Below are 57,671 nucleotides of genomic sequence, written 5' to 3'. Positions count from 1 at the left end.
CGTGCCGATTTTCCACAGCGGAGTAAAAATTCCTGTATTTGACGATACCAGTGGAATTATCCAATTGCATTATCCATCGATTCAAGTCGACGCCGACTGGCGAACCGACATCACAAGTATAGAAGAGGCTTTACCAGGACAAATCATCCGAATATTTGGAAACAAAAAATTGCAAACGGCCAAGAAAGTCAAGAAAAATACGTCGCTCTTACTAACCTCCGACTATCCGCTAAACACCGATGGGGTATTGACTTTGTTGGTAACTGATGAAGGTAAATTAAAAGAAGTGTCGAGAACCACAACAGCCAAGCTTCTGGTAACCGATGTTCCGTTTGAAGATGATGTCATTGACGTTACTTCCGGAAACAAATTTGTATATCAAGGCGAAGTATCCACAACTATTAAATCGATTATAGGAGGGGTGGAAGGCAAAACCATCAAGGTGTTTGGAAATGACAAAGTGGATGTTGTGGTAACTATTAAAAATACGGACAGCATCAAAATAAGCGAAGCGGTTGAACTAAAAACGAGCCAACACTATATCGAGCTCGTCTTTATAGAAAATGTGTGGATTGAGCTAAAACGTGCCATTTAAAATTAAGAGTTATGTATATCAAAACATCAGTAAAGAAACCCACTGGCGCATCGCCAGGGGCTTCTGCTCCAAAAGAACCCAACGTGACTATCATCGATATCGACGACGTACTGAGTTTTCCCCAACGCGACTTCAACGGCGTAAAAATGGAGGGAAATTTTGTGCTAAAAGCAGACAGTTCGATGATTCAGGTTTATATGACACCGTCTAAATCCAAAGCCTCCTACGAATCGGAAGGCGAAGAAGATAGTGTGCAATTTAAACAAAAGTTTGAAGGCGAACACCCGGGAAACGATTTGGCTATTAACGAATTTATTCAGAATTGGACCGGGAGAAATGTGATCATTATCTACGGATCCTGCACTGATAAATTCCGCAAAGTATTGGGAAGTAAATGCGCCCCTTTACAACTAAAACCGTCCATGCAAGACGACAACGATGCGCGCAAGCAAATGTTGGTTTTTGAACAGCACGCTGCCACGGGGTTTGTACCGGGGCATTATCTCGGAGACTTGGTTTTGCAAGAAGCACAACTAACCGGTTCCAAAATAACGGCTACTTTGGAAAGGGGAACCCAATACCGACTCACGCCGTTAAACACCACCGAGAACATTGAGTTCAATCAAGTTGATCATGCCGATGGAACCATCATCACCTTAATAGGCAATGGCGACGAAGATCCTCCAGTACTAAAAAGCGGGCCGGGTACCAACGCAAATATCGTAGTACTGCTTAAAAACGGCGCCGATTGGACGGGTTTTCGCGATGCTGCAATCAACTTACAAGTGTTTGACGGAGGTAGTAAAAATTACATTTTGGAAGTTTCTAGGAGTTGAATTTTTGTGGTTAACTGTTAAAGGTGTTTTTTTGAAATACCTTTAACAGTTTTGTTTTAAAAAACGCAGTATATTTATCCTATACAATACATTTGATTATAAGTACATTACTGCTTAAATACTACTGATTATGAGTGTGACCTTGCAAAATATTGAAGAAACGATTCGCATAACTGAAACTAAAATACAGTTACACTTTGTTGTTATCGAAGGTCGAGAGGAAGCATTTTTTTGTATAATTGCGCCAACTCTGATGATTAGCGGATATGGAAATACTCAAAAAGAAGCAACCGAATCGTTTCAACATAATGTAGATGTTTTTATCGATGATATCGCTACGTTTACCGACCAAGAACGTGAAGCATTCTTTACGAATTTAGGATTTAAAAAAGATACTTTGCTCAATTTCTCCAAGGCGTATAGAGACGAAACCAAGGTTTTACAGGGTTTTACCAGCACCACAGTCAAAACGGCCGAAGTTGAAATTATCAGCTAAGCGATTATGGGGAATAACAGGCCAGTAAAAACCAAAGATTGGATTGCCTTTCTCAAATCAAAAGGATGTATTTACCTGCGTACAACAGCTTCACACGACCATTACAAATGCCCAAACTGCCTACGTACCATTACCCACCGCGAAAAAGACAAAGAAATTCCCGCCCTACATTGCCGAACGAATCTACACACTTTAGGATTAACCTTAAAGGATTTATACGATTGGATAGAAAAAAATAGATAATAAGCACCGAAAGGGTGTTTTTTTGGTTTTTAAAGGCTAGATTTGGCAAATTTTAAATATGAATTTCTCGTCAAAATATATAAGAACTGCTGTTTATAGTGCAATATTTCTTTTTACCTACTGGCTGTTCTATACTCCCATTAATGACTTTATCGATACTTGGTTTGTAAAAAACACTTGGGGACAATTGAAATTTGATTCGTGGCTAACTAAGATATTTCCGTTGGTTATAACTGCTTTAATTGCCTATGCAATGGATTTAGATTTTCTCAAAAAAGTAAAATACATACTTTTATTGTTACTAGTCAATATAATCATTATTGTTTTAGCGGATTTATTTCTGTTCCATTTTTGGAATCATTTAAGTATTGGAATAGTACCTGTAATCTTTTTAGTATTAATGCTCTTTGACTTTGTAATTGCTTGTAAGTGCCATACATTTCTAGTTAGAAAAGCTACAAGTAGTGATATAGCTAAGATATTGAAAGAAAATTTACATGGGCCTATTTGGAATAAAGAACAAGATACGTTAGATTTTGGATACCAAGTAGATCGTATGTTTCAGTATATACAAGGGATTAAAAATTCACAGTCGTTTGTAATTGGAATTAATGCAAGTTGGGGAAAAGGGAAATCTTCTTTTATCAATCTTTTAAAAGAACGGATCACATGTGAAGAAAGAGATAAACATGTAGTAATCGAATTTAACCCGTGGAAATCTAATAGCGCGAATGATGTAATTAGTGACTTTTTTGATGAATTTCAGAGAATATTAGAGAAGAATGGCTTGCAAATAGGCTCGAAGTTGGATTATTATAAAAAGTTGTTATTGGGATACGAAGGAGCGGGTGTAGCAAAAAGTATTGTAGGTTTTTTTCAGATGTTTTTTTTAAAAGAAAAATCTACTTTAAAATCTCTATATGATAGTATCAATTTAGCAATGGAAGAAGCGGGAATACGTTTTTTAATAATTGTTGACGATATTGATCGTTTGAATAACGAAGAGGTTTTTGAAGTATTAAAATTAGTGCGCAATAGTGCTATGTTTCAAAATGTAATTTTCCTTTTAGCCTACGACAAACAGTATGTGATTGATTCTTTGAAAAGTTTAAAAATTCCGAAGCCTGAAAATTATTTAGAAAAAATCATCCAAAAAGAAGTAGGGTTAATATATTCGGATGAGTTAGATACATTTCAATTGTGTATAGACTATTTAGATAAATATTTTAAAGGTAATTATGACGATAGACTCAAGAAGACATTCCGTGAAATAAAAACAGATATTATATTATTCCCTGAGAACGGAGAATCTTCTTTTCCTGAGCAGTATTCCGTTGCTAAAATGTTGCGTTTTAATAACCTAAGGGAAATTAAAATGTTTGTTCACAATTTAATGTATCATTATTTAAACTTAAAAGAGGAGCTTAATTTTGAAGAGTTTTTTATTTTAAATTACATCGAATTTAGGCTTCCCGAATTTTATAAGGATTTTACTGCGTTAGTTTTGCAAGAATTAGATTTGAATTCATTTAGTTCATTAACCGAGTTCAGGTTGCCAGTTATTGTGGATTTAACCGTTAAACATAAATTAGATATTGCTACAGATGTTAATTTAAAGTTATTTCATTATCTAGATCAAATTGACCCTAGTTTTAACTCATTTAGAAATCCACATAAAACTTATCTGTACTTTATATTACAAGAGAAAACAGATGATATTACGCAGAAACAAATAAACGAGCTTTTGGTTAAAGAAGACCTAATGATTGATTCATATATTAATACATCTAAGCAGATAAATAATTTATTATATTTTATAAAATGGGGTCTTTCAAATTCAGACGAAAAACATAAAGTTGTAGAGATTTTTAGACAATTGCTAAATAAAAATTTAAACTGTGACTTGCTTTTACCGAGTCTCTATAGTGAATATAATCTTTTAATCGAAAAAGTAATTGAAATTATAGAAGAGCAAAATAGTGCACTCGATCTACATATTAATAATTTAAATATCGAAATTAAAGCTTTTTTTGTGACGGATAAACCTTGTATTTTTAGGAATAATTTTATAGGAAATCATCTTAGAAGAGGAGTTAATTTTAAGAAAGTAAGCAATGAATATTTATACAAAATTCAGCAATGCTATTTGACACAAGCTTTAGAGAAAAAAATATCTTTAGAGAAAATCACTACATTTTATAGGCCATCAATTATTATTGAAAACAATCAACCTATGTACAAAAGCTTATTAGGTCTTGTAGCAGAAAGTAGAACAGGATTTTGGAAGTATTTAGAATCACATTTAGAAGAATTGTTTTACAAATTAGCTAGTCCTCAAGATAATATAGGCAAACTATTTACGTTGAGTGAAGATAATATGAGATATTTCTTTAAAGATAAAACACAGTTTGATGAATTCTTAGGAACATGTGTTATTAATAATAAAGCTCTTAATGATCTTTTAAAATTAAGTGAGCCAGGAGTACATTCATTTGAAAACATAAATGGTGAAAAAATAGATAAGTCATTTAGAGTGAATGCCGCTTGGTAATTTTTTTAACACCCCAACCCAACTACCATTAACTTGATTTTTATATATTTATCTCGGATAAGGTAAAAGCAAGTATCATTTAATTAGAAATATCTTGATGAAACATTGTATTATCATGTGTTTTATGGCCACTTTGTTTTCATTTTCGAGTTATGCGCAGGAAGTTATTTATGCCATAACCACCACTGGAGATCGAGTAGTTTTAAAACCCGACCAAACCTGGTATTACGCCGATAAGGGCGAGAAAAAAACAGAAGAGTCGAAGCCCCTCCCTTCGACAACCCCTTCAACCACGAGGAGCAATTTCACTTCTACATCCTCGAAGACGACGCCTACTGCTAAAAAACGCAGCAGTAGCTCCCGTTCCTATACCCGCGGACCGCGAGGCGGCTGTTATTACATCAGTGCCAGTGGTAAAAAGGTATATGTCGATCGAAGTTTATGTAATTAAAAAGTAGAAATATGAAAAAATATTATTCAATTTTGATAGTAGTTTTTCTTTTTATGTCGTGTACTCTTAAGTCCGAAATAGAGTCTTTAAACGATAAAATTAAAAATTTAGAAACGGAGTTGGACAACTGTTTACATGGAGCAGATAAGCTGTATGCAAAATTGATAGAAGCCAACGAAATGAAAAAGTATGGGCATGTCCAAGACCTATACAACGAGCTAAAAACGAGACATCCCGAGTTTAACAAATTAAAGGAAACTACGGAGATTTATGAGAAAGCTTTTTTAGCTGAAGAAGAGGATTTAAGAAAAATTGCTTTTGAGAAGGAAAAGGTAGAAGCAGAAAAGAAGATAGCGTTGGATAAGTTAAAGAAAAACTACGATGATGTGTCGGGTTGGACTTGGTATGAAACGCCATATTTGATTCATTATAACAACAGACATTTGACATCGCTTTATTTAGGGCAAAAAGAAAATACTATATTGTTGCGTTTAAAAATGTCTTATAACGGTATTGGTTGGATATTTTTTGAAGATGCGTATTTGTCCTACGATGGAAATACCCAATATATTTATTTTGATAAATATCAAAATAAAAAGTCAGAAATCGGTAGCGATGGAACAGTACATGAGTGGATTGATGTTAAAGTTTCAGACTTGACTGTAGATTTTTTGGAAAATCTTGTAAAAAGTAAAACTCCAAAAATGAGGCTATCTGGGAAATACACAAAAACACGAACACTATCTAAGAAAGAAATCGATGGCATCGATTTAGTACTAAAAGCATACGCCTATTTGAAAGAAAATAATTAGTGTACAACCTTAAAACACCTAGTTATGGAAGAATTCCAAAAACCTTATGAAGAACTAGAAGGAAACGAGAAAATAGTTCGCAAGTTAGAACATATCGAATCAGATATTATACGCATTAGAAACAATGTTGTTTTCTTTTTTACAATCACAGTTATAGCTTTATCTATTGGCCTTATAGTGCTTGTTGGAATTATACTGAACTCGATATAGATTCTTGAAATTTTAGAAAAAAAGGATATACATTTGTATGTCCTTTTTTTGTGGAATAAAAATATTTTTGTAGGTTTATGTTGCAAAACAATACTAGGAGAAATCCTTTTTAAAATTATTTCGTATCATAAGCGAGCCCTTACAATGGTGAAGGAACGGGAAACCGTCCTAACTCAATCCTAGATTGTTTTGCACACCTAAAGTAAGGGCTTCGTCTATTTAATATTTTCTAGTATGCAAAAAGAAAATGTAAATGCGACTTCATCGCAGGCTGTGATGAGTGCTGCGGTGCGGTATCTACAAGATACCGCACGATTGTCCAACTTTCGAACATTAGACCATGATGTTCATGAACTCATAGAAGTTCTCCTGATGACAGATTTTGTCGAGGAAAAAGAACTGCGTAATAAAGTAGTATTACTGTTGCGCCATGCCAAATACTTTACACAGGCATTCGAACCCTTTTCCGATCAAGAAATTAAAAATTCTTTTGCCGATTACCTCCAAGTAGAATAGGTTTTTTATTCGGAATACTTTTAACCCTCATAGTTGTATTGGTTTACAGTTGTGGGGGTTTTCTTATGGTTTAGCTGTATTTATAGTACATAAATTGCACCCAAGCTTTGATGTCGTGAGGGTAAGCTAATAATGCATCATCTTTTTTTACAAGGGTTTTTCCGTAGAAGTATATTTGAAAGTCTTGTATAAAAACCGCCGGTATTGTATCCACATTAACCAAGTTTTTCGTTGTGGATAATACATTAAGGGCGAAGATGTCTTGTTTAGTAACGAACATTGTATAAATGTATAAAATGTTGCTAAGAATTGGTTGTTATTCATGTTAATTTATATGAACGAATTTTGATTATTTCTAAAGTATTAAACTCTATAAGATTAAAAAGAACTCCTGATAATCCTAGGAATACTCTATAATCATCCGACCGAGGAGTTTCAGTTTGCGTTTTTAATAATTCTATTGTTTTCGATTCTATAATTGTTTCTTTGCTTTCAATAAAAGTATCGATGACTCTTCCGTTATTTTCGTTATATAAATATAATTCAAATAGAATATCGTATAATTCTTTATGACGACTAAAATCAATTAAAATTATGATTTGGTTTAATCTTTGTTGAAAAACTTTAAATTGTAAATTGTAATTCTGTATTTTAGAATTTAATAGACCATAACCCACTATCATTGAGGGGTTATACATAAATTGTAGATTGCTGTATTCAAGATCGATACTGTTTTCTGTGAAATCTGTAAGATTTTCACTCATTAAATCTTTTAACGAAATCAATAGATTATTGGATGCAACATTTAGTGTTTTAATGGCGTTAGAGACTTGTATTTCATTTCGTTTTCTCGCAATATTGATTTCAGCTTTCTCTCGAATTTTCTTTAAATAAATTTCAACAATAAATAATGTAATTAATAACGTCATATTACCACAGGCGATACTTCTGCAGTAGGAGCTTAGAGTCTCGGTTTCAGCTGTAATATCTATAGCTATACATAAAACAGTAAATAATATAAGGATTACTATTATAAGAGTAAAGTATTTCATAAGGTTGTAATTTGGTAGGCAAATGTATTTTAATTTTCCATGTCACAATCAGATTTTCTAACAATAAGCAACTTTACCTAATAAAGTTCTTGAGTTATGAAAGATATAGTAATACAGTTTTTAAAAGCGTTACCCAAAAAGCGCGAAGATCAGTTTAATGAAGCTTTTGTGTTGCTCCGAAAATCAGCAGGAATCAATTCCAATTTATTAAGGAATTACAACCTCATCGGAGCAACAGAAAGCAATGTTGCCAACCTGCTATACGATTTAAAAAAAATCTATGGAATCAGTGAGGCATCCTTGTTAGCTACGCCTAAACTAAAAGAAGATTCCAAGGAACCTGTAAAGGAACCCGTCAATACCGTGGATGAAGAAACGGTTATTAAAACCGATTTACATACTTTATTTCCTTTTCTCACCGATAAAGATTGCCCCGCAGAAATGCATATTGTTACCGGTAAATTGGTCGCATCATGGAAAAGGTACAACGCCTTACATGCCAAACTGGAGCAAATCAGAAATGGAGCGTTAGAAGTCGCACCGGAGGAAGATTTGGCTATAACCGCCCAGGCTTCGGAGGAGTTTAACAACAATAAAAAGTTATATTACGAACTGGAGCATTACCGCGATCATAAAAAGATATCGGCACAACACCAAGTGCTCAAGGAGTATCGAATCCAAAAAGAGGTGGAGCAAATGAGTCAAGCTGCTATGATTAAGTTTAAAAGCGGTACAGCTTCTTATCTGTCTAAAAATAAAAAGCAGTTGGAAGAAACCGCTGACGAGTCTAAAAAAGTGCAGATTCAACAGCGTATAGACGAAAGGGAATTACGCCAGAAATTGATTGATCTGCATTTGGGATTAAAAGCTTGAGGTTATGGGAAGTTTGGCAAACAATACAGCAGTGAAAAACAACATTTCCGAAGAGCAATTGGTGATGATTGAACACTTGGCGGGTTGTAATTATTCGCCAAAACAAATTGCAACCTTTCTTAAAATTCCCGAAAGAGATTTTTTAAGCTTGTGGCGCGTGTTGCAGTCGTCGGTCCGATTGGCTTATGAAAGGGGGAAATTGATATCCCAGTACGAAATCGCAAAAACCCAACAACAAAGTGCCATAGCGGGAAATATTACTGCAGCACAGGTTTTTCTAAAAGAAAGCAAGGAACTGGAAAACAAAAACATTTTAAACCAAATTCTCTTTGACGATGACTATTGAAGATATCGAATTGTCGGATGTTTACGAGTTTATGGAGCGGGGCAAACTCAGTCAGGCTCCGGAATACATAGTGGTGTATTTGGAATTGTTGGATAAGATTCGAGGAATGCACTTGCGTATCGATCAATTTGGATCAAAGGATGCTATCGTTAAACATTTAATCCTGGTCGATAAGTTGTCGCGTTACCACGCCTCCAAAGTATATGATGAAGCCATGGAATATTTTTATTGCGACAACCGAATTTCCAAACAGGCCTGGCGCAATATTTATGCCGATAAAATGGACAAGATGATTCACTTTGCTATGCAGGTAGTCAAAGATGCTACAGATGCGCAAAAAGTAGTCAGAATGCAAAAGGATGCTGCAGAACTTCGTGGAGTCAACGAACCGGATAAAGATACGTTGCCCGATGAATTGTTTAGAGCGCCCTTCGTGGTTTATGCTGCAGATGCGGAATTTTTAGGTCTCCCGAAAGTAGATCGAAACAAACTCGGAGCGATGATCGATCTCTTGCCGGAACTGTCTGAAAAGGAAAAAATACAAATCAAACGCGAAGCCCAGGTGCTTCCCTTAAAACTCTTTCCAGATGAGCAGGAGGACCCACGTAAGTCTTGACGATAGGGATGTAGAAGGTCGTTTTGCTTCCTGGCTTAAAATGACGATTGATTTAATCGCTCCTAAGGATTTGTATTTAATTGCGGGTAGAGCAACCGCGAAAACAACGGATATCATTGCAGAGCGCTCCCAAATGATTATACGAGACATGCCTCGCAGTATGCAGGTATTGGTTTCCGATACGTATATGAATGCCATGCGCAATATTGTTCCTTCACTCCTGGAGGGATGGGAACGTAAAGGTTGGAAACGTGGAATCCATTATGTAACCGATCAAAAACCACCACCTTATTTTAAATTGCCATTTAAGCCGGTAGAAACATACAAGCACACCATTTCCATTTACAACGGTGTCCTTTTTAATTTGGGCTCGCTTGATCAACCCACGGGTTTGGCGGGTGGTTCGTATCAGCATATATACGGGGATGAAGCTCGGGTATTAAAATTTGATAAACTCAAGAAACTCACGCCGGCTATTCGCGGAGAATATGTGCATTTTGGACATTCGGTGTTTTATCGCGGTCGTACGTTTACTACAGATATGCCCAACATACTGGAGGGAGACGACGATTGGATTTTACAGCAAGAGAAAAATTTCAATGTTGAACAAGTAAAATTAGCGTTGCAAGTCGCGTTGGTGCTGAACGAAATCAAAAAGGAGGTTCTAGCGGCCAAGCAAATCAAGGATTACCACAAAATTGGAAATCTCAAAAAGAATTTGGTTCGATGGACGGAACGTTGGGTTCGGGTTCGTAAGAATCTGACTTTTTTTTATATCGCTTCATCCTTTGTCAATGCGGATATATTGACAGAGGGCTACTTTCAAGATTCTTTAAAAGCTCTGGGAATTGAGGAGTTTAAATCGGCAATCTTGTCGCTGCGTATCAACCTTAAAAAAGGAGAAAAGTTTTACAGTCACCTCGGAGAACACCATTATTTTGACGACGGAATACGAACGGGGTTCTATGATCACATTAAACTAACGGAAGCAAACGAAATCGAAGAAACTTCACTGGCTTTAAAATACCTCGATTGCGAACAAAAGCTCGAGTGCGGTGTTGATTTTGGCGATATGACTAGTATGGTTATCGGCCAACCTCGAGGCAATTACTACTATTTATTAAAGGAATTTTACACGCTGCCACCAGAGAGTTCAAAGGAACTCGCCGATAAGTTTCGTTCGTTTTTTAAACACCAAAAAGTAAAAATACTCGATATGTACTACGACCGATCGGGCAATCAATACCAACAAATAAACCGAGATTGGGCGGCGGAAATTGCGGGTTTTATCGAATTTGAAAACGGTATTGCAACGGGTTGGAAAGTCAATTTGATGAACCGCAATCAGGCTACAATTTTGCAGAGTGAAGAATATAAGTTGGTCAACAATATTTTAGGAGAGCAATTTCCGGAATTGCCCAAATTAAAGATTGATCAGTTTCAATGTAAATGTTTAAAGTCGTCTTTAGAGCTCACCAAAATTATTGTAAAAACCGATCGTAAAAATTCCAAAACCATCCACAAAGACAAGAGGTCCGAAAAACTCCCTATGCTGTTACGGCCTATGTTTTCAACCAATTTTTCGGATGCGTTTAAATACCTGGTATGTAGAGCGGCCTATATGAAAATTACGAAAGCGATAACCCCATTTGATACAATGGAACCGAGTACGCATTAAATGTGTATATTACTGAAAATTTAAATGATGAAAATGGAAGAAAAAAAGTATTACTTAGATTTGTTAAACGAAACATTCTTGTGTAGCAATATAAGAAGACAAGAAATTTATAAACTATTATCCGGAACTGGGTCAACTTTTTATTCAAGATATGATGTTTTAATTGGATTTCTTGAGCAGAAGGAATTTAGTAGGGATGGGGTTCTAGCTAAAAAACTGTTTTCTCAAATGAATTATTGTTTTACAAATGGTTTATCATGCAAATTAGATTTAAATTATTCAATGAATGAGAGTAGAGTTATTGTTTCAATTGTAGAAGTTTTACAAAATTTAAAAATATGTACATTAGGTAGTGATGGAATTTTAAATATACATTCTATCAATTTTATAGATGCGATATATAAATATTATTCGAATGATGAACAGAATTAAAAACTATTTTACATTTTCATTTTTACAAAAGCCTTTTTTTAGCTTGTGTAGGAAACGTCTCATAAATGTTAAATTTTAGTGTAGTTTTGCCGAAACTAACATTTTTATGAAAGAAGCTTTTGATTCCGTTTTCGATTCCGTTAAAACTAGATTTACCAATCCGTTTTTAGCGACATTTCTTGGCGTTTGGATTATTAGAAACTGGTATCTCGTTTATGCGTTTTTTATCTTCGATGCAGAATGTACAATGGATGATAAGATTAATTATTTTAAAACTTACTTTAAGAATTATGATATACTAAAGGAGTTTTTGATAAATTCAAAATGGACTTTTATAATTTTACTAGTAACATTTTCTCTATTACTAATTTCCCATATATTGCAGAATTGTTATAGTTTCTTAATAAGAAAATCTAGTGAAATACAAGATAGAATTCCTGTTAGTACAAATGATTATCATAAGAAATTAATTCTTAATTTTAAAATTCTAACTAAACAGATTAAGGAAATTAATGCTAGTAATGAAAATCTTTTGGTTAATGAACAAACACAAATTGTAAAAATCGGAGAACTTGAGAATGAAGTTTTAGGTAAAGTAAATGAATCAACTTTATTATCTAATGACATTGATAAATTGAAAGATATTATATTAAATCTAGAAAATAAAAGCGAAGAACTGAATAAGCAAAAGGAGAGTGTATTAGATAGAAGAAAACGGGATTTGTCGTTTATTCTACGACTGGAAAATCTTGAAAATCTCTATAATGACAAGAATAGTAGACATTATGTCTCGTATAGTATTCAAATTTACAAAAAAGAGGTAGATGACTATGTTTATGAGAGATTTATTTATAAAAGTATTATGAATTTGCCAAAATCTGATTACTTCGAGAAGTTTTTTAATGAAAGTTTTTCTCAGATACGTGAAGAAAACACGATATCTTTAGCAGATGTTTTAAATATTTTGAATAATAAGATAAGAACTTTGGATTTACCCGAAGATGAGAAAGAAGAGATAAAAAATCATATAGTAAAATTAGAATACATAGGATTGTTTACAGGTCTTTTTAAAGATATAAATTATGACAAAAAACCAGTATTAACAGACGAAGGAAAGGAAATCCTAAGAAGATTTAGTAGTTATCGTTAATACTTTTAAAAATCACTTTAAAAGGGAATATTTAGTGCAAATTAATATATAAAATAAGATGTGTTACGTTATTTGGAAATTATTAATAAGTGTTTTGTAAAATTTTTAAATATAAAGTATGGATAGTCAAGTGAGAGGTAGTGAAGGTGAAGAATTCGTAAATGAACTCGCGTTCAAGTCGTTTTTTAAATACTGGTGTTATCCTAGTCCAAAATACGAAAATGGAAATAAAAAAGAAATTTGTGATTTACTAATTATATTTGATGAAATAGTTATAATATTCTCTGTTAAGAATTATGTTTTTAAAGGCAATCACTTTAGGTATTTTAACAATACAATAGATAAAGCATCTAAGCAAATAAAAGGGGCACACAGAACGTTGTTTAGTGAAAAAGAAATTATAATTAAACATCCAGACAGAGATAAAGAGCTTTTTCAGAGAGAAAGAATTAAGAAAGTTTTTCGTGTGATTGTCAATCTCGGTGAAAATCTCAAGTTTTATCCATTTAATACCGCAACAAATAATGATGATTTTATTACGTTATTTGATCGGGATACATTTGAGACAATATTATCGGAGTTAGATACTATTCCTGATTTCATAGATTACCTAGAGAAAAGGGAAAAAATATTTAAAAACAAGCGTACTTTTTTATTACCTTCTGACGAAGATGATTTTCCAATTGAGGCACAGGAAGAGTTTTTTCAGTTATCAGCTAATATAGCCAATTTTGACTTTACAACTGTTTTTATTTCTGGTAAAGAAAAAGATTTGTTGGCTCATTTTATTGAAAATAAGAGAGTATTTCCAGATATTTTAAATAATAGTAAAACAGATCATTTTTATCTAATAGTAGATGGGAAGTGGGAGACTTTTATAGAGAATAAAAGTTTTAAGCAAAAAAAAGAAGCTGACGAAATTAGTTATTTCGTTGATAGATTAGTAGAGAATGAATTTTTAGTTAATGTTACTCCTTCACGAGAAATAATAGCAAAACATTTGCTCTCATTTGATAGATTAACAAGACGTTCTTTCGCTAAAAGTTATTGTGATTTTTATGAAAAATACGGATGTCTTAAAGGCCTTTATTTTGGAAGAAGATTATTAAAATTTAACAATATAGGTGTAATTTTTACAAGCTATACAGATGAAATGACGGAAGAAATGTTTCAAAGGTTAAATGCATTAACTGTAGAATCATTTAATTTATATATAAAGTATAAGTATAAGACAATGATTCTTATTTCAACAAATAAAGATCATTGTTTTAAATTTAGTTTAATTGATAATATTACGCCTTATTCTAAAGAAGAGGAAGATTTAATTATAGAAGATGTTAAAACTTTAGGGTGGTTTACAGAATTGACTGAAGGTAAATTAACGGAAAGGGAATTTCCAATTTAAGTAAGTAATCCCTCATCAACAAAACTAAAATAATCATCTTGAGTTAATATCAAATGATCGAGAAGCGGGATATCCAAAAAGATACCCGCTTCTTTTATTTTCTGAGTTAGCGTAATATCTGCTTCACTTGGAATTAGTGACCCACTGGGGTGGTTGTGTGCAATAATTATAGAAGTTGCTAAACTCTGCAGTGCTACGGTAAACAGTATTCGTAAATCCACTACAGTACCGGTCATTCCACCGACACTCAATCGGTAGAAACCAATAACACAATCTTCGTTGTTGATACACAAAACCAAAAATTCTTCACGCAATAAAAAAGTTTCGGAATCAAAACATTGGAGAAAAACTTTGTAAGCATCACGGCTAGAAGTTACTTTTTTTAAATGCTCAGAATTCCCTTCCAATCGCACTGTAATTTTAATTTCAGGTATTTCCAGCATAAATAATTAGAATAAAATCCTTGATTATCCTGTTTCTAAATAGGATGAATGAATAATAAATATAGGTGTTTTCTGTGTTTTTATAAAATAACAGAAATTTATTTGTCTTGTTTATACGAACTAAATCCCTTTTTTATAAAAATTAATGTTTTTAATGAGTTTTTAGACCCCGCCCCGCTAAGTTTTAAAATGGCAGTTGCCAATCGATGCTTTTTTTTAGAGATATGAGTCGGGGTGGGAGTCGCGCGCTTCTGGTTTAATGTCACACTGTAATATTTTACAAGTATGTAAACTTGTGTATGATTACAAGTGAAGTGAAACTATTCGAAGCGATTAAGATGATGCGCCAATTAACCAAAATAGGCGTGCCCTTCTCTTTTGAGTACAAGTCTTTCGATAGTACTCGAGGGCAAACCGATGGAGTAAAGGTCATAGAGAAGGCACTGTTACGCCCAGGCTTGCGCACGGATCAATCGGACTTAGCGGAATCCTTAATTGGTTACATAGTATATCCGAGTGGTTTACCTCGCTTTTTTCATGTCGAATTGCTATTGCGATTTAATGGTAAAAAAGTAATCCCATGATAGAATATGTTAGAGATGGTGCCATCATAACCACCGAGAAAACGGTGTTTACTTACGAGGAGCGATCGCTTCCCAACGAATTGAGTATGCCGATTATCGGTAGTCAGCAATACTTTATTGGTGACTATATCGTGCATCCCTATGGCTATAACAACGACTTGCCTTTAGAAATTCGGAATGTTGTACAAAACAACTACCTCGCACCTGGACTATTGTCTAAGAAAACGCAATTGCTTTGGGGAACAGGACCTCAGTTATATACCAATATTATAAGAGAGGGAAAGGTTTATAAAGAATGGGTAGAAGACCAAGAGGTTTCCGATTGGTTGGACTCATTTGATGCGGAAAATTATTTGTTACAATCTTGTATAGACTTTAATTATATCGAAGGTATCTTTTCAAAAATCATCCAAGGCAAAGGCGGACGTATTGGTAAAAATAAGATAGCGGGATTAGAAAAGATTAACCCAAATGAAGCTCGTTTGGCAACTCATAAATCTAAAGGGAATTTTAAAAAGGCAGACTCGGTAATCATCACCAATTACAAGTTTAGTACTCTAGACTCGATTGTAAACTACAAGCGCTATCCTTTATTTGATTTCACAAAACCATTTGAACATCGTTTTACTGTACTGTACAGTAATATGTATTCGTTCTGTACGGATTATTACACCATTCCGGATTTATATGGTTCTTTAGAGTGGTTGCGTAGGAGTACGGCTGTTCCGCTGATTTTTAAAGCATTATCCGAAAATTCGCTGAATGTCAAATACCACATCATATCACCGCATGAGTTTTGGATTGCTAAACGAGAGGAATTAAAAAACAAATGCACCAGTCTGGGAAAGAACTACAAAGAAAGTATGTTGGAGGAATACAAAGAAAAACTCCTAAACCAAATATCCAAAGTATTATCTGGAGACAGCAATGCCGGTAAGTTTTGGCATACTACTAAAAGTTTTACAGTAGAAGGTACAAACCTGTTAGAACACGGTTGGGAAATAAAAGCCATAGACCAGAACATCAAAGACTTTGTAGCTGCGCAAATCAAGATATCACAACGTGCCGATCATGCGCTTTCCGGTGGAATTTCCTTGCATTCAGCCTTAGGGAATGTTTCGGAATCCGGTAAGAGCGATTCCGGTTCCGAGCAAATCTATGCCTTAAAAAACTATTTGCAAACGGGAGTTAATATTCCCGAAATGATAGTGACTAAAGCCATCAACTATTGCATCAGAGCCAATTGGCCTAATAAAAAATTGAAATTGGGATTTAATCATGAAATCGCTCAGAAAGAACAAGATATAGAACCAAGTCAAAGACAATTAAACATCTCGCCATGAATACACTATTTAATAGAAACAACAAAGGATCTACAGAACTCAAGAGTTTATTGGGTTTCATAGATGTAGATATTAAATATCAAACGATAAAACCCGAAATTCAGTCTGCAACACGAGAAGTCGTAGAATTAATAGGTAGGGAAATATACGGTATGGCCTTTCAAGCGTATGGAGAACCGGAGGGCAACAAACAAACATTAATCGAAATGATTCAATATCCGATTGCCATAAACGCTTATAGGTTATTTGCTCCAAATAACGATTTAGCGCACACCAATAACGGCAGACGCATGCGATTAGAAGAAAACGAAAAGCAGGCTTTTGAATGGCTATTAGATCGAGATAATGATGCTTTGGAGCGAAAATACTATCGAGCATTAGACGACTTAATCAGCTATTTAGAAGAAAGGATTTCAGAATGGAAACAAACTTCGAGTTATAACAAACTGCAGGATTCCATCTTTAGAACTACGGCAGGCTTTGACGAAATTTTTCCAATCCATTCGCGTTTATTGCTTTTAAAACTTCAACCTGGTATCAAACAATGTTTGACGCACGAAATTAAAAGCAGAATAGGAACCGATCATTTAAACGATTTTTTAAAACAAAAGATTGACGACGAACAGCAAGAGTTGTATTACTATGTAAAAAATGCTTGTGCTTTTTATGCCTTAGCCTGGGCAATGCCTCGTTACTCAATACAGCTTTTCCCTGAAGGAGTCTTGCAGGCTTATGTTTCCGATCGCAATACCACCAAAGCTAAAAAGCCTAGCGAAAACAATGAGCTTGCTTATGCACGAGAAGCTTTTTATAGTGATTTTAAAAAGAATATCCAGCAAATAGAGCAGTTGGTGAAACCCATTTTAAAAGAGGACGAACATGCTGTTGATATGAAGTTTTTTGAGGGAACTAAGTTTATGTCCACCTAGAAAATCAAGCTTATGAAACATATTGAAATTCCAGAGGTTCAACGAAGTTTATATATTCCAGAGAATTTAATGGAATGTAATGGGTTGGAGTACGTAAAAATATGCCACCATCTTTATGAATTTTCATTGGGCCACATAACCTACGAAGATTTTAAGGTTCGGGCTATAACCGAGTTATTAGGCTACCGCTTCCATCCAAAAAAATCATCAAAGAGCGCTTTGGAGAATTTGTGTTTACTCAGTTCGATTATGGAAGGATATTTCGAAGATTACGACGGTGCAAAGCAAATAAAACTAGACTTTATCGATTTAAAAATCCGACATATAAAATCCTTTTATAGAAAGTTTTATTCACCAGGAGAAGTTTTTCAAGAAATGATTTACGGACAATATGCTGATGCTTCCAGACTGTTTTTGCAATACAGCCAAACTCAGGATGAGGAGTTGTTGTATTTAATTACTGCTATTCTTTATTTAAGAAAAAAGGAAGTCTATAATTCCAATCTTATCGAGGCCAAAGCGAGCATCCTTAAAAGCTTTGTTTCTAAAGCAGAAATTTACGGGGTGTATTTGCAATTTGCAGCCTTTCAAAAATACATTACTTCAGCAGAAGTGGAATGGGGAAATCAACAGTTGGATTTCTCAATTATCTTTGATGTTAATGAAGTGCAAACAGAAAAGATTCCAGGGCTTGGAGCCGATGCTATTATTTTTACTTTGGCTGAAACCGGGGTTTTTGGAACGGTAAAACAAGTTCGCAAGTCCAAGTTTTGGGAGGTTATTTTGCGAATGTACGATTTAAGAAAACGAGATTTGGACTATCAAAACTTACAAAATGTTGAAAATAAATAAACTAAGAGAATTTGTAGCTGTTTGTGTAGCTACTTTAGAACCTGTGAGAAGCGGAAAATTGGTGGTAACCAAGGACGAAGTAACAAAATTCATGAAAGACCATGAAATGGACGACAATATCTTGTTGTTGGCAATTGTCCCCGAACACGATTTAGGAGGACAAGATGATGCGCTGAAATATCAAAATATGTTAGGATTCTATTTATTCGAAAAAACCGACTATTCCGAGCATGACCATGATAGTTATTTAGACATCTTTGTCCGAACTCAGGCAGCAGCTAAGTTATTAGTTGAGAAAATACTGGAGGAACGCGAAAACCAATGTGGCTTTCTCGGAGGTATGTTTCTCGATTTAAACACTTCTAGTATTACTATCTCTCCAGTAAAATGAATGAATTCCTGCAATGGTTATTTCGTGGGACTGAGCTTTAAAACGATTTAGAGATGAATGATGATATTTTAAAAGGGCGATTTATCCAACGTGTCTTTAGTGAAACCGCGGTGGATATTGAAAAGGCACAAAATCAATTGATGAGTGAACGCGGATTTTCCAATTCCGATTGGGGAGATCGTCGCTTTTTGGTTTCCGACTCCGCTTTGGTATATCAGCATCTGGGAAAACACCGTTTTGTAGATATGAGAACTCGAAACACCGCTCAAGGAAAAATAACTAAGAAATCACATCCAATCCATAACAAGATAATATACGGGCATTACGGAAATATTGTTAGGGAATTGGGGTTTGGATATACAGATGCGGTGCGAGAAGAAATGTTTTTGATTGAAAAAGACTTTTAAAGTTTATGATACGAAAACTGGACTAGAACTATATCTTTAAAAATTTGAAAGAGAGTAGCTTTTGATAACCTTAATAAATTCCGAAATAGGATTATTTGTTAAATGTTATGCGCGATCCTTTATCTAAAAACTTATTTTATATATATTTGCGTATATTTAAATTATACTGCATATCGATACTAATTTAAATTTCTCAATTATGAAAATAATTTTTTCCCTAATGAATGGTATTTCTAGCACTGTTAAACAGATGCGAGAAAATGTTAGTTACTTAGAAATGGAATCTAGATTAGGATCTAAAGACTTGGAGGATATTATAAAAAATCCGGAAGATCGAGAAAAGCTAGATAGAACGCTTCAAGAGTTACGAGAGAATAAGAATAAGACAAAAACCGTTGATTTTTCTGATAGGACTTTAGAAATTTCAATAGAATAAGAACTTAAGTTATGAATCTAAATATAGCTTTAAATACCATTATTTATATAATGGTATTTTTGTTTCCAGGAGTGATTTTTCGAAGATTTTATTTTTTAGATAGTAATAAAAGCCAATTCTCTCATGGGCATTTGTTAGAAAGATTTTTAATGATTATACTCTCGAGTATTTTCTGCCTAATAATTACATTTGTTTTAGGTTTTGTACTAGGCGAGTATTTTGGTTTAAGGTTTATAAATAACATTTCGTATGAAGATTTTAAAGAACTTTTTAAATCTTTAGCAAAGAATGAACTTCCTGTCTTTTTTGATCAAAAGGAAAATTTCAGAGATTTTTCCATCTTATTTATTTCAACATATATTTTCTCGGGTTTAATTGGTTGGGTTTTTTATGTTATCGTTAAAGCATTTCGAGTAGATGATGTTTTTTTGGTATTGAGATTTAACAATGAATGGGACTATTTGTTTAAAGTGCCGAAAAAGAATTTAGTAAAGAGAAAACCGTTTCAAAAATTAAATGTGTCTTTAGATATATTAACTAAGGGGCAAAATCAAGAAGTTTTGTACCAAGGTTTCTTATATAAGTTATTGTATAATAAAGATAACGAGCTGGATAGTATTGCAATTTCTAATGTGAGTAGGTTTATAGAGATAGATAGAATACCTGAAAATGAGAATAAAATTACAGATATTCAAGATTCTATTGCTAAAAAGGAATATAAATTCAGTTTGTACAAGAAGTTTCAAAATAAAATAATTTTCAAAAAACACATAGAAAGTGACATTTTTGTAATTGATAAAAAGGATATTATAAATTACAATTTAATTTTTGTAAAAGATTTAAATTTTGCTTTTTTTCAAAAAAAATGGCTTATTCTAATAATACGTACTTTTATTATTTTGTCATTATTAATTGTGCCGACTTTAATCATTTTCATTTTTGTTGAAAGTAGTAGTGAATATTTTGAAAGTATATGGAAGCGAATAGTATTTGCACTATTAAGTATAACTCAACTTATTGCTACAATTGGAGTTGTGTCCAGTTTAGTAAAAAAAGAAGACGGTGTCTTAATATTGAAATCAGTTTGCTTATTTTTGTTTTTCGGAGTTTTTTACTTAAGTTTTTTTAGTATAGTGCCTTGGTACGTGGTAATAGGTTTATCTATATCAATACTAATTGTAATCGGAATATTAGAAAGAAAAGGTAAAGAAATAGAGAGATTAGCAAAAGAGAAACTAGCAAAAGAGAAATCAGCAAAAGAGAACGAAGAAAACTGAAGATAGACAGTTTTTTTCATCTATCCCATGTCACAACCCAACTAAACAAAGCTTTGCACATTTGAAGAAAATACTTTCAAATGGCAAAGCGAATTGTAGACGAAGAACTAAAACTATCCATAATCATTGACGGCAATGCCGCTCAAAAAGAATTGTTGAATTTAGAGAAATCTACTCGTTCTCTAAATACCGAAAACAAGGAATTGCTAACCCAAAAGCGACTCCTTGAAAAACAAGGAAAGAAAAATTCAGATGCCTATCGGAATCTCAACCGCACCATAAGGCAAAACAACTTGCAGATTACCGCCAATAAAAACCAAATGAGCCAACTCCAAAAAGAGATTGGCTTGACCGGTTTAACCACGGCTCAACTCGACACCACGGCAAAACAGCTCAAAGCTACTTTAAGACATTTAATCCCCGATTCGACGGATTATGTACGTTATAAAAAGGAACTTGCCGATGTCAATAAACGTTTAGCTGAATTAAGAGGCGGTGCCGAACAGGCCGGTTTTTCGTTGAATAAAATGGCAACAGGCTTTAATAAATATAGTGTAATGGGAGCATCGATTGTAGCTTCTATCGCTGGTGGCGTAGTTTCGATACAAAAGGTGATCGATTACAATGGTAAATTATCGGATAGTCAGGCAGACGTGATGAAAACTACTTCGTTAACCAAAAAGGAAGTGAACGAACTAACCGCCTCATTTGGATTGTTTAAAACCCGAACGGCACGTGTGGAACTTTTGAAATTTGCGGAAGAAGGAGGGCGATTGGGAATCCAAGGTATTGAAAATGTCAAGGCATTTGTTCGGGTAGCCAATCAGATGAAAGTAGCTCTGGGAGATGATTTGTCCGAAGTACAGATCCGAGAAGTTGGTAAAATGGTCGATATCTATAAAGTGGGAACTGAAACCGGACGTGATTTTGAAGGTGCTATGCTGTCTTTGGGATCAGCTATTAATGAAGTGTCCTATTCTGGATCCAACAATGCCGGCTACCTTGTGAACTTCTTAAAGCGAACTGCGGGAATTGCGAGCCAAACCAAATTATCGGCAACGGCTAATATCGGCTATGCGGCTACTTTTGATGAAATAGGACAATCGGTCGAGGTTTCGGCAACCATGATGAATAAGGTGTGGATCGACATGTTTAAAAATCCCGAGGAATACGCTAAAATTGTCGGTGACTCGCTTAAGGATTTTAAAGATTTATTAGAAAAAGATGCCAACCAGGCGATGATTAAATTCCTAAAAGGATTAAATGGAAACTCAGAGGGATTGTCCGTCATGACTCAAAAACTGGAAGACCTCGAGGTTGGAGGAACCAGGGGAATAGCCGCGCTATCTGCCATAGCCTCCAATACCGAAAAACTAGAAGCAAGACAACGCACAGCCATGACAGCCATGATGGAAGCGACTTCATTAACAAACGAATACAACATCAAAAACGAAAACCTAGCGGCTAGTTTGGCCAAAATAAAAGAAACTGTAATTCGTTGGTATTCGTCTGAAGGAATTATGGATTGGTTAATCGCCGTTGTCGGATGGTTTGAAAGATTCATTGGCGTTACAGACGAAAGCGATCAGAAGATGGTCAAATTCCGTAATCGTTTAATGATTACGGTCAAAGTTTTTGCAATTCTACTCGCTTCGCTTATGACCAACGTAACTTGGCAACGATTGGTGCTTTTATGGACTTCACGCAATACCCAATCGACCTTATTATACAATTTAGCAGTCAAAGCTCGAGCAGTTGCCGAAAGGGCGGCAACGGTTTTTACACAGGCGTATGCCATGGTTACCATGTTACTGAGGGGAAATATTGTTGGTGCTACACAAGCTTTTCGGGCGATGACTCTCGCTATGGCTACGACACCTTGGGGAGCTTTGTTGGTTGTACTATCGGCGGTTACTACGGCTTATTTTCTGTTTCGAGATAGTGTGGATAGTGCGACTTTAGCACAGAAAAAACTAGATGAAATCCAAGGTGAAGTAAACAAGTCGATTAAGGGGCAGCGAGATAAGATTGATGCGCTATTAAAAGTAGCTCGGGACGAGAACGTCGAAAAACAAAAACGTTTGGATGCGATTAAAGCTTTGGTTGATATTAATTCGGAATATTTAAATGGGATCAATTTAGAAAATATAAATACCTTAAAGTCCACGGAAGTAATTGAGAAGTATATTACAGCATTATCCAAAAAACTTAAACTTCAGGCAACTGAACGTGCTTTACAGGAAAGTTATGAGCGCGAGCAGAAAATTAGGAATACTGATTTAGACGAGTACGGGAAATGGTATTATGATTATCCGCTTTGGCATATTTTTGGGAAACGAGTAGTTTCAAAGATGAGGGAACTTCGTAAAAATGAAGAGCTTAATAAGGAACTCGAAATCCAAGAAAAACTAAAAAAATCCTTTGAAGAACAGATTGCTGACGACCCTACTACTGCAAATCCAGATACTAATGGAACAACAGGAGGACTCACTGATGCAGAAAAAGAAGCGCTAAAAAAAGCAAGAGAAGCCGCTGCTAAAAAAGCTGCCACTGCTGCTAAAGCCCGAGCGAAGGCAAGAGAACAATTAAAAAAAGAAAGTCTCAGTTTAAAACGTGAATTAGAAGACGCGGCTTGGAGTAATCAATCGGACAGTTATCAAAAAGAATTGGAAAAGTTGGATACCGGCTTTGAGCGCAAACAAGAAGACTACGACAATAAAAAAATCAAACAACCGGAGATTGACAAAGCGATTAAAGAATCTCAAAACAAGAAATTGCTCAAAGAACAGCGGGAGTTTTTAGCCGAACAAGCCGAACAATGGAAGGCGCAAAACGATTTTTACGATCAGTTAAAAATCGTTCATGAAGAAACCTATCTATTAAACAAACAAGCCTTAGTCGATAAGTATTCTAAAACGGAAATTGATAAATTCAACGAACAGGCCGAATTGGAAAAAGCCGAAAGGGAAAAGGCTTATAACGAAAACCTCCAAGCTGTAGGCAACGATCAAAAAAAGCGCCAGGCGCTAAAAGAGGATTTTGATAAATCGGAATTAGAGGCCGAGCAGAAAAAGCTCGAAGACTTGTTGTTGCTATACAACAAACTGCTTTCAGGAGCTGAAATCGGAGGTATCGATTTCTCACTATTGACTCCCAAACAGGAAGAAAAGCTAAAGAATGATGTAGAAAAAGTCGTTCAAAGCATTGAAAAGATTAAAGCAGCTAAGAGTGGAGAAAAAGATGATTCTGGCAAAGAGAAGGACTTAGGCTTAGGAGAAGTCGATGTATTGGGATTTACTCAAGGTCAATGGGAAGTTTTCTTTGAGAATATTGAAAAGGGCACCATAGGAATTCAAACGATGAGTATGGCTGTACAAGCGTTGTTAGATATATGGAGTCAGTATAATCAATATGTAGAAGCCAATGAAAATGCCCGTTTACAGCAATTCGAAAAGAGTTCTGATTCCAAACAAAGAAGATTAAAAAGACAACTAGACACTGGTGTTATCGATCACGATCAATACGGCAAGGCTGTAGAGTCTATCAATGCAGATTTTGATAGAAAAAAAGCAGAGTTGGAATACAAGCAAGCGAAACGAAAGAAAAAAATAGCAATTGCGGAAACCATAATTAATACTTCCATAGCTATTATGAAAGCGTATTCCGATTTAGGGCCAATAGCGGGCACCGTTCTCGCAGTGCTCATGTCTGTTATAGGAGGGTTACAATTGGCTACAATCTCGAGACAACCGTTACCAAGTGTTGGTTACGAAGAGGGATATTATAACGATTACGTAAAGCGAACTCAAGACGGTAAAATCTTTAAATCCACCTTTGGAGGAACAACCAAGTCCGGAGTAGTACGAAAACCCACTCATTTTCTAACGGGAGAAAATGGCCCTGAAATGATCATCGATGCCAAAGCTTTTAGGCAGATGAATCCCGATTTGCGCGATTCCTTGATTCGGGAATTACGAGGTATAAAAGGTTTTGAAAACGGTTATTACAGTCCAGAATCCATGAGGGTTGAAATACCCGAAAAAGGGATGGATAATGAACGATTAGAGCTTGTTTTGATTCGCATAGAAGTCTTGTTGAGCAAATTGGAAGAAAATGGAGTAGAAGCCTTTATGAGTAATAAGAATATGCGAAATATGAAGTATTTGCGAGAAGGATTAAGAAACTTCGAGCGGATGCGAGAAAACAATAAAATATGAGAGCCTTTAGAGATAATTTGGTGTTTTCCAATTACCAGGTTAATAGCATCTGCGATGAAATATACAACTTGGTGAAAGGGATTGAAGTTCCCGAACCGATGTTACTACTTACGGGTTTAGCGGCTTATTTTCTGCAAAGAGGAACGGATCATAGGCCGCTAAATAACGTCATATTCACGACGTCCAATATTGATGTGTATAACGAACTTATATTAAATATCAATCAATTGGGTGTGCTAAATATACTCAAATACGACAATCGCATTCTTTTTGAAGGTAAAGCTCAATTTCAAACCGTGTATTTTGAAATATGGTTGGATCCAGTTGCTACAGAATCGGTCGATATAAATGGAGTGTTTTGTCAGAGATATAATCTTATAAAAACGGAATTGTTATGAATTTAGTTTTATCAAATACTCCGCAATATATTCAAACAGTTGATTTTGTCCGAATGCAAGATTGGGGATGGACAAGCCCTGTAAATGAACTTCCGAAATTTTCTTATACTAAAGGCGATCGTCTTCCTGAAGTAATTCCTTATCAAATTTATGTCCGGGATATTTATATGAATTCGTTATTGTTGGGCTATTCCAATTTAACTTTAAAGGCAACAGTAATATATGAAACAGCTACTCAAAACTGGATAATATTACCTCAAGAAATTAGGGAACGTGCCATCAATAGCTCGGCAGTAATTTTGGATTTGGCTTTACAGCCTATCGTTTTTTCCGATTTAGCAACGGGATATCATCGCGCCTATATTAAGTTTTCCATTTTTGCTACTAAGTCAGATGTTGAAGAAGAACTAACGACATATAATTTCCCGGTAGAATTTAGGGTTTTTGATGAGGGACATTTTTTCTATCCTCATGAATTTGTCTTGATAAAAAGTCCGTATCAAATTAATTTTCAAAATTTTTTTATAAAAGGGAATCAGTGGAAGGTGATTGTACCAAAGGGAATTCGTGTCGGTAATTTTAATGGCGAAATAATCGGATTGGAAAATGGAGGAACGATGATACAAGGTTCAGGAATAGCGGAATTCTTTTTTAGTTTGGACTACGATACTATAATGGATATTCTAAATCAATCTCCTGATTTGATTATGGGAATTCAAGTGCTTTATACCCATAGGGAATATACCATACCAGTGCGTATTATTTTATCTGGAGATGTATATCCAAACCAGTTGTTTTTTAGTGTTGCAAATGGTTTTACAGATGGAGAAAAAAGAGTTTATATCAATCACCAAGGGACTTATTCCATTACGCGACCAAGCTGGTTGAAAATTATAAAGGTATCGGGTAGTCAGCGCTCCATATTAGTTAGCGTAATTAGTCCAGACTCCTTTGGAACAGGTGTGTATCAAGGGGATATTAAATTGAGATTTACGGATAAGACTATATCCATACCGGTTACTTTAAATGCTTATGACGGTTTTAATTTGGGATTAAAAAACGATGAAATTGTCTTTTCAAAATCAATGGTTCCTTTTGAATTTTATACCGATAGAACGGATACGCATATCCGTTTATCATTGCTGTTAGAAGGGGATGCTACAAAATCGTTCCGTTTTGAATACGAAATTCCATTCTTTAAAAAGAAAGCTATATACGACATCAGTTCCATGTTGAGTAGAATGATGATGTTTGATGATTTTCAAATGGCGTCTTACCAAAAGAGAAGTTTGAATTTTTTGTATTTGACGGTACAGGAAATTAAACAAGGTCTGCCAATACGGGAGTATCGTACTTCTGGAATTCCCATAATGAAAGGACTTAAACCCGCTATTTTTTCTGGCCAAGCCATATTACAAGGAAAAGGTATTTTGAGTCGTTTTACCAAATATGGAATTGGAGTTGTTAATGTGATTTCTAAAGGCGGTGCGTTTTCTTATTTTATCAGAAAGAATAATGATATAGTTCGTGAAGTAGAGCAGGAGAACGCTGCAATTGCAACTATCTATATCCACTTTAAAGATTTTGAAGTACAGCCTGGGGATTTGATAGAGTTTGTGCTTCAGGCGGGAACGACCACGCTAGAAAAAGTTTTTTCCATAGTCCCTGATAAGGGACGTAGTACGATGATTTTTTATGAAAATGAATATGGATTAACTTCATCTATAGAAATGACTGGAGAAGTTAGAATAGAAAGGGAAATGAGCAAACGGAATGAAAAGAATAGTGTCCAGGATTTTCTTTTTACGCGCTCATTTAACACGGCCTACGAAGAAAAATTATGGATAAATACCGGTTATCTTTTTGCCGATCAGCAAGTGGAAATTGCCGAACTAAACGCAGCTGTACACGCCTGGTTTTATCAGGAAAATGAGCGGGTAGATATGGTTCCCGTTTCCAAAAAACAAGTAAAAGTAGATACTGAGGACTTTTTGTTAGACTACGATTTAGAATTCATTATAAATAGAAAAAATCATGCACAAGATTATTACTTCTGATTTCGAGCTAGATTTAACTGACGTGAAAATCACCATCAATGAAGAAAACTCCTGGTTTTCCGATCGTTTTTTTACAAAGTATTCCTATCCCTTTGAGTTCGTCGCTACCAAAGAAATCAATACGGTTTTAGGTGATTTAATGTCTTACAATTCGGTAACTCAAACCTATATAGATTGTGTTTATGTATTTTATAATAACATACAATCTGCTGTATTTATTATTGAAGAAATAAAGGGAGATTTAGTTACAGCTTCCATTCGTTATGGTTTTGATGAATTTCCTAATTTTGATAAATACCTACCGGAATTCGATTTGATTAAAAAACAGGTGAATGATATATATGTTCACGCAAATGCTGTAGTGCACCAGAACTACCGACAAACCAATTACAACTTTCCGCAAATTCATACCGATAAATACGATCCCCAAGAAACGCAGTTTAATGCTTTTTTAAAGATTTTGAATAATCGAGTTGATGGAATATTTATCCGAAATTCAGTGAATGACGACGATGCTATTCTAAATAAAAACATCATTCAGCCAGTGCCGTACTTATTGTATTTGCTAAAAACAGGTTTTTTATCGGCCGGTTATGAATTAAGAGGAGAGATATTGCGGGACGAATTGATTGCGAAAATTTTGATTTACACCAATAAAGATTATTTTACTAAAGTAGCCATCGAGCCTTTGAATGTGAGTATTTCTACAGAGGAGCATTACGATCAAAAAGTAATCAATTGGGAATATTCCTTTTACTTTTTCTATAAACAAATACAAATTCCTCGACCTGGGAAGTATAACCTTATTGGAGATCTGGCCTTGCATTCCTGGACCATCAATGAACAGTCGGAAATATATATCAGACACAACGGTGTAGTCATTTATGAGTGGAGGCGTCGATCAGCCTTTTCGAATACACATGTCGATTTGACTATCCATGTAAGTGCTCCAGATGAAATGTTGGAATTTTTCGTAAAATCAGCAGTGAGACGTGAAGATGTGTTGGTAAACGTCCAAGTTTTACCCATTTATTTTTTAAATTCTCAAGGTCAAAAAACGGGGTCAATCGTCAATGAAAATATAGTTGATCTAGCCAAGGTGGTTCCAAATATTACGTTTGGCCAGTTGGTAACCGTAGTAACCAATCTGTTTAATTTGGATTTGGTAATCGGAAAGGATTTCGTTACCATGGATTTTATAAATACTGCATTTCAAAAGAATACCATTCATGATTTTCGAGATTGTGAAATAGTTAATCCTCCTAGAAAACTAAAATCAGGAGTGAAATACTTGTTGCAATACGAGGATGATTCCTTAGGGTACGATAGGGTTTTTGTGGATATAAACGGAATGAGTGTACTGAAGAAAGAACAACGGCTTGCATCTGAAAAAACAATAAGCATTGGAGCTGCTCCTTTACTTCGTGAATCGAGAGGGGTAACGACGGTAAAGGCAAATGATGGAGGGGAAGACAGTATTTCTTTGGTGCTTTATAGTGGTCTTGTCGAAGGAAAAAATACAGCTCTAGATCCTTCGCCCTTATTGCTTTCGAGTATTTACAATAAGTATTATTCAGCTTGGCTTAGAAATCGAATTTTGTCGCAAGAATTTCACGTCGAATTTCTAACCCCGATTGAAAGAATACTCAACTTGAAAATCAAAGATCGAATCATGATGTACAACAATATACATTTGGTAAAAAATATTGGATTAACTCAAATAGCTAAAGACTTATTCCAAGTAGAACTGGAAACGGAGATTTTAAAAGTTGGTGAGTAACTCTGTTTAAAATAACTTATCCAAAAGAAAAATCTCCTTATTGGCTTCTGCGGCTAGTATATGTACGTAAATCATCGTGGTTTCCATTTTAGAATGTCCCATCAATACTTGTAATTTGGCAGCTTGTCCTCCCATCCTCAGGAAATTGGTTGCGAATGTATGTCGTGAAATATGGTAACTAATGTGTTTGCGGACTCCGAGTGTTTTTGCGATTTCTTTTAAATCTCGATTCATCACGTTGGGATGAACCCGCGTTACAAATAATTCTGGATCGTGATGGATGATTTCCAATGCCTTGTTGTTTAGGGAGATAATTTGGTCTTTACCGGTTTTCGATGCTTTGAATTGTATTTCGCTTCCCAGATCTTTTCGATTGAGTTCTAGGATATCACCAAGACGTAAACCCGTCATACAACTAAATAGAAAATACCCAAGAGTAAGTTTGGTACTGCCGTGTATAAAGCTTGAAAAATAATATTCATCAAACTTCTTCAATTCTACAGGGTTTAATGCGGTTCGGTTTCCCGTGGTACTTCCTCCGGTAATTAAATCAATATCCATTTTTAATTTGATCCCGCTCTTTCGTGCTTCGCGCAGGTATTTCTTTAAAACAATAATGTTAGAGTTAATGGTGGTCGTGAGATTGCCAATACTTTTAAGGTGCTTTCTGTAATCTGTAATGAATTTTAAGTCAATATCGTGAAAGGGAATTTCTTCTTTATAGGCTCGAAGTTTATTGAGTACAGCTACATATCTGCGGTAGGTTCCGGGTTTCAATAAAATCTCATCACCTTTTAAGGCTTGTTCAAAAAATAAAACAAAATTGATGCGAGGCACGCCGTCGATAAACTCCTTTTTAAGCATTTCGACACTCAGCGGCTGATCGTTTAATCGATAAACTGTTTTGATATTGGTGATTTTCGCATTGATATTGTCCAAAACCAGATTGAAGTCTCGCGCTTCCTCGGTTTTGGAAATTATCATTTGTTTGGATTTGCTCCAGTCTTTAGGGTGAACATATAAATCTAAACTGATACGCTCTCGTGATCCTTTGGAGTAAAGTATGAGATAAAGCAGTGATTTACCATCTTTGTTTTTGGTTGCTCGCAGAGCAAAAGTCGAATTAATTGCCACAAGGAATTTTTTTTGTGTCAAGTTTGTGTCAAGAAACCCGTTTTGTGTCAAAAATTTCATAGAATTCGAAAAATAGTTAAACGAAAAAAGGTGCACATTATCAAGCTTTTACGCTTAATTGTACACCTTTTTAAGTTTTAAGATTCTTCATCTTCGTGACCTCGACTGGATTCAAACCAGTAACCTCTTGAGCCGTAATCAAGTGCGCTATTCAGTTGCGCCACGAGGCCTTGTTGCTTATTGCGAGTGCAAATATAGAAACAAATTCGTTATCTACAAACTCTAGTGGAAGTTTTTTTTAATTTTTTCTAGGAAATTCAGTGCTTAGGACGTTAAGTTTGCTGTAATCAGTCAGTTGGGGTGTGAATAAAAATTGATATTTTTTTCAGTTTTTTTTCCAGCATTTTATTAGAGGCATTTTTAAAGCTGTATTTTTGCTTAATTGAATTACAAACCAAACTATGAAGCTTTTTGGATACATTACATTTTTGTTGAAATCGTCTAATCAACACGGCATACATTCTCCTTTTGTTTTTAATTGGATTACGCAGGGCTTATATAGTAAAAATTCGAATTGGGATGCTCTTCCACAAAAGGAAGTCTTTACAGAGCGCGTTTTTGCCTATTTCAAACCAAAAACGGTTGCTTGGATATCTACTAAAGCGGTGCCGGTAAAAATATCAGGTCTTTCCATTTTTTTTCCTTCCCTAGATAGTATGCGAGAATCGGCAACTACTGTTCAAATGATTTATATCGATGAAAGCTGTTTGTTGCCGGCAACTAAGGTTATAGAGACTTTGTTGGTTATGGGTAATGATGCTTTTGTGTTGGTTGATAAAAGAGCTGCTACAGCCGAATTGAATGCGCTGTGGGATCAATTGATTCGCAATGACAAAACTACGGTAAGCATGGATTTTTACTTTTATGGTTTGGTGTTTATCCGTAAAGAACAATTAAAGCAACATTTTAGAATCCGCTTATAAACCTGTAACAATTAATTTGTTTATACTACTAATAGTTAAAGTTTTTTTGTTTATTTGAATAATATTCCAACTTCTATAAAGAGTAAGTACTAGTACAGTTGTAAACTAATCTAGGATGTACTGATATGTTGTTGGAAAGTAATAAGTATTTATCTATGAAACATCCCATTATTAAAATACAAGGTATTACGCGTAATTTTCCTTTGGGCAGTGAAACCGTTTATGTTTTAAAAGGTATTGATTTGGTCATTGAAAAGGGAGAGTATGTGGCCTTAATGGGGCCTTCCGGTTCTGGTAAGTCAACCTTGATGAATTTATTGGGCTGTTTGGATACACCGTCGTCCGGTACGTATTTTTTAAACGACAAGGATGTGAGTAAGATGAATGACGATGAATTGGCAGAAATTCGAAATAAAGAAATCGGTTTTGTATTTCAAACCTTTAACTTGTTGCCGCGTATGACAGCTTTAGATAATGTGGCCTTGCCAATGGTTTATGCCGGATATTCCAAGCAAGAGCGAAATAAACGAGCAGAGGAAGTTTTAAATCAAGTGGGCTTGTCTGACAGGATGGATCATCAGCCGAATCAGTTGTCGGGAGGACAGCGACAAAGAGTTGCTGTAGCTCGAGCACTAGTAAACAAACCTTCTATTATCTTGGCCGATGAACCTACAGGAAATTTAGATACCAAGACCTCTATAGAAATTATGGGGTTGTTTAACGAGATTCATGCCAACGGGAATACGGTTATTTTGGTTACACATGAGGAAGATATTGCAGAACACGCTCACCGAATAATTCGCCTGCGCGATGGGGTGGTGGAGAGTGATACAAGAATTAAATAAAGAACATTTTTTATGAAAGTTTATACAAAGACTGGTGATAAGGGAACTACGGCACTTTTTGGTGGTACACGTGTTCCTAAACATCATATTAGAATAGAGAGTTACGGAACAGTGGACGAGTTGAATTCGTATATAGGACTTATTCGCGATCAGGAGATAAATGTTTTATATCAAGAAGCCTTGATCGAAATTCAAGATCGCTTGTTTACCGTTGGAGCTATATTGGCAACAGATCCGGAGAAAGCAATTTTAAAAAATGGCAAGGAACGCTTGAATATTCCGAAGATAACAGAAATGGATATCGCTTTTTTGGAAAACGAAATCGATGTTATGGAGTCTTTTTTGCCTCAGATGACTCATTTTGTATTGCCAGGTGGGCATACGACCGTGTCATACTGTCATATTGCACGCTGTGTTTGCCGTAGAGCAGAACGGTTGTCAGTACAATTAAACGACTTAGAACCGACAGATGAATTTGTTTTAAAGTATTTGAACCGACTTTCTGACTATTTGTTTGTACTGGCACGAAAATTGACTTTTGACTTGCACGCAAAGGAAGTGAAATGGATTCCTCGTCAAGAAAAAGAATAGTTAAACATGGGGCTTTTAAGGAGCTTTTCTAAGGTGAAATAATAAATGTTCTTAACTTTATCATAAAAAAAACAAAAAAGACTTGATTATTTCAGTAATAAAATTATTTTTGCAAAAAACTTAAATCGATATAAGATGTATTGGACTTTAGAATTAGCATCCTATTTAAGCGATGCTCCGTGGCCAGCCACGAAGGATGAACTTATTGATTATGCAATTAGAACAGGGGCTCCACTAGAGGTGGTTGAAAACCTTCAATCCATCGAAGACGAAGGAGAAATCTATGAGTCAATGGAAGAGATATGGCCGGATTATCCTACCGACGAAGATTATCTTTGGAACGAGGATGAATACTAAATAATAATAGAAAAAGTCTCAGCTGAGGCTTTTTTTTTATTTAAATTTGTTTACAAAAAATATAATATAATTAACACATAATTTATGAATCTCATAAACACCATATTAAAGGCTTTTGTCGGTGATAAATCGCAAAGAGATATCAAAGAAATTCAGCCTTTGATTGACAAGATTAGATCTTACGAAGGTTCGCTTTCGGGTTTGTCAAACGACGAACTTCGTGCGAAAACGTTCTACTTTAAAGAAAGAATTCAACAATCTAAAGCAGATAAAGACGCTAAGATTGCTTCTTATAAAGAGGAAATTGAAAAAACAAATGACATTGATAAAAGAGAAACGATTTATTCTTCTATTGATGCCTTAGAAAAAGAAGCATACACCTTGACGGAAAAAACCTTGATGGAAATTTTGCCAGAAGCATTTGCTGTGGTGAAAGAAACAGCAAGACGTTTTAAGGAAAATGAAACTGTTGAGGTTACTGTGACTGAAAAAGATAAAGAATTTGCTTCAGAAAAACCGTATATCACCATTGATGGGGATAAGGCTTATTGGGCAAATACATGGTCTGCAGCAGGTAAAGAAGTAACTTGGGATATGATTCACTACGACGTTCAGTTGATAGGTGGAGTTGTATTACATCAAGGTAAAATTGCAGAGATGCAAACAGGGGAGGGTAAAACCTTGGTAGCTACTTTGCCACTTTATTTAAATGCTTTAACCGGAAATGGCGTGCATTTAGTTACGGTCAACGATTATTTGGCGAAACGTGATAGTGCATGGAAAGCACCATTGTTTGAGTTTCACGGGATGTCAGTAGATTGTATCGACTTGCACCAACCCAACTCTGCTGGAAGGCGTAAAGCTTATATGGCAGATATTACTTATGGAACAAATAACGAATTTGGTTTTGATTATTTGAGGGATAATATGGCTCATACGCCAGAAGAATTAGTTCAGAGAAAACACAATTATGCTATAGTCGATGAGGTCGATTCGGTATTGATTGATGATGCAAGAACTCCGTTGATTATCTCAGGTCCGGTACCAGAAGGAGATCGTCATGAGTTCAATGAATTAAAACCAAAAATCCACAATCTAGTTGAATTACAACGCAAATTGGCTAATGGGTTTTTGACAGAAGCTAAAAAACTTATTAGAGAAGGAAATACAAAAGACGGAGGATTTCAATTGTTGAGAGCTTACCGTAGTTTACCTAGAAATAAGGCATTGATTAAGTTTTTGAGTGAAGAAGGGGTAAAACAAATTCTTCAAAAAACAGAAAATCAATATATGGCAGATAACAATCGCGACATGCATAAAGTGGATGAAGCCTTGTATTTTGTTATCGAAGAAAAAAACAACCAAGTAGAGTTAACAGATATGGGAATTAAATTCCTTTCTCAAGATACCGACGAAACCTTTTTCGTATTACCGGATATCGGAATGGAAATGACTCGTATCGAAAAAATGAACTTGAGTAAAGACGATGAGGCGGAACACAAAGAGCGTTTATTTCAAGATTTTGGAGTAAAAAGCGAACGTATTCACACCTTGAGTCAATTGTTAAAAGCCTATACTCTTTTTGAAAAGGACACCGAATATGTAGTTATCGAAAACAAAATTTTAATTGTTGACGAGCAAACTGGTCGTATTATGGATGGCCGTCGCTATTCAGACGGGTTGCATCAAGCGATTGAAGCAAAAGAAAACGTAAAGATTGAAGCAGCTACCCAAACTTTTGCTACAGTAACTTTGCAAAATTACTTTAGAATGTACAAAAAACTTTCTGGTATGACCGGTACGGCAACGACGGAAGCAGGAGAGTTTTTACAGATTTATAAATTAGATGTTATCGAGATTCCTACCAACCGTGGTATTTCACGTGTCGATAAAGAAGATTTAATTTACCGTACTGTACGTGAAAAATTTAAAGCGGTGATTGATGATGTTGTTGCGCTATCAGAAGCGGGAAGACCTGTATTGATCGGTACGACTTCCGTGGAAATTTCGGAATTGTTGAGTCGTTCTTTAAAAATGCGCGGAATTACGCATAATGTTTTGAATGCGAAAATGCACAAACAGGAAGCGCAGATTGTAGAAGAAGCAGGAAAAGCTGGAGTCGTAACTATTGCTACGAATATGGCTGGACGTGGAACGGATATCAAGCTTTCGAAAGAAGTTAAAGAAGCAGGTGGTTTGGCAATCATTGGTACTGAACGTCATGATTCACGTCGTGTTGACCGTCAGTTAAGAGGTCGTGCTGGACGTCAAGGAGATCCGGGAAGCTCACAGTTTTATGTGTCTTTAGAAGATAACTTGATGCGTTTATTTGGATCGGAACGCGTTGCTAAAGTGATGGACAGAATGGGATTGAAAGAGGGAGAAGTAATTCAACACTCGATGATGACCAAGTCTATTGAAAGAGCGCAGAAAAAAGTAGAAGAAAACAACTTTGGTATTCGTAAACGTTTATTGGAATATGATGACGTTATGAATGCGCAAAGAGAGGTTGTATATAAGAGAAGAAGACATGCTTTATTCGGCGAACGTTTGAAAGTAGATATCGCCAACATGATGTATGACTTTTGTGAAAATGTAGTTGTTGAAAGTAAAGGTGCAGGTGACTATAAAAATTTTGAATTTGAATTGATTCGTTATTTTGGAGCCGGTTCTCCTTTTACAGAGGATGAATTTAGAAAGATGTCCGAAGCGGAATTGACGGATAAATTATACGATTTCGTATTTAAAAATTATGGAGAAAAGTCGGTGCGAAGCGCAGCGGAAGCTTTCAAAGTAATTAAAAATGTTTACGAGAATAATAAAGGGCAATTTGAGCGTATCGTAGTTCCTTTTACAGATGGAATCAAAAATCTAAATGTGGTAACAGATTTAGAAAAAGCTTACAACTCAGAAGGGATGAGTTTGTTAAATGATTTTGAAAAGAATATTACCTTGTCTATTGTTGATGAGGCTTGGAAAAAACATTTGAGAAAAATGGACGAACTAAAACAGTCTGTTCAATTGGCGGTTCACGAACAAAAAGACCCGTTGCTTATCTATAAATTTGAAGCGTTTAATCTGTTTAAGAAAACCCTAGGTGATATTAATCAAGAGGCGATTTCATTTTTGATGAAGGGCGATTTACCGGTGCAAAATCCACCCGTACAAGAAGCTCCAAAAGAGATTAAAAAAGCAGAAAATTATAAGGTTTCCAAAGAAGAAGTGTTGAACATTGAAGAGACTGTTGAAAAAGTACGTCAAAATCAAGCTGGTGAAACAGTACAACACCAACAACCGGTTCAAGAAACCATTGTAAGAGATGCTCCGAAAATCAATAGAAATGATACCGTTACGCTTAGAAAAGTGATGACTGGTGAAGTGGAAACCATGAAGTATAAAAAAGCAGAAGCTTTATTAAGTTCTGGAGAATGGGTACTTGTTGAAGAGTAAAATCATTGAGTTACTATAAGAAAAGGGATTGTCTGTAAAGACAATCCCTTTTTGCTTTTAGAGCGATGTTAGGCTGGTTTATTTGGAATCATATAGAGTTTTAAGGATGTGTCACTAAGTGTGAAACAAGTGCTCGTATTGGCGCTGTTCGTGGTAGATATGCAAATGTTATTATCGTAGTGGTTTTGTTTTGAGGACTCATTGCAATCATAGGTATTGGGGAAATGAGCTGGTAGAAAGTCTAAAGCCATATTTTAAGGTATAAAAAAAAGCGCTTTAAAAGCGCTTTTTAAACATTATTTTTGAGATTCTAAAAGTTGTAATTCAAAAACCAAATTGGTATTTGGAGGAATCATTCCCATTCCGCTTTCTCCGTATCCCAAATGTGGGGGAATAAAGATGATGGCTGTATCTCCGTAACTCATCTGTTCTATGCCTTCGATGAAACCAGGGATTAAACCTTGTTTGTTTCCTAATTTAAAAGGAATTGGAATGTATTGCTTGGCAGCAGCTCTTCTCGGATTAAAAATGTCAAATTCTTTAGAAAGATCTTCTCTACTGGTGTCAAATAATTTTCCATCTTCGAAAAATCCAGCGTAGTGAACAAATACGTCTTGCCCGTGTACGGGTTTTTTTCCGTTTCCTTTTTTAGTAATCACGTAAGTTAGCCCCGAATCGGTTTTGCTAGTTTTGGTTTTAAGATCGTTAAATAGAGCAGCATATTTTGCCTGTGCTTTAGCTTGACTGTCTTTTTTGTCTTGTTGGGCTTTCGCTTCTTCTTCAAAATATTTTTTGAATTCTTTAGCTCCATTAAAATTTTTAGCCGCTTGTCCTTCGCGGATAATGGTTATTTTTTCGATTTTATCACCTTGTTGAATTGCATTTATGACGTCCAAACCTTTAACGGTATGTCCGAAAACGGTATGCACTCCATTTAGATGTGGTGTTGCTCTATGAGTGATGAAGAATTGACTTCCGTTGGTACTAGGACCGCTGTTGGCCATAGATAAGATTCCCGCTTTATCGTGCACAAGACCTTCCACTAATTCGTCTTTAAAAATATAACCCGGACCGCCTTGTCCATCTCCATTGGGATCACCTCCTTGAATCATAAAGTTATTGACAACTCTATGGAAAGTTAATCCGTCATAATAAGGTTTTCCTTTGTATTTTTTATCGACATAAGGATTGGTGCCTTCTGCGAGTGAAACAAAGTTTGCAACCGTCATAGGTGCTTTTTCGAATTCTAATTGAATCACGATTTGGCCTTTACTAGTTTGGATGTCGGCATATAAACCGTCTCCGTATTGCTCCTTTGGGGAGCTACAGGCTGAAACAACAGCAATTAAGCTAAGAAATAAACTTGTCATTTTTTTCATTTTATAGTTTTTATTTTTCATTTTGTATAGCAATCAGGCGAACCCGGTATACAAGCGGTTGGTTGATTCCTATTTTATCTTGATCACCACTATAGCCGTAAGCTAAGTGAGACGGAAAAACAAAGCTTACCACTTCGTCCTTTTTCATTAATTTGAGTCCTTGTCGTAAACCGATTAAAAGATCTTCTTGATCGACTAAATAACTTTTTACACCTATATTGGCTTTGCTGTACAAGATGTTTCCGTCTAAATCGGTTACTTCATACTCATATTCTACTAAATTTCCTTTTATGGGACGAACTGAGTCCCGAACATTTTGATGTTCGTAAATATACCAAAAACCTTGATTTGAAGAAATATATTGTTTTAAACTGTCTTTAGCCATAAAATCCTTTACGAGTAATTCTTCGGCCTTATTCTGTTCTTTATTTCGTTCTACGGATGATTTGGTCGCTGATTCGGTACTTTTAGCGAGTGGTTTCCGTGCTTCCGTTTTTTTGCAACTGCTGAGCAAAGCTAAACTTAGGATTAAACTCCATAAAATAGGGTTTTTCATAAATTAGGGTTTTGAAGTGGCTATAATACTTTTAAATCTCTCAAGTGTTGCCTCTAAGGGTAAGGTCGATTTACCTCCAGCGGCGTTGATATGTCCACCTCCCTCGAAATACGTTCGTGCAAATTCATTCACATCAACATCTCCCTGAGAGCGGAAAGAAATTTTAATAATTCCCTCTTCTTTATTTTCTGTAAAAAAAGCAGTAAAATCAATGCCATCTATGGAAAGTCCGTAATTGACAAAACCTTCGGTGTCGCCTTTACGGTGTTGAAATTGGTTGAGTTCTGCTTCGGTTAGATAAAGATAGGAGGTTCTGTATTCGGGAAGTATAACCATATTTTGTAGCGCTCTTCCCAAAAGCTGTAAACGGTTATAACTGCTGTTGTTAAAAAGGGCATTGTGGATTTCTGGATTGTCAACTCCTTTTTCGATTAATGCAGCTACTACTTGGTGTGTTTGTGCTGTGGTTTTAGGAAATCGAAACGAACCAGAATCGGTCACTATACCGGTGTAGATACAATTGGCAACCTCTTTATTGATTAAGGAGTTTAGTCCAAGCTCTTGTAAAAGGATATACAGCAATTCACATGTGGACCCATAAGTAGTATCAGAAAAAGTATATTTAGCATAATTGGCCGGCATTTGGTGGTGGTCAATCATGATATAAGTGGTGTTTAGTCCTTCTAAAACTGAAGTCATCTGGTCTCCAGTTCGAGACAACACATTAAAATCTAAGGTAAAAACCACATCGGATTGCTGTAGGATTTCGGTTGCTTTTTTTCTGTTCTCCTCAAACACTAGAACCTGATTTGATTCCGGCATCCAGGCTAAGAAGTCAGGAAAAGCATTAGGGGAGATAACGGTTACATCGTGATCTAACTGCTTTAAAACATGGTACAAGCCTAACGTTGATCCCATTGCGTCACCATCTGGATTGCGGTGTGGGATTATGCTTATTTTTTTTGGCGAAGCAATTAATGATTTTACTTCTTCTATATCATTTTTATTCATCATACTGCGAAAATACATTTTTTTATCATTTAAAAGATAAACTGCTTCGCTTTTTAGGATGAAATTCAAAAGAAAAAAGGACTTTGCTTACTCTGCTAAATTTTTTAATTGATCAAATCGCTTAATGACAATTTTTTTACCAGATAGCTCTATAAAACCGTCTTTCTTAAATTCCGATAATAAACGGATACAACTTTCTGTCGCTGTACCCACCATATTAGCTAAATCTTCTCGAGAAAGTTGAATATTGAGCGAACCGCTGTTCGAATCGGTTCCTGCAATTTCATGTAGTCCTAATAATACAATAGCCAAACGTTCTTTTACTGTTTTATGCGTGTGATTGACCAATACTTGATCGGCATCTTTTAAATGATTACAGATGTCTTTGGTGATCAGTAAAGAAAACTTATTGTTCTCTGAAAAATACTTCATCACATCATTCTTGGGAATAAAACACACCTTCATGTCTTCTAAGGCAACTGCACTTAAGTTTGAAGCCTCTTCATTAATCATCGAGCGTTGTCCCAATAACTCTCCTTTAGTTACCAACTTTAAAATAGTGTCTTTTCCATTTGAGTTGAGTTTAGTCAATTTACAAACGCCTTCTTTTACACAGTACACGCCATTTAAGTTTTCACCCTCGTTAAAAAGAATATCACCTTTTTTTACTTCAACAGAACTTTTTGAATCTGAGATTGTTAAGAGTTCTTCTCTTGTTAAAGCTTTTAAAGAACTAAATTCTCTTACAATACATTGTTCACACTTCCCCATAACACTAAATATTATTGTTTGCTCTTATACAAATATAATAAATTTTTATGATAAATGTCATATTATATTCTAGCTAATAAAAGGAAATTTGTATCAGGTAAAATAGAGCAAAAATGGGGAAGTTAAGTTGTTATCATTGTGGGAATGAGGTAACTAAGTTTAATCGAGTCGTATTCGATGAGAAAGAGTTTTGTTGTAAAGGATGTAAAACAGTATATGAAATTTTTAACGAAAATGACTTGGGTAGTTATTACGAATTTGAAGTTTCTCCTGGGGCCACACCCGAGGTGTTTTCAACCCAATACGATTTCTTAGACAATCCGGATATTCGAAGTAAATTGTTGGATTTTGAGGACGAAAAAACATCGGTGGTAACCTTGTATGTTCCTCATATTCATTGTAGTTCTTGTATTTGGATTTTGGAAAACTTGCAAAAACTCAATGCGGGAATTTACCGTTCTATGGTTAATTTTCCAATCAAAAAAGTTACCGTAACCTTTGATTCATCCGTAATTAGTCTTAAGGAAATTGCTTTGCTGCTCGGGAAAATTGGTTATAATCCCTATATCAGTTTAGAAAATTTTGACCCTAAAAAACAATCAGTCGATAGGAGTTTAGTTTATAAAATTGGTATTGCATTCTTTAGCTTTGGAAATGTGATGATGTTGTCGTTTCCTGAATATTTTAACATTGACGATTATTGGATTAACCAATATAGAGACTTTTTTCGATGGTTAATTTTATTACTGTCTTTACCGGTCTTTTTTTATTCTGCTTCGGGTTATTATATCGCAGCCTGGAAGGGAATTCGCTCAAAAATGTACACTATTGATATTCCCATGGCATTGGGAATTATTGTCATGTTTATTCGCAGCGTAGTTGATATCGTAATAGGGCATGGGCAAGGTTTTTTGGATAGCATGTGTGCTTTGGTGTTTTTTATGCTCTTGGGTAAGTTGTTTCAGCAGCGTACTTATAACTTTCTGTCGTTCGAAAGGGATTACAAATCGTATTTTCCCATTGCAGTAACAAAACTTCATGCAGATAAATCGGAGACGTCAGTTCAAATATACGATGTGGTTCGCGGTGATCGTCTATTGATTCGCAATCAAGAATTACTACCTGTCGACGGAATTTTAATTTCGGAGCGTGCATTTATAGATTATAGCTTTGTAACAGGTGAAGCGGTACCGGTTGAAAAAAAATCGGGAGACAAACTTTTTGCAGGAGGTAAGCAAGTCGGTGAATTAGTAGAAATAGAAGTTGTTAGTTCTGTTTCCCAAAGTTATTTGACTCAACTGTGGAGCAACGATGTTTTCCAGAAAAAAGTCAATCTAAAATACAAGACAATTACCGATCAAATTAGTCATTATTTTACTCCGGCCCTAATTCTATTGTCTTTAATCGCATTTACATACTGGGTGTTTATTGATATAAATGCGGCTTTCAACGTTTTTACAGCCATATTGATTGTAGCTTGTCCTTGCGCTTTGGCGTTGACTGCTCCATTCACTTTGGGTAATGTGATTCGAATTATGGGACGTAAGAAATTTTATTTAAAAAATGTTACCGTGGTCGAGCAATTGGCAAAAGTGGACACGGTTGTTTTTGATAAAACTGGTACGTTAACCACTCAGATCGCTTCGCAAATTAATTATGAGGGGGAAGCCTTAAGTGTACAGGAGCAGCATGCTATTAAAAATATTATTAGGGCATCAAATCATCCATTGAGTCGGAGGTTATATAGTTTTTTACCTCAAGGTACTATAAAAGTAGTAGCTCATTTTGAAGAAATCAGCGGCTCCGGTTTAATGGGAGTGGTTGATGGAATTCATTATAAAATTGGATCGGCTCATTTTCTGAAAGTTGACGAAGACGACAAAGTGATACAAACTCGAGTATATATTCAGGTAGATGGTGTTAATAAAGGAAAGTTTGTTTTTGAAAATCAATACCGTCAAGGTTTGGAGGTATTGTTTTCGGAATTAGCTGCAAAGGGATATCAACTACATGTGTTGTCTGGAGATAATGAAGGAGAAGCTGTGTATTTAAATACGGTCTTACCTCGTGAAACCGTCTTGGTTTTTAATCAAAAACCAGAGGAGAAACTCGACTATATAGGACAATTGCAAAAACGCGGACGCAACGTGATGATGATTGGCGATGGTTTAAATGATGCGGGAGCTTTAGCTCAAAGTAATGTGGGGGTTTCCATTGCGGAAAATGTCAATGTTTTTACGCCTGCCAGCGATGCTATTTTGGACGCTTCTCAGTTTAATAAAATTGGGTATTTCTTAACATATTCAAAAAAAGGGATTAAAACCATTAAGATGAGTTATGTTTTGGCACTGACCTATAATGTTATCGGCTTGTCGTTTGCGGTAAGCAACCATCTATCGCCTTTAATTGCTGCAATTTTAATGCCTATTAGCACGGCTTCGATGATCAGTTTTGTGACAATAATGAGTAATTATTATTCACGTCAAAAAAATTAAAAAGCAATAAATAAGGTAGTAAAAGTGATAATTATCATGTTTTTATTATAGCAGATACGTTAATTTTGATGTAAATTATAAAGGTATGGGTGTTATGTATATATTGATTTGCATCAGCATTTTTGTTGCTGCTGTCTTCTTGTACTTGTTTATCAAGTCGGTTAGAAATGGCCAGTTTGATGACGATTATACTCCTTCCGTTCGCATGCTCTTTGACGATGAAATTAAATCCAAAAAAAAAGAGCAAACTCCTAAAAAAACTAATGAAAATCAAATATAAACAACTATGGAAGTGCAACAATTTTACTATGACAACAAAATTGTAAAGAAGTTTCTTTATGCTTCAATTCTTTTTGGAGCAATAGGGATGTTAGTGGGATTGCTCTTGGCTGTAATGTTTTTGTTCCCAAACTTGACCGATGGAATTCCTTGGTTAAGTTATGGTAGATTAAGACCATTGCATACCAATGCGGTGATTTTTGCGTTCGTCGGAAATGCTATTTTTGGCGGTATCTATTACTCTTTACAGCGATTACTAAAAGCGAGGATGTTCAGTGATGTACTGAGTAAAATTCACTTTTGGGGGTGGCAAATTATTATTATCTGCGCGGTAATTACCTTGCCGTTAGGATTTACATCATCAAAGGAATACGCCGAGTTAGAATGGCCGATTGATATTATGATTGCTATTATTTGGGTGATTTTTGGTATCAATATGATCATGACTATTATGCGTAGAAGAGAGCGTCACTTATATGTGGCAATCTGGTTTTATTTGGCCACATTCGTTACTGTTGCGGTACTACACATTTTTAATAGTTTAGAATGGCCAGTGCATATGTTGAAGTCTTATTCTGTTTATGCTGGTGTTCAAGATGCTCTTGTTCAGTGGTGGTACGGACATAATGCGGTAGCTTTTTTCTTGACTACTCCTTTCTTGGGATTGATGTACTACTATTTGCCTAAAGCTGCAAACAGACCTATTTATTCTTATAGGTTATCGATTATTCACTTTTGGTCGTTAATTTTCTTATATATCTGGGCAGGACCTCACCATTTATTATATTCTGCTTTACCGGAATGGGCACAAAATTTAGGAGTTGTTTTCTCTGTAATGTTGATTGCACCATCTTGGGGTGGTATGATTAATGGTTTGCTTACACTTCGTGGAGCATGGGATAAAGTACGAGTGGACCCGGTTTTAAAATTCTTTGTTGTGGCAATTACCGGATATGGGATGGCTACATTTGAAGGACCGATGCTGTCTTTGAAAAACGTAAATGCTATCGCTCACTTTACCGACTGGATTGTAGCGCACGTTCACGTAGGTGCACTTGCTTGGAATGGATTTATGACTTTTGGTATGGTTTATTGGTTGATTCCAAGAATGACTAAAACAGAATTATATTCTAAAACTTTAGCAAATTTCCATTTCTGGATTGGTACATTGGGAATTATCCTATATACAATTCCGCTTTATGTAGCTGGATTTAATCAACACTTAATGTGGAAAGATTTTAATCCTGATGGAACTTTAAAATACGGTAACTTTTTGGAAACGGTAACTGCTATTTTACCGATGTATTGGATGAGAGCAATTGGAGGTTCTTTATATATTATCGGAATGTTAGTATTGATTTATAACGTATATAAAACAGTACGTAAAGGAGAAACTATCGTTGATGAACTTGCAGAGGCTCCAGCTTTAGCGAAAATTTCACCAAAGAGAATTGGTGCGGAAGGTTTCCATAGTTGGTTAGAAAGAAAACCAATTCAATTAACGATTTTGGCTACGGTTGTGATTTTGATTGGAGGGATTGTGCAGATTGTTCCTACGATAGTGGTCAAATCCAATATACCGACAATTTCTAGTGTTAAGCCTTATTCTCCTTTAGAGCTTCAAGGACGTGATTTATATATCCGAGAGGGTTGTGTGGGATGTCACTCACAAATGATACGTCCGTTCCGTTCGGAGGTAGAACGTTATGGCGAGTACTCTAAATCGGGTGAATATGTTTATGATCATCCATTTTTATGGGGATCTAAGAGAACTGGACCGGATTTAATGCGTATAGGTGGTAAATATTCAGACAACTGGCATTTTAACCATATGTATGATCCACAGAGTACATCACCAAATTCTATCATGCCAGCTTATAAATGGATGTTTGATAATAAGCAAATGGATCATTCGGATATTGAAACCAAAATGAGAGTGATGGTTAAATTGGGTGTACCTTATACCGAAGAAGATATTGTAAATGCTCGAGCTAATATGAAAGCACAGTCCGAGCAGATTGAGAAAAACCTTGAAAATGACCCTGACTTTGTGAAGAGTTATGAAGAAAGTAAAAAAACAGCAGCCTTACGTGGTGAAGAGTTTGTTCCGATGAGCGAACGTGAAATCACGGCTATGATTGCTTATTTACAACGACTTGGTACGGATATAAAAGTGAAAACAACTGAAAAATAATCGACTATGTTAAAGTTTATTAAACACAATATGGATACGATTTCAGGGATTGAGATTTATCCGATTATCGCCTTGATTATTTTCTTTGTCTTTTTTGCGGGATTAACCGTATGGGTATATACCTATAAGAAAGAGAAAATTAAGGAAATGAGTCATCTTCCTTTTGAGGAAGAATTAGAATTAAATAATCTATCAAAAAATAAGTAGCCATGAAAAAGTATTTTCCAGTATACGTGAGAGTTCCCGTGCTCTTTGCCTTGTTCTTTTTGGCATTGGAATACGGAATCGATTCGGGAGAACAACCTGCATTTATGGAATATCCGATCGTATTAGTGCTTTTGTTTTTATTTCTTTTTGCTTTGATTGCTGTGGAAATTGTTGCCGCAGCTACGGATAAGGTGATGAACAGATTGATGACAGAAGAGGAGAGAGCCGAAAAAGTGCGTTTAGAGAATAGACCTTTTACGGAATCCGAATTCTATAAAAAAGTGATGAAAAAATTAACACGTACCAAAGGTATTGATGAAGAGGGTACGCTGTTGTTAGATCATGATTATGATGGAATCAAGGAGCTCGATAATGAATTACCGCCTTGGTGGGTTTATTTATTCTACGCTACCATTGTGTTTGCTGTGGTCTATATGGCTCGATTCCATATGTTTAATGGCGATAATCAAACAGCAGAATTCGATAAAGAGATGTTGGCTGCCCAACTAGCTGTTGAGGAATATAAGAAAACGGCTCCAGATATGCTTACTGTTGATCAAGTAGTTTTCTTAGACGATGCAGCTGATTTAGCGGCAGGAAAAGCACTCTTTGAAACCAATTGTGTGGTGTGTCACCGTGCAGATGGAGGGGGAGGTATCGGACCTAATCTAACTGATGACCACTGGATTTTAGGTGGTGGTATTAAAAATGTATTTAATACAATTATGGAAGGTGGTCGTGACGGTAAGGGAATGGTAGCTTGGAAAGGCAGTATCAAACCATCGGACATTGCTAAAATTGCCAGTTATGTTTTAACATTGCAAGGAACTAATCCTGCCGATGCTAAAGACGCAGAAGGAGAAATTTGGGTAGATAAAACCGAAGCGACTCCAGCTGAAACGCCTGCAGTTGAAGTAGCCACCGATTCAGTACCTGTTACAGATATTGATGCAGTAAATTAACTGAAATTATTATCATTCGGTATAGGCTGAAATGTAAAACATTTCGGCTTATACCGATTTAAATCTTGAATTGCTATGTCAAAATTACCTGATGAAAGTTTTAGAGATTCCATTGGAACAATCAGTGAGGAGGGCAAAAGAGTTTGGATATTTCCCAAAAAGCCTTCAGGAAAATTTTACAATCAGAGAAAAATAGTTAGCTATGTATTGCTCGTACTATTGGTTTCTTTTCCCTTTATTAAAGTAAATGGAAATCAGTTTGTACTGTTAAATGTAATTGATCGTAAATTTAATATTTTCGGCTTTACATTCTGGCCGCAAGATTTTTATCTCGTGGTCATATCAATGATAGTCGGGGTCGTATTTGTTACGCTCTTTACGGTAGCATTTGGACGTATTTTTTGTGGGTGGATCTGTCCGCAAACCATTTTTATGGAGATGGTTTTTAGAAGAATAGATTATTGGATAGACGGAGATCGTGGTGCTCAAATTCGATTGAAAAAGCAAAAATGGGACGGCGAAAAAATTAGAAAAAGAATGTTCAAATGGTTTCTTTATTTTATCATTTCTTTTCTAATTGCCAATGTATTTTTGTCTTATATAATCGGAAGTGATGCTGTTTTGGACATGGTTAAGGAAGGTCCGACAAATAACATGAGTACGCTTATTGCGTTATTGATTTTTACAGCCGTATTTTACTTTGTATTCGCTTGGTTTAGAGAGCAGGTTTGTATTATTGCCTGTCCTTATGGCCGATTGCAAGGAGTTTTGTTAGATAACAAATCCATTATTGTAGCCTATGATCACGTTCGCGGTGAAAGAGAATTGGGTCGTGCCAAGTTTAAAAAAGATCAGGATCGACAAGAATCGGGAATTGGTGACTGTATAGATTGTAAACAATGCGTAAATGTTTGTCCAACAGGTATTGATATTCGAAACGGTACTCAGTTAGAATGCGTTAACTGTACAGCTTGTATAGATGAATGTGATCATATAATGGAAAGTGTAAACTTACCTAAAGGATTGATTCGTTATGCTTCTGAAGACGAAATTGTTAAAAAAGAAAAGTTTGTTTTTACGCCGAGAATGAAAGGTTATACGGCGGTATTGGTTATCTTGATTGGTATTCTATGTGGATTGTTGTTTTTAAGAAATGATGTGGAAGCTACTATTTTGAGATTACCAGGACAAACCTTTGAACACAAAGGCGAGCGTATTAGTAATGTTTATACCTTTAAAATAGTCAATAAAACGGCCAAAGATTTTGAAAATATACATTTTAAATTGGCAGATCCTAAAGGGGAAGTAATCTTAGTAGGCAAGCCTATAATCAGTATTGAGAAAGGAGAGTATGCACAAGGAACTTTGTTCGTCGAAATTAGTCCTGCTTTTCTAAAAAGTTACAAGACAAATGTTAAGATAGAGGTTTATGACGGAGAGGAATTGATCGAGACAACGACAACCAACTTCTTAGGTCCGCGTACATTTAATTAAGCTTGTTGAAAATAGCTTTATTTCTGTCGGTTTTGCGACCGAATATAGTGAAGCATAACAACAAATAAATAGATTTAGATATGAAATTTAATTGGGGAACAGGAATCGTTATCGCTATCGTATTGTTTATGGCTTTTATATTGCAATATGTTATTAAAGTACAAATCAATCCGGATTACGATAATGAGTTAGTAACAGAGAATTACTATCAAGAAGAAATTGAAGTAGATGGGGAGTACGATAGAGAACTAAACTCTAAAGGTGTTAAAAATGCCGTACAATTAATTCCGGCTGAAGATGGATTACACATCCAATTTTCAGACGAGTTCGATTATAATGATATTAAAGGTACTATATTCCTTTACAGACCGTCTAACCAGAAATTAGATTTTGAAATCCCAATTTCATTATCTTCTTCAAATTTGCTCATACCTAACAAAGATCTGGTAGACGGTCGCTGGAATATAACGGTAGAATGGGTATATAATGGTAAAGGGTATCGATATGCAGAATACTTAAATTTAAAATAATTATATTTTGATTTCAGCGCTTATTTTTGGGTTATTAAGCAGTTTGCATTGCATCGGGATGTGCGGTCCTATTGCGGTAATGCTTCCGGTTTCCAAAAATAATTCGGCTCAAAGGGTTCTACAAATATGCACCTATCATTTAGGGCGAATCACGGCTTATGCCAGTTTGGGTTTGGTGTTTGGTATTTTCGGAAAAGGATTGTTTTTGGCCGGTTTGCAACAACAAGTATCGATTATTGTTGGGGTGTTGATGATTGTCTATGTGTTGATACCACAACAAAAGCTTGGAAAATTTAATTTTTTAATGCCGTTTTATCGATTGGTTTCCAAATTAAAAAGTGCCTTGGGTAAACAATTTAAAAGCAAATCTAAAGGGTCCCTTTATTTAATTGGTTTTTTTAACGGGTTTTTACCCTGTGGAATGGTATATGTAGCTTTGTTTGGCGCCTTAGCAACTCAAAGCGTCGGTTTAGGTACATTATATATGGCGCTTTTTGGTGTGGGTACCATACCATTAATGAGTGCCGTTATCTATGTTAAGGATTTGTTTTCCGTATCGTTTCGCTCAAAAATTTTAAGGTACTATCCGTACGTAATAGTGCTTTTTGGAGTTGCTTTTATAATAAGAGGATTGGGTTTGGATATCCCTTTTTTATCACCCAATACTTTAAACCTATTTGTAAAAGCAAATGCAGATTGTTGAGAGCTAAATTTGCAACAACTTTTTTTAACCGATTTCAATTAGATATTGAAATCGGTTTTTTATTGGTTTTTAAAGCTTCTCCAACTATTTAGCAACAATGACGTGCTCCTTACTCTCTAAAGTTTTTTTTGTTTTTTAAACTAATTTTAGCACAGATTTTCTTCTGAATTGCCCTGAATATTGTAATATTGTTGTCTTAATTTAAACAGGGGATGATGCACAATATTCCGGTATTTGATTTTGATAAAGCGATTGTATTAGAAGATGAACGGGTGCTGTTGAGACCTTTGGCAGCGAATGATTTTGATTTTCTCCTTCCTTTTTCGTTGAATGAACCCGAACTATGGAAACATTCACCTATTGGTGCTGCGGGTTATGAGGGTTTAAAAAAATATATAGATATAGCCCTGTTATCAAAACAATCTAAGCAAGCCTATCCTTTTATTATATGGGATAAAGCCACTCAAAAGTATGTTGGAAGTACGCGCTATTATGATGTGAAAATCATTAATAAAAGCTTGTTACTTGGTTTTACATGGTATGGAAGCGCCTTTCAGGCTACTGGTATTAATAAGCATTGTAAGTTTTTACTCTTGGAATACGCTTTTGAAAATATGAATATGGAACGTGTCGAGTTTAGAGCAGACAATACAAATCTGCGCAGTGTTGCTGCAATGGAAAGCATAGGTTGTGTAAAAGAGGGTGTTTTGCGTAGCGAACTGCTTTTACCGTCAGGTCGTCGTAGAGATACCGTTGTTTTGAGTATCCTAAAAGACGAGTGGATTTTAAGTGTAAAAGATAAGTTGAAAGCCAAACTATTTATATAGTAATTGTTAAGATAAAAAAATGGAAATAGAAAACATAGATTTTGTTAAAGTGACTGCTGATAATGTGGATTTAGTACAACCGCTGGCGCAATCAATTTGGGAAGTGACGTATAAAGACATTATAACAGCGGAACAAATCGATTATATGTTGAATCGGATGTATTCCGTACAAAAAATCAAAGAAGAGATAGCCAATGGATATGTTTGGGAATTGGCGGTTGTCGATCAGCGGATTATTGGATATCTCGATTATGTTTTACAAGCGGATGCTAGGGTTTTTCTGTCGAAAATTTATTTGAATCCTCAAGTTCAAAGTCGTGGTTTCGGATTGGAATTTTTAAACAGAGTTGTCAATTATACTAAAGCTGCTAATGGAAAAAGTATTTACTTAACCGTAAATAAAAATAATGTAAAGGCGATTTCTTTTTATAAACGAAATGGTTTTAAGCAGATAGGTGTAGAGCGTTTTGATATTGGAGCAGGGTATATTATGGATGATTACATCATGCAATTGGATGTTTAGTTTGAAGAAAGAATATAAAAAAATCGAAGTCCCAATTTATAATTTGATAGAGGTTAAAAAAAAGCAACATTTTGTTGCTTTTTTTTAACGAAAAAACACTTACTTACTAATAAGTATTTTTTATATATTTGAAAAATGAAAGATACAAGGCATGAGATTGTAGTTTTGGCTGATCAGTTAATTCGATCTAAAGGGTTTAATGCTTTTAGTTATGCGGATATTTCAAAAGTATTGGGATTAAAAAATGCAGCTGTGCACTATCATTTTCCGAGTAAGTTTGATTTGGGGTTGACGGTAATTAAAAAAACAATTGAAACATTCGAAGTTTTATCCACCAGTTGGAGTGGGTTGGAAATTCCGGAGCAGCTGGAGCAATATATGGGTATTTGGGATCGTACAAAGGCTGAAAATTGCGTTTGTTTGATGGGGGCTTTGGCGCCTTCTTTTGATACCTTATCAATAGATATGCAGCAGGCATTAACAGTACTGGGCAACACGATCATTGCCTGGTTGAGTCAGCTTTTGGAAAAAGGAAGGGAAGCCCATATTTTTAATTTTAAAGGTTCTGCTAAGTCGCAGGCCTATCTTATTCAGTCCTCTCTAATGGCTTCTTTGCTATTAGAAAAGGTGTTACAAGATGATATTTGCCATACAATTACGGCGGGAATTCTCAAAAATTAAATTAGGTTCGAGAGACAAGTTAAATAACTAATAGAAAGAATTTTCGGTTCGAGCTTGGATTTGCCAAAAGATACCGGATAATATTATAAATAAGGAAAAAACAAAACATAACTATATGAAGAGAGTTGTTGTAACAGGCATGGGAGTTGTTTCTCCATTGGGTAATGATGTGGAGACTTTTTGGAAAAATGCCGTTTCTGGAATTAATGGTGTAGGACCGATTACCCGATTTGATGCTTCAAAATTTAAGACGCGATTTGCCTGTGAGGTAAAAGATTTTGATCCAACTATTCATTTGGATAGAATTGAAATCAAACGCAGTGATTTATTTACGCAATATGCATTATACGCTGCGGCGGAAGCTATAGCTGATTCCGGTTTTGATATGAATAGCTTATCTCCTTATGATGTTGGAGTAATCTGGGGCAGTGGGCAAGGGGGAATGGAAACCTTAGAAGTTGAAATTAAAGATTATGTTGAAAATAAGTATCAGCCGAGATTTAATCCGTTTTTGATTCCCAAATTCATTGCGAATATGGCTCCAGGTATGATTGCGATTAAGTACGGATATAGAGGAATGAGCTTTACTACCGTTTCTGCATGTGCTTCTGCAAATACAGCGATAATGGATGCTTTAAATTATATTCGTTTAGGTAAAGCTAAAATTATGGTTACTGGTGGCTCGGAAGCGCCTATTACTGAAGCATCGATTGGTGGATTTACATCGATGAAAGCGATGTCAAGTCAAAATGACAATGCAGAAGAAGCGTCCAAGCCGTATGATGCAGACAGAAATGGATTTGTAATTGCTGAAGGTGGTGGTGCATTGATTTTGGAAGAGTATGAACACGCTATTGGTCGTGGCGCTAAAATCTATTGTGAAATTGTGGGTTCTTCGATGACTACAGATGCCTATCACATGACTTCTCCACTAGAAAATGGGGAAGCAGCAGCTTATGCCATGAACTTGGCCTTAAAAGAAGCCGGTTTAAAACCAGAGGATATCGACTATTTAAATCCACATGCTACATCAACACCTGTTGGTGATTTGTGTGAGATGGAAGCCATACGTACTGTCTTTGGAGACAATCCGGAATCATTAGCCATAAGCGCAACCAAATCAATGACAGGACACTTACTTGGAGGAGCTGGAGCTGTAGAGTCAATTTTATGTATAAAGGCGATTGAAACAGGAGTTGTTCCTCCTACCATAAATATCAAACAGTTGGATGAGAAAATACCTGCTGGTATTCCTATCATATTAGATAAAGCTTTGGAAAAGGAGGTTAGATTCGCTATGAACAATTCTTTCGGTTTTGGCGGTCACAATGCAATAACCATTTTCAAGAAATTGTAAAATAAAACGATTTCAATAAGCGTAAATCAATCCTATCGAGATGTAATTTTTAACGGCGGTATAGCCGTCAAAATCAAAAATGATCTAGGCTGTTACAAACGGCAGTCTAAATCATTTTTATAACTTTTTTCGCAAATGTAATCCCCTCCAGACCAAATAGAGTAGTGCTAATACGATTACTATGGCGGAGCTGTAAATAATAAGTGGAATTCGGCTGATGATGTCTTGGTAATACCAACCGGCAAATAAGGCTCCTCCACCGATAGCCGCTTCTAAGGCAATATACATCGTGGCCATAGCTTTGCCTCTTTCGTTTGGTTTACTGAAATCTATAGTCCAGGCATTTAAAGCGGGTGATAAAACACCTAGGGAGATTCCATATACAAAGGCTCCGCTTATTATGCCTTCAACGGACTCAAAAAAACCAATAATAATAAGTGCAATTAACAACAATACAAGCCCAGCATAAATCACTTTTACCCTACCGTATTGATCGGAAACTTTTCCTGCTACGAAGCGGACTAGTAAAGAAGATATAGTAAAGACCATAAAGAAAGTACCTTTATTGGTGAGTCCCAAATAATCACTCCAGTCGGGTATTAAAGTTAAAATAGTTCCATAGGATATATAAGACAAAAAAGTGATTAAAGCAGCTGGAAATACTTGCCTGTCAAATACATCTGCCCATGATATTTTTAAAAAAGACCATTGGAATCGCTCTTTGTCAACTAGGGTTTCTTTCATGTTCATTAGAATAACGATAGATAATAGGGCTAAAGCAGAAGAAGCATAAAATAAGACATCCATAGAGCTATATAGTTTAATTGTACTGCCTAAGGCGGGACCAATAGCCATACCGGTACTAAAACATATTCCGTGCATACCTAAGGCTTCTCCCCAGCGTTCTTTAGGAACGATATCTGCTACATAAGCCGCGGTGGCTGTAGGTTTAAAACCTGTCGAAAATCCGTGAATCAAACGCAATAAAAGAAAACCCGAAACAGTGGTTAATACAGGATATAAAAAACCACATAGGAAACAAACGATGGAACCAATAGCCATAATGGGAACTCTACCTACTTTATCGGTCAGTTTTCCACTAAAAGGTCTCGAAATACCTGCTGTTAAAGTAAAAAGTGCGATAATGAGTCCCTTGTATTCACTTCCACCTAAGCTAGTTAAATATGAAGGCAATTCCGGTATTAACATATTAAAACTCGCTGAAAATAATAGAGAGCTCAAGCAGACTAAACCAAATTGTATATTATAAATAGGGTGTACTGTTAATGTATCTTGAGGGGGATTCTGGTTCATGTGAAGGCAAGAGATAAATAATGCGGCTTTAAAAGCGGCAAAATTAACCATTATTAAAACAATTTGAGCAAATTTTTAGCAGTAAAAATTGCTAAATCACCTCACAGCAGTTGGAATAGGGAAACTGCGGATTAAGGTAATAAAATAGGGTAAAAAGAACGCTACTCGTAATAATAAGTACCTTAATAATAGTTGTTTATATAAATAAGTAAAAAAAATACCCCTTTCGATTTGCGAAAGAGGTATCATTTAAAAATAAAAACACACAATTTAATTATAATAAAAAAATCAATATCATTAAGCAACTATTTTTTAGTCTTGGCCTGATTTTTTTGTATACATTTTAATATTATTTGAACTAAATAACTTGATAAGTTAAAAGTAGTAAATATTTTCAATATATTAAAGTTTTACGGAAAAAAAAACTATTGTTTTACGCTTTGTGAGAATATTAATAAGAAACGGAACGTTGTGGTTTATGGTTCGTATTGTGCTATAAGCTTTTGACTAAGTTTGATGAATGGAATTTTTTAAAAATTATGCTTTTTAGTATTTTTTCACACTGTATTCTGTGTTATTTAAGAATATTGTATATTTGATAGTAATTGGGTGTGTTAGTTCAATTAAAGCTTAATCTGTTTTATGGGTAATTTATGGAGGGATTTGTATTTTTAATGATTATTGTTTTTATAGCAATCATCGTTTTGTTTGTAGTAGGCTTGCTTAAAATTTTGTCAACTGCTTCAAAAATGGATGATTTATTTCTTAAGCTTACCGCAGTGGAAGTGGAACTTCAGAAACTGAGAAAACACTTAGTAAATGCGCCAGCTATGGAAGCGGAGGGTAGTATTATATCAAAAGATTTAATTCCTTTAGATGAAAAACAGTTAGAAGACTCCATACAGCATCCGCCAATACCGATAATTACCGTAAATCCTTTGGCCGATGTAATAACTAAGGCGGTTCCGATTTCTGAATTGGAGGAGAAAGAACTCGGGCAATTACCTATAATAGGTAGAACCACAATAGCAACTGCTGATGAGCTGGAGTCGTTAGCTACAGTGGAGTCTGAAGGACCTGTTGCTTCGGCTGTGCAAAGTGGGCCTATTCGGACAGTACAGATGCCGAGGAAAAAATCTGCCTTAGAGCGTTTTTTGTCGGATAATTTATTGACTAAAATTGGGATTGTTACCTTTGTTTTAGGTATAGGTTTTTTCGTCAAATACGCTATAGATCAAGATTGGATTAACGAAGTGGGAAGAGTAGGGATTGGAGTATTGACAGGAGCCTTGATGATTGGAGTTGCTCATAAATTGAGAAAGAGCTTAAGTGTTTTTTCCTCTCTACTTGTCGGTGGTGGTATAGCTGTTTTTTATATTACAATTACTCTAGCGTTTAGGGAATACGAATTATTCAATCAAACCGTTGCCTTTTTAATTCTCATACTCATAACGGTTTTTTCTGTAGCCTTATCTCTTTTTTACAATCGTAAGGAATTAGCTGTTTTTTCATTGTTGGGTGGATTTATGGCGCCGTTGATGGTCAGTACTGGTATTGGTAATTATGTCGTATTGTTCTCTTACATCTTCATTTTAAATTCGGGAATGTTGTATCTCTCGTATAAGAAAAATTGGGTAATCATCGGATATATTACTTTTGTTTTAACGGTGATTTTTAAAATGACTTGGATAGGAAATGGCTTTGTAGATCAGTACTTTGGGGCCTCTTTATTTGCGATTTTGTTTTTTATGCAGTTTTATATGGTAGCCCTGGTCAATATGGTCAAGGGGAAGCGCATTGTATCGCATATCGTTTTGATTATTTTAAATAATATGGTGTTTACAGCTGTGTTTTTGTATTTGTTTGATGATTATGCTGGGGGAAATTGGAAGGGGCTAATTGTAATGTGTTTTGCTTTAGTTAATGCCGCGGTTTTGGTCTATCTCAGAAAGCAGCAAAAAATCAATTCACTCTATATTTATGCCATATCGGGAATCGTCGTGTCACTAATTACATTAGCTATACCGATACAGCTAAACGGTTATTTTATTACTTTATTTTGGGCTGCAGAGATGGTTGTTCTGCTTTTGTTGTATTTTAAATCAAAATTTAAAATATTTTATACCGGATTTCTAGTTGTTTCTATGCTAGCTCTCTTGTCTTATGTCATAGATATAAGTGTACTAAATCAAGAACAGTATGCAACCTTGATATTTAATAAGGTTTTTATTACGGGCTTAGTAGTGTTTGTAGCTTTTTATGTGACTCAATTCTTATTGAAAAGAAATAATATTCAGACTTTTGTGACTCGTTCCTTTACTTATATATTGCGAATATTGGGGTTTGTTGTGCCTCTTTTAGAGTTAAGTAAAGAATTGCATTTTTTAGAAGACGGTAAAACAATTGATTCTTTTGAGTCTCTGGTTTATTTGGTTTATATAATAACTTATGCAGCTATTGTTTTTTGGATATCAACTAAAAGCCTTTTGAATTTTGTGATTAACTGGATGGTTCTCGGAATTTCTATTTTGGTATTGGGCGGATTGATGGCGGAATTTAGAATAGCAGTATTTGTGTATCAGTTGCTGGGGGTGTCTTATTTTTTTATACTTTTTCTTGCGATTCCAGGTTTGGTTGCCTTGTTGATGTTTTTATATAAAAATCCAGCTTATGGAAAAGCTCCGAAAGTTGTCCGCTGGTTGTTGCCTGTGTTTTCGTTGATTTTACTTTGTTATTATATCGATAATACAACTTTGTTGATTAATGGATGGAAAGGAATAATGACTAATAAGGAATACAATGCTGTGCTCATTGCTAGTCATATATTGTTTTATCCAATAGTTTGGGGGGCTTTAGCTCTCTTTTTGACATATCTCGGTATCAAATTGCAGCATATTTTTTTACGACAAATTGGTTTGGCTTTATTGGGGCTAACGATTGTGAAGTTTTATGTTTTAGATGTATGGTCTATGAGCGAAGGTGGAAAAGTATTTTCCTTCGTGTTGTTGGGGCTTATTATTTTAATTGTCGCTTTTTTATTAAATCGAATCAAAGGAATATTGGGACAGCGGGAACCGCATGATGTAATAGAGTCAGAAGAAACTGAAGATGGCAACTTATGATTTGGTACTTATGATTTGGTACTTATGATTTGGTACTTATATGGGGCTAAATTCGTTGATTCACCCATTTGCGTATTGCTTCGCCTGTTCGGCTGACGCCTCGGGTTGCTTATTCGCGAGTGCTCTTAATTTATATACCTCAATTTTAAACCCACAGCTCTCCCGAGCGAATTTGCCCATCCGCCCATCCGCGTATCCGCATTCACAAGCTCCCAAGCGAATTCGCCCATCTGCCTATTCGCGTATCTGCTTTCATGAATAAATAACCAGAGACAGCAATTTTAAGCCCACAGCACTTTAAAGCGAATTCGCCTATCCGCTCATTCGCGTATCTGCATTTATAAATAAATAACCGAAAAGAGCCATTTTACACCCACAGCCCTCCCAAGCGAATTTGCCATCTGCCTATCCGCGTATCCGCATTCCTTATATATAGGTATGGTTTTTATGAGCCTATTCGCTGATTCGTCCATTCGTCCATTCGTCCATTCGTCCATTCGTCCATTCGTCCATTCGTCCATTCGTCCATT

55 protein-coding genes and 1 tRNA gene (1 of these 56 running past the window's edge) are annotated in these 57,671 nt (G+C 35.5%); 45 read left to right on the top strand and 11 right to left on the bottom strand.

Annotated elements, in window-relative coordinates; genetic code table 11:
* The 8 genes from KO524_RS10115 to KO524_RS10080 form a co-directional block, all read left to right on the top strand.
* Positions 1-595, top strand: the final stretch of a protein-coding gene (locus KO524_RS10115; protein ID WP_219293610.1) for a hypothetical protein. It extends 1,544 nt beyond the left edge of the window; the window shows 595 of its 2,139 coding nt (coding positions 1,545-2,139); its start codon lies beyond the left edge, outside the window; the stop codon is at positions 593-595.
* Positions 596-606: 11 nt separating this feature from the next.
* The gene (locus KO524_RS10110) at positions 607-1,431 is read left to right on the top strand and encodes a hypothetical protein (RefSeq protein WP_219293608.1); all 825 of its coding nucleotides are present in this window, start codon (positions 607-609) and stop codon (positions 1,429-1,431) included.
* A gap of 130 nt (positions 1,432-1,561) precedes the next feature.
* Positions 1,562-1,927 carry a hypothetical protein gene (locus KO524_RS10105; RefSeq protein WP_219293606.1) on the top strand — a complete coding sequence of 122 codons (366 nt, stop codon included), beginning with the start codon at positions 1,562-1,564 and terminating at the stop codon, positions 1,925-1,927.
* 6 nt (positions 1,928-1,933) lie between these two features.
* A complete protein-coding gene (locus KO524_RS10100) occupies positions 1,934-2,170 on the top strand; it encodes a hypothetical protein (RefSeq protein ID WP_219293596.1) in 237 nt (78 codons plus the stop codon).
* Positions 2,171-2,228: 58 nt separating this feature from the next.
* A complete protein-coding gene (locus tag KO524_RS10095) occupies positions 2,229-4,721 on the top strand; it encodes a P-loop NTPase fold protein (protein ID WP_219293594.1) in 2,493 nt (830 codons plus the stop codon).
* Between the two features lie 97 nt (positions 4,722-4,818).
* Positions 4,819-5,172 carry a hypothetical protein gene (locus KO524_RS10090; RefSeq protein WP_219293592.1) on the top strand — a complete coding sequence of 118 codons (354 nt, stop codon included), beginning with the start codon at positions 4,819-4,821 and terminating at the stop codon, positions 5,170-5,172.
* An 11-nt stretch (positions 5,173-5,183) separates the two neighbouring features.
* Complete coding sequence (locus tag KO524_RS10085; protein ID WP_219293590.1) at positions 5,184-5,984, top strand: hypothetical protein; 801 nt, start codon at positions 5,184-5,186, stop codon at positions 5,982-5,984.
* A 444-nt stretch (positions 5,985-6,428) separates the two neighbouring features.
* Positions 6,429-6,710, top strand: coding sequence for a hypothetical protein (locus KO524_RS10080; RefSeq protein ID WP_219293588.1), 282 nt, complete (start codon positions 6,429-6,431; stop codon positions 6,708-6,710).
* Between the two features lie 70 nt (positions 6,711-6,780).
* On the opposite strand, the gene KO524_RS10075 is transcribed toward KO524_RS10080, so the two are convergent.
* Positions 6,781-6,990 carry a hypothetical protein gene (locus KO524_RS10075; RefSeq protein ID WP_219293586.1) on the bottom strand — a complete coding sequence of 70 codons (210 nt, stop codon included), beginning with the start codon at positions 6,988-6,990 and terminating at the stop codon, positions 6,781-6,783.
* Positions 6,991-7,030: 40 nt separating this feature from the next.
* Positions 7,031-7,762 carry a hypothetical protein gene (locus KO524_RS10070; RefSeq protein WP_219293585.1) on the bottom strand — a complete coding sequence of 244 codons (732 nt, stop codon included), beginning with the start codon at positions 7,760-7,762 and terminating at the stop codon, positions 7,031-7,033.
* Positions 7,763-7,858: 96 nt separating this feature from the next.
* Between KO524_RS10070 and KO524_RS10065 the strand changes: the two genes are divergently transcribed.
* From KO524_RS10065 to KO524_RS10035, 7 genes are all read left to right on the top strand, one after another.
* Complete coding sequence (locus KO524_RS10065) at positions 7,859-8,635, top strand: hypothetical protein (RefSeq protein WP_219293583.1); 777 nt, start codon at positions 7,859-7,861, stop codon at positions 8,633-8,635.
* A gap of 4 nt (positions 8,636-8,639) precedes the next feature.
* On the top strand, positions 8,640-8,981 hold the full coding sequence (locus KO524_RS10060; RefSeq protein WP_219293580.1) for a hypothetical protein: 342 nt from the start codon (positions 8,640-8,642) through the stop codon (positions 8,979-8,981).
* Positions 8,971-9,597, top strand: a complete 627-nt coding sequence (locus tag KO524_RS10055) for a hypothetical protein (RefSeq protein WP_219293578.1) — start codon at positions 8,971-8,973, stop codon at positions 9,595-9,597. The genes KO524_RS10060 and KO524_RS10055 overlap by 11 nt, the downstream gene beginning before the upstream one ends.
* Positions 9,569-11,275: a hypothetical protein gene (locus KO524_RS10050; RefSeq protein WP_219293576.1), complete on the top strand. Its 1,707-nt coding sequence runs from the start codon at positions 9,569-9,571 to the stop codon at positions 11,273-11,275. The genes KO524_RS10055 and KO524_RS10050 overlap by 29 nt, the downstream gene beginning before the upstream one ends.
* A gap of 33 nt (positions 11,276-11,308) precedes the next feature.
* Positions 11,309-11,707, top strand: a complete 399-nt coding sequence (locus KO524_RS10045; protein ID WP_219293574.1) for a hypothetical protein — start codon at positions 11,309-11,311, stop codon at positions 11,705-11,707.
* 106 nt (positions 11,708-11,813) lie between these two features.
* Positions 11,814-12,857: a hypothetical protein gene (locus KO524_RS10040; RefSeq protein WP_219293572.1), complete on the top strand. Its 1,044-nt coding sequence runs from the start codon at positions 11,814-11,816 to the stop codon at positions 12,855-12,857.
* A 118-nt stretch (positions 12,858-12,975) separates the two neighbouring features.
* Positions 12,976-14,262 (top strand): hypothetical protein, encoded by a 1,287-nt coding sequence (locus KO524_RS10035; protein ID WP_219293570.1) that lies wholly within the window; start codon positions 12,976-12,978, stop codon positions 14,260-14,262.
* Here KO524_RS10035 and KO524_RS10030 read toward each other — a convergent pair.
* On the bottom strand, positions 14,259-14,705 hold the full coding sequence (locus KO524_RS10030) for a RadC family protein (protein ID WP_219293569.1): 447 nt from the start codon (positions 14,703-14,705) through the stop codon (positions 14,259-14,261). The genes KO524_RS10035 and KO524_RS10030 overlap by 4 nt on opposite strands.
* 299 nt (positions 14,706-15,004) lie before the next feature.
* On the opposite strand from KO524_RS10030, the gene KO524_RS10025 reads away from it, so the two are divergent.
* The 12 genes from KO524_RS10025 (at position 15,005) to KO524_RS09970 (ending at position 29,376) form a co-directional block, all read left to right on the top strand.
* Positions 15,005-15,289: a hypothetical protein gene (locus tag KO524_RS10025; protein WP_219293567.1), complete on the top strand. Its 285-nt coding sequence runs from the start codon at positions 15,005-15,007 to the stop codon at positions 15,287-15,289.
* Complete coding sequence (locus KO524_RS10020; RefSeq protein WP_219293565.1) at positions 15,286-16,632, top strand: hypothetical protein; 1,347 nt, start codon at positions 15,286-15,288, stop codon at positions 16,630-16,632. Before KO524_RS10025 ends, KO524_RS10020 begins: the two co-directional genes overlap by 4 nt.
* Positions 16,629-17,561, top strand: coding sequence for a DUF6712 family protein (locus tag KO524_RS10015; protein ID WP_219293556.1), 933 nt, complete (start codon positions 16,629-16,631; stop codon positions 17,559-17,561). The genes KO524_RS10020 and KO524_RS10015 overlap by 4 nt, the downstream gene beginning before the upstream one ends.
* A 12-nt stretch (positions 17,562-17,573) precedes the next feature.
* Positions 17,574-18,413, top strand: coding sequence for a hypothetical protein (locus KO524_RS10010; protein ID WP_219293555.1), 840 nt, complete (start codon positions 17,574-17,576; stop codon positions 18,411-18,413).
* A complete protein-coding gene (locus tag KO524_RS10005; RefSeq protein WP_219293554.1) occupies positions 18,397-18,804 on the top strand; it encodes a hypothetical protein in 408 nt (135 codons plus the stop codon). Before KO524_RS10010 ends, KO524_RS10005 begins: the two co-directional genes overlap by 17 nt.
* 53 nt (positions 18,805-18,857) lie before the next feature.
* The gene (locus KO524_RS10000; protein WP_219293552.1) at positions 18,858-19,211 is read left to right on the top strand and encodes a hypothetical protein; all 354 of its coding nucleotides are present in this window, start codon (positions 18,858-18,860) and stop codon (positions 19,209-19,211) included.
* A gap of 199 nt (positions 19,212-19,410) precedes the next feature.
* Complete coding sequence (locus KO524_RS09995) at positions 19,411-19,647, top strand: hypothetical protein (protein ID WP_219293550.1); 237 nt, start codon at positions 19,411-19,413, stop codon at positions 19,645-19,647.
* 11 nt (positions 19,648-19,658) lie between these two features.
* Entirely contained in the window at positions 19,659-20,924 is a 1,266-nt protein-coding gene (locus KO524_RS09990; RefSeq protein WP_219293548.1) for a hypothetical protein, read from the top strand.
* 80 nt (positions 20,925-21,004) lie between these two features.
* Positions 21,005-25,141 (top strand): phage tail tape measure protein, encoded by a 4,137-nt coding sequence (locus KO524_RS09985; RefSeq protein WP_219293546.1) that lies wholly within the window; start codon positions 21,005-21,007, stop codon positions 25,139-25,141.
* The gene (locus tag KO524_RS09980; RefSeq protein ID WP_219293544.1) at positions 25,138-25,539 is read left to right on the top strand and encodes a hypothetical protein; all 402 of its coding nucleotides are present in this window, start codon (positions 25,138-25,140) and stop codon (positions 25,537-25,539) included. The genes KO524_RS09985 and KO524_RS09980 overlap by 4 nt, the downstream gene beginning before the upstream one ends.
* A complete protein-coding gene (locus KO524_RS09975; protein WP_219293542.1) occupies positions 25,536-27,596 on the top strand; it encodes a hypothetical protein in 2,061 nt (686 codons plus the stop codon). The genes KO524_RS09980 and KO524_RS09975 overlap by 4 nt, the downstream gene beginning before the upstream one ends.
* The gene (locus tag KO524_RS09970) at positions 27,574-29,376 is read left to right on the top strand and encodes a hypothetical protein (protein WP_219293540.1); all 1,803 of its coding nucleotides are present in this window, start codon (positions 27,574-27,576) and stop codon (positions 29,374-29,376) included. Before KO524_RS09975 ends, KO524_RS09970 begins: the two co-directional genes overlap by 23 nt.
* Before the next feature lie 6 nt (positions 29,377-29,382).
* Here KO524_RS09970 and KO524_RS09965 read toward each other — a convergent pair whose 3' ends face one another.
* Complete coding sequence (locus tag KO524_RS09965; protein ID WP_219293538.1) at positions 29,383-30,510, bottom strand: site-specific integrase; 1,128 nt, start codon at positions 30,508-30,510, stop codon at positions 29,383-29,385.
* Positions 30,511-30,666: 156 nt separating this feature from the next.
* A tRNA-Arg gene (locus KO524_RS09960) sits at positions 30,667-30,740 on the bottom strand.
* 231 nt (positions 30,741-30,971) lie between these two features.
* Here KO524_RS09960 and KO524_RS09955 point away from each other — a divergent pair.
* The 5 genes from KO524_RS09955 (at position 30,972) to secA (ending at position 36,736) form a co-directional block, all read left to right on the top strand.
* Positions 30,972-31,493, top strand: coding sequence for a hypothetical protein (locus KO524_RS09955; protein WP_219293536.1), 522 nt, complete (start codon positions 30,972-30,974; stop codon positions 31,491-31,493).
* Positions 31,494-31,648: 155 nt separating this feature from the next.
* Positions 31,649-32,338 (top strand): ABC transporter ATP-binding protein, encoded by a 690-nt coding sequence (locus KO524_RS09950; RefSeq protein WP_219293534.1) that lies wholly within the window; start codon positions 31,649-31,651, stop codon positions 32,336-32,338.
* 12 nt (positions 32,339-32,350) lie between these two features.
* On the top strand, positions 32,351-32,929 hold the full coding sequence (locus KO524_RS09945; protein WP_219293532.1) for a cob(I)yrinic acid a,c-diamide adenosyltransferase: 579 nt from the start codon (positions 32,351-32,353) through the stop codon (positions 32,927-32,929).
* A gap of 135 nt (positions 32,930-33,064) precedes the next feature.
* Positions 33,065-33,286 carry a DUF2795 domain-containing protein gene (locus tag KO524_RS09940; RefSeq protein WP_002986941.1) on the top strand — a complete coding sequence of 74 codons (222 nt, stop codon included), beginning with the start codon at positions 33,065-33,067 and terminating at the stop codon, positions 33,284-33,286.
* A gap of 84 nt (positions 33,287-33,370) precedes the next feature.
* Positions 33,371-36,736, top strand: coding sequence for a preprotein translocase subunit SecA (gene secA, locus KO524_RS09935; RefSeq protein WP_219293530.1), 3,366 nt, complete (start codon positions 33,371-33,373; stop codon positions 36,734-36,736).
* A gap of 296 nt (positions 36,737-37,032) precedes the next feature.
* Here the strand turns inward: secA and KO524_RS09930 are convergent, their stop codons facing one another.
* The 4 genes from KO524_RS09930 to KO524_RS09915 form a co-directional block, all read right to left on the bottom strand.
* On the bottom strand, positions 37,033-38,115 hold the full coding sequence (locus KO524_RS09930; RefSeq protein ID WP_219293528.1) for a peptidylprolyl isomerase: 1,083 nt from the start codon (positions 38,113-38,115) through the stop codon (positions 37,033-37,035).
* A 10-nt stretch (positions 38,116-38,125) separates the two neighbouring features.
* A complete protein-coding gene (gene gldI / locus KO524_RS09925) occupies positions 38,126-38,671 on the bottom strand; it encodes a gliding motility-associated peptidyl-prolyl isomerase GldI (RefSeq protein WP_219293526.1) in 546 nt (181 codons plus the stop codon).
* Between the two features lie 3 nt (positions 38,672-38,674).
* Entirely contained in the window at positions 38,675-39,685 is a 1,011-nt protein-coding gene (locus tag KO524_RS09920; RefSeq protein ID WP_219293524.1) for a bifunctional oligoribonuclease/PAP phosphatase NrnA, read from the bottom strand.
* A gap of 84 nt (positions 39,686-39,769) precedes the next feature.
* Positions 39,770-40,453, bottom strand: coding sequence for a Crp/Fnr family transcriptional regulator (locus tag KO524_RS09915; RefSeq protein ID WP_219293522.1), 684 nt, complete (start codon positions 40,451-40,453; stop codon positions 39,770-39,772).
* A gap of 113 nt (positions 40,454-40,566) precedes the next feature.
* On the opposite strand from KO524_RS09915, the gene KO524_RS09910 reads away from it, so the two are divergent.
* The 12 genes from KO524_RS09910 (at position 40,567) to fabF (ending at position 52,705) form a co-directional block, all read left to right on the top strand.
* A complete protein-coding gene (locus KO524_RS09910) occupies positions 40,567-42,948 on the top strand; it encodes a heavy metal translocating P-type ATPase metal-binding domain-containing protein (RefSeq protein ID WP_219293520.1) in 2,382 nt (793 codons plus the stop codon).
* A gap of 85 nt (positions 42,949-43,033) precedes the next feature.
* Positions 43,034-43,228, top strand: coding sequence for a cbb3-type cytochrome oxidase assembly protein CcoS (gene ccoS, locus KO524_RS09905; protein ID WP_219293518.1), 195 nt, complete (start codon positions 43,034-43,036; stop codon positions 43,226-43,228).
* A gap of 6 nt (positions 43,229-43,234) precedes the next feature.
* Positions 43,235-45,421: a cytochrome-c oxidase, cbb3-type subunit I gene (gene ccoN / locus KO524_RS09900; protein ID WP_219293516.1), complete on the top strand. Its 2,187-nt coding sequence runs from the start codon at positions 43,235-43,237 to the stop codon at positions 45,419-45,421.
* Positions 45,422-45,427: 6 nt separating this feature from the next.
* Positions 45,428-45,628 carry a CcoQ/FixQ family Cbb3-type cytochrome c oxidase assembly chaperone gene (locus KO524_RS09895; RefSeq protein WP_219293514.1) on the top strand — a complete coding sequence of 67 codons (201 nt, stop codon included), beginning with the start codon at positions 45,428-45,430 and terminating at the stop codon, positions 45,626-45,628.
* A 2-nt stretch (positions 45,629-45,630) separates the two neighbouring features.
* Entirely contained in the window at positions 45,631-46,590 is a 960-nt protein-coding gene (locus tag KO524_RS09890) for a cbb3-type cytochrome c oxidase N-terminal domain-containing protein (protein ID WP_219293512.1), read from the top strand.
* A gap of 75 nt (positions 46,591-46,665) precedes the next feature.
* Entirely contained in the window at positions 46,666-48,084 is a 1,419-nt protein-coding gene (gene ccoG, locus KO524_RS09885) for a cytochrome c oxidase accessory protein CcoG (RefSeq protein ID WP_219293510.1), read from the top strand.
* 80 nt (positions 48,085-48,164) lie between these two features.
* Positions 48,165-48,614, top strand: coding sequence for a FixH family protein (locus KO524_RS09880; protein WP_219293508.1), 450 nt, complete (start codon positions 48,165-48,167; stop codon positions 48,612-48,614).
* A gap of 7 nt (positions 48,615-48,621) precedes the next feature.
* Complete coding sequence (locus KO524_RS09875; RefSeq protein WP_219293506.1) at positions 48,622-49,317, top strand: sulfite exporter TauE/SafE family protein; 696 nt, start codon at positions 48,622-48,624, stop codon at positions 49,315-49,317.
* 212 nt (positions 49,318-49,529) lie between these two features.
* Positions 49,530-50,144 carry a GNAT family N-acetyltransferase gene (locus KO524_RS09870; RefSeq protein WP_370629728.1) on the top strand — a complete coding sequence of 205 codons (615 nt, stop codon included), beginning with the start codon at positions 49,530-49,532 and terminating at the stop codon, positions 50,142-50,144.
* Positions 50,145-50,163: 19 nt separating this feature from the next.
* On the top strand, positions 50,164-50,667 hold the full coding sequence (locus KO524_RS09865) for a GNAT family N-acetyltransferase (RefSeq protein WP_219293504.1): 504 nt from the start codon (positions 50,164-50,166) through the stop codon (positions 50,665-50,667).
* Between the two features lie 135 nt (positions 50,668-50,802).
* Positions 50,803-51,348 (top strand): TetR/AcrR family transcriptional regulator, encoded by a 546-nt coding sequence (locus KO524_RS09860; protein WP_219293502.1) that lies wholly within the window; start codon positions 50,803-50,805, stop codon positions 51,346-51,348.
* A 115-nt stretch (positions 51,349-51,463) separates the two neighbouring features.
* Entirely contained in the window at positions 51,464-52,705 is a 1,242-nt protein-coding gene (gene fabF / locus KO524_RS09855; RefSeq protein WP_219293501.1) for a beta-ketoacyl-ACP synthase II, read from the top strand.
* Between the two features lie 117 nt (positions 52,706-52,822).
* Here the strand turns inward: fabF and KO524_RS09850 are convergent, their stop codons facing one another.
* Complete coding sequence (locus KO524_RS09850; RefSeq protein WP_219293722.1) at positions 52,823-54,019, bottom strand: MFS transporter; 1,197 nt, start codon at positions 54,017-54,019, stop codon at positions 52,823-52,825.
* A gap of 653 nt (positions 54,020-54,672) precedes the next feature.
* On the opposite strand from KO524_RS09850, the gene KO524_RS09845 reads away from it, so the two are divergent.
* The gene (locus KO524_RS09845) at positions 54,673-57,141 is read left to right on the top strand and encodes a DUF2339 domain-containing protein (RefSeq protein WP_219293499.1); all 2,469 of its coding nucleotides are present in this window, start codon (positions 54,673-54,675) and stop codon (positions 57,139-57,141) included.
* Between the two features lie 338 nt (positions 57,142-57,479).
* On the opposite strand, the gene KO524_RS09840 is transcribed toward KO524_RS09845, so the two are convergent.
* Positions 57,480-57,671: hypothetical protein (locus tag KO524_RS09840; protein WP_219293497.1), on the bottom strand; the 192-nt coding region annotated here is incomplete at its 5' end.

The organism is Flavobacterium sp. NKUCC04_CG (assembly GCF_019345525.1).
Lineage (GTDB): Bacteria > Bacteroidota > Bacteroidia > Flavobacteriales > Flavobacteriaceae > Flavobacterium.
This window is presented reverse-complemented; position numbering and strand designations above follow the sequence as displayed.

Bases quoted from the DNA above. Each gene is read 5' to 3' on its own strand.
- KO524_RS10110 (WP_219293608.1), top strand. From the start codon at position 607: ATGTATATCAAAACATCAGTAAAGAAACCCACTGGCGCATCGCCAGGG.
- KO524_RS10105 (WP_219293606.1), top strand. From the start codon at position 1,562: ATGAGTGTGACCTTGCAAAATATTGAAGAAACGATTCGCATAACTGAA.
- KO524_RS10100 (WP_219293596.1), top strand. From the start codon at position 1,934: ATGGGGAATAACAGGCCAGTAAAAACCAAAGATTGGATTGCCTTTCTC.
- KO524_RS10095 (WP_219293594.1), top strand. From the start codon at position 2,229: ATGAATTTCTCGTCAAAATATATAAGAACTGCTGTTTATAGTGCAATA.
- KO524_RS10090 (WP_219293592.1), top strand. From the start codon at position 4,819: ATGAAACATTGTATTATCATGTGTTTTATGGCCACTTTGTTTTCATTT.
- KO524_RS10085 (WP_219293590.1), top strand. From the start codon at position 5,184: ATGAAAAAATATTATTCAATTTTGATAGTAGTTTTTCTTTTTATGTCG.
- KO524_RS10080 (WP_219293588.1), top strand. From the start codon at position 6,429: ATGCAAAAAGAAAATGTAAATGCGACTTCATCGCAGGCTGTGATGAGT.
- KO524_RS10075 (WP_219293586.1), bottom strand. From the start codon at position 6,990: ATGTTCGTTACTAAACAAGACATCTTCGCCCTTAATGTATTATCCACA.
- KO524_RS10070 (WP_219293585.1), bottom strand. From the start codon at position 7,762: ATGAAATACTTTACTCTTATAATAGTAATCCTTATATTATTTACTGTT.
- KO524_RS10065 (WP_219293583.1), top strand. From the start codon at position 7,859: ATGAAAGATATAGTAATACAGTTTTTAAAAGCGTTACCCAAAAAGCGC.
- KO524_RS10060 (WP_219293580.1), top strand. From the start codon at position 8,640: ATGGGAAGTTTGGCAAACAATACAGCAGTGAAAAACAACATTTCCGAA.
- KO524_RS10055 (WP_219293578.1), top strand. From the start codon at position 8,971: ATGACTATTGAAGATATCGAATTGTCGGATGTTTACGAGTTTATGGAG.
- KO524_RS10050 (WP_219293576.1), top strand. From the start codon at position 9,569: ATGAGCAGGAGGACCCACGTAAGTCTTGACGATAGGGATGTAGAAGGT.
- KO524_RS10045 (WP_219293574.1), top strand. From the start codon at position 11,309: ATGGAAGAAAAAAAGTATTACTTAGATTTGTTAAACGAAACATTCTTG.
- KO524_RS10040 (WP_219293572.1), top strand. From the start codon at position 11,814: ATGAAAGAAGCTTTTGATTCCGTTTTCGATTCCGTTAAAACTAGATTT.
- KO524_RS10035 (WP_219293570.1), top strand. From the start codon at position 12,976: ATGGATAGTCAAGTGAGAGGTAGTGAAGGTGAAGAATTCGTAAATGAA.
- KO524_RS10030 (WP_219293569.1), bottom strand. From the start codon at position 14,705: ATGCTGGAAATACCTGAAATTAAAATTACAGTGCGATTGGAAGGGAAT.
- KO524_RS10025 (WP_219293567.1), top strand. From the start codon at position 15,005: ATGATTACAAGTGAAGTGAAACTATTCGAAGCGATTAAGATGATGCGC.
- KO524_RS10020 (WP_219293565.1), top strand. From the start codon at position 15,286: ATGATAGAATATGTTAGAGATGGTGCCATCATAACCACCGAGAAAACG.
- KO524_RS10015 (WP_219293556.1), top strand. From the start codon at position 16,629: ATGAATACACTATTTAATAGAAACAACAAAGGATCTACAGAACTCAAG.
- KO524_RS10010 (WP_219293555.1), top strand. From the start codon at position 17,574: ATGAAACATATTGAAATTCCAGAGGTTCAACGAAGTTTATATATTCCA.
- KO524_RS10005 (WP_219293554.1), top strand. From the start codon at position 18,397: ATGTTGAAAATAAATAAACTAAGAGAATTTGTAGCTGTTTGTGTAGCT.
- KO524_RS10000 (WP_219293552.1), top strand. From the start codon at position 18,858: ATGAATGATGATATTTTAAAAGGGCGATTTATCCAACGTGTCTTTAGT.
- KO524_RS09995 (WP_219293550.1), top strand. From the start codon at position 19,411: ATGAAAATAATTTTTTCCCTAATGAATGGTATTTCTAGCACTGTTAAA.
- KO524_RS09990 (WP_219293548.1), top strand. From the start codon at position 19,659: ATGAATCTAAATATAGCTTTAAATACCATTATTTATATAATGGTATTT.
- KO524_RS09985 (WP_219293546.1), top strand. From the start codon at position 21,005: ATGGCAAAGCGAATTGTAGACGAAGAACTAAAACTATCCATAATCATT.
- KO524_RS09980 (WP_219293544.1), top strand. From the start codon at position 25,138: ATGAGAGCCTTTAGAGATAATTTGGTGTTTTCCAATTACCAGGTTAAT.
- KO524_RS09975 (WP_219293542.1), top strand. From the start codon at position 25,536: ATGAATTTAGTTTTATCAAATACTCCGCAATATATTCAAACAGTTGAT.
- KO524_RS09970 (WP_219293540.1), top strand. From the start codon at position 27,574: ATGCACAAGATTATTACTTCTGATTTCGAGCTAGATTTAACTGACGTG.
- KO524_RS09955 (WP_219293536.1), top strand. From the start codon at position 30,972: ATGAAGCTTTTTGGATACATTACATTTTTGTTGAAATCGTCTAATCAA.
- KO524_RS09950 (WP_219293534.1), top strand. From the start codon at position 31,649: ATGAAACATCCCATTATTAAAATACAAGGTATTACGCGTAATTTTCCT.
- KO524_RS09945 (WP_219293532.1), top strand. From the start codon at position 32,351: ATGAAAGTTTATACAAAGACTGGTGATAAGGGAACTACGGCACTTTTT.
- KO524_RS09940 (WP_002986941.1), top strand. From the start codon at position 33,065: ATGTATTGGACTTTAGAATTAGCATCCTATTTAAGCGATGCTCCGTGG.
- secA (WP_219293530.1), top strand. From the start codon at position 33,371: ATGAATCTCATAAACACCATATTAAAGGCTTTTGTCGGTGATAAATCG.
- KO524_RS09930 (WP_219293528.1), bottom strand. From the start codon at position 38,115: ATGAAAAAAATGACAAGTTTATTTCTTAGCTTAATTGCTGTTGTTTCA.
- gldI (WP_219293526.1), bottom strand. From the start codon at position 38,671: ATGAAAAACCCTATTTTATGGAGTTTAATCCTAAGTTTAGCTTTGCTC.
- KO524_RS09920 (WP_219293524.1), bottom strand. From the start codon at position 39,685: ATGATGAATAAAAATGATATAGAAGAAGTAAAATCATTAATTGCTTCG.
- KO524_RS09915 (WP_219293522.1), bottom strand. From the start codon at position 40,453: ATGGGGAAGTGTGAACAATGTATTGTAAGAGAATTTAGTTCTTTAAAA.
- KO524_RS09910 (WP_219293520.1), top strand. From the start codon at position 40,567: ATGGGGAAGTTAAGTTGTTATCATTGTGGGAATGAGGTAACTAAGTTT.
- ccoS (WP_219293518.1), top strand. From the start codon at position 43,034: ATGGGTGTTATGTATATATTGATTTGCATCAGCATTTTTGTTGCTGCT.
- ccoN (WP_219293516.1), top strand. From the start codon at position 43,235: ATGGAAGTGCAACAATTTTACTATGACAACAAAATTGTAAAGAAGTTT.
- KO524_RS09895 (WP_219293514.1), top strand. From the start codon at position 45,428: ATGTTAAAGTTTATTAAACACAATATGGATACGATTTCAGGGATTGAG.
- KO524_RS09890 (WP_219293512.1), top strand. From the start codon at position 45,631: ATGAAAAAGTATTTTCCAGTATACGTGAGAGTTCCCGTGCTCTTTGCC.
- ccoG (WP_219293510.1), top strand. From the start codon at position 46,666: ATGTCAAAATTACCTGATGAAAGTTTTAGAGATTCCATTGGAACAATC.
- KO524_RS09880 (WP_219293508.1), top strand. From the start codon at position 48,165: ATGAAATTTAATTGGGGAACAGGAATCGTTATCGCTATCGTATTGTTT.
- KO524_RS09870 (WP_370629728.1), top strand. From the start codon at position 49,530: ATGATGCACAATATTCCGGTATTTGATTTTGATAAAGCGATTGTATTA.
- KO524_RS09865 (WP_219293504.1), top strand. From the start codon at position 50,164: ATGGAAATAGAAAACATAGATTTTGTTAAAGTGACTGCTGATAATGTG.
- KO524_RS09860 (WP_219293502.1), top strand. From the start codon at position 50,803: ATGAAAGATACAAGGCATGAGATTGTAGTTTTGGCTGATCAGTTAATT.
- fabF (WP_219293501.1), top strand. From the start codon at position 51,464: ATGAAGAGAGTTGTTGTAACAGGCATGGGAGTTGTTTCTCCATTGGGT.
- KO524_RS09850 (WP_219293722.1), bottom strand. From the start codon at position 54,019: ATGAACCAGAATCCCCCTCAAGATACATTAACAGTACACCCTATTTAT.
- KO524_RS09845 (WP_219293499.1), top strand. From the start codon at position 54,673: ATGGAGGGATTTGTATTTTTAATGATTATTGTTTTTATAGCAATCATC.